The following is a 57,360-nucleotide window of genomic DNA, read 5'->3' on the forward strand; positions in this document are numbered from 1 at the left end:
TCGACTCTTCCGGAGCAATGGCCACCGGCTGGACCCTCGTCAACAACACCTGGTACCACTTCACCCAGAGCGGCGAAATGAAAACCGGCTGGGTCGACAACGGTGGCACGTGGTACTACCTCACCACCTCCGGAGCAATGGCAACCGGTTGGCGATCAGTGAACGGAACCTGGTATTACTTTGAAGCATCAGGCGCCATGAAAACCGGTTGGCTGGAAAACAACGGCACCTGGTACTACCTAGCCCCTTCAGGAGCAATGGTCACAGGCCAGCAGGACATTGATTCGGCCACCTACTACTTTGCCTCCGACGGAACGTGGTTTACTCCTACGCCGATCATGGGAGCCCCCCACACAAACCGTGCCACAACAATCCAAGCAATGCTGAACGCATACGCCCAATCGGGTCACTCCTATCCCTCGGGTGCACTCAGCATTGGGGGCGCTCCCACCGCTTTAGACTTCTTCTCGATCCTCTATGACGAGGCAATAGCCGAAGGCATCAACCCGGAAGTTGTCTTTGCCCAGTCCATGCTAGAAACCGCGTGGCTCTCATTCGGTGGCGACGTCAAGATCCAACAGTTCAACTTCGCAGGACTTGCCGCAACAGGTAACGGAGCACAAGGCAACGGCTTCCCCGACGTGCGCACCGGTCTGCGGGCACAAGTCCAGCACCTACGCGCATACGCTGACCCACATGCAACTGAATCTAGTCTTGCCTACCCCTTGGTAGATCAACGGTTCGCCTACGTTTTAAGGGGAAGCGCGCCCATCGTTGAATACCTCGGCATTCAAGAAAATCCCCAACACCGCGGGTGGGCGACCGCCAAAAACTACGGGTTCCACATCGTTGCCCTGATGAAGCGGTCTTTCAGCTAAAAAGTGAACAGAGTGTACCCCGCGTTGGGATTGAAGTTGTTTCGGCTCTCACATACGACTACTGTTCGACGGCTTTCTTATCCCTGTTCGCCACCAGTACGAGTCCGAAGATCATGGAGAGCACGGTCATCGCTATCCCATAGGCAATCGAAGCACCCATAATCTGATAACGCGGGATCAGAATGGGAACAAGAGCTGCAATCGTCAACGCTGACACGGCGTACCCTACAAAGACCAGCTTCTGCTGGCGCATCGTCGTAATCGCGTAATAGAGAATCACACTGGCAGAGTTCATGGCTCCACCAAAGACAAGAACGATCAGCTCCGTTCGATATGGAGCAATATCTTTACCGAAAACAAGATTGAGAATCGGAACACCAATAAAGTAGGTCACAATCGCAACCGCGACAAATGCGCCCGCTGTAGCGGTAAGCCCGCGACGCACGATCCCAACAAATCCTGACCAGTTGTGGCGAACCCAATGATGAGCCATCTGTGTCAGAAGTGGTCTAAAGACAACCAATGCCAGCAAATTGATTGCTACCGCAGGCATGTAAAGAATTGCGAAAATACCCTGTTCTGTCAGGCCCAAGTAACGGTCAATACCGAAACGTGGAGCATTCGCAAGATACATGGAAATAAACGATGCAAGAGCAAGCGGTAGACAATCAATGAGGAGAGCAGAAATCTCGCGTTTTGTCCATAGCGGTTTGAAAGCAAAAAGTCGCACGCTCTGAGGAACAAATAGAACGATCATCGCTACGAGCGACGCAACCAAAGTTGCAATTACTGTTATCCAAAGGTTCTGCGTAATGACAAGCCCGGCGCTAAATACAGCTGTAGTGACAAAAGTACGCCAGAACCCTGCTGCACCAGCAATATCCAGATGGCCACTACGTTGAAGCTCGCAGTAGTAAACATCTTCGAACGCATCAAAGACGCGGATCGAGGCAACCAGGATCATGAGCATCACAGCGGAGAGCCCATCGCCACTCACAACCGCGTATCCTGCAATGCCAATAATCATTGCACCGACGGTCAAGATTCTAGTTGCATGATAGGTGCCGAAAGTAAACTTCCCCGACGCATCTGTCACATGGTACGTGCGTACTTCAAACATTCCCAGCGTCTGGAATTGTTGACCGACCGCAATTGCTAACGAATATAAGCCGGCAATCTCAATACCGAGAACACGAGTGACAACGATCAACATGACTACCGTCGCAGCAGACTGCATCAGAGAATATGCAGTATTCCAAAAGTAGTCACGTTTGAGAGAACTACTGGCACTGGCGTCCGACATGGACTCGTCCTTCTCTCAGGCGAGGCTTTCGTAGGGACCGAAATCGATTTCTACCGGCTTATGGTTACGGCGCTTCTCTTCCGGTGGCATCTGCATGTAGTCGCCGTACGAACGTGTCAGAACCGCGTCGTACTCGCGCTGGAGTTTGACCGTAATGTCTTCAAACGGAACATCCAGAGCTGGGAAGAGCTCCTCGCGAGTCACTGTCCAGTTCCACGGATCACGCATCGAAAAGTCAGCGTAGATCCCTGTATCAACCGATTCGAAACGACGAGCAGCCTTATCCCACTTGTTCTGCAACATTTGTGGGGTTACACGGAATAAACGCATAGCCCAATGAGCAAGCGAGGTTGCACTGTGGATCGCAAAACGCTTGAAGCCGTGTGTGTCAATCAAGTAGGGAGTCGGGGTTCCCTGTACGTAGAGCAGACGACCCCACACCCATGTTCTGCGACTCATTGCTTTAACCGCTGCAGGATCATCGCCCGGAACATTATCGAGAGGGAGTAGATCGATTGCTAGGCGCATCCGGTACTTCGAGTCCTTGCCAAACTCAGGAATGAAGACAGTTCCATCCAGCCCAAGTTTGGTAAACATGAAGGGATATTCTGGCACCGTACGCGTATTGTCGAAACGATAGTCTTTCGACATAATCTTCGGCGCCTCGGCAAGGAAACGCTCGTAATCGGCACGAGTCATAAGCACGTCAACATCATCGTCCCACGGGATGAACCCCTGATGCCGCACAGCCCCAATAGATGTTCCACCGTAGACCGTGTACTCGACCCCAAGCTCGCGACAGGCTTGATCAAAATCCTTCAGAATCTTTAGGAGAACTGCCTGAATCTTCGCAAGTTGCTCCGGATCTGAAAATGCATCAGGCGTTGCCATACGTTGTCCTTAAACTCGAGCATCATTCCAACTTGATCGTTACCCGATTATCGCACAGGAGAGTATTTCAGCCGAGAAACACATCGTGCTTCAACAATGATCCCAGACTCGTTACGCCACAAGAATTCACATGCACATCCACGTTGTTCACCGCTGTCGTAGGTTGCACACGAGAAACAAGAGTCGATCAAGGGGAGCCAGATATGCGTCCATTACACTAAGTGACCATGCATCTGCCCCAACCATATACGCGAGATCTTGGCTCTCGCGATAACGCCCTCAACCTCCTGCGATTAGCCCTTGCGTTTCTGGTTGTGTTTTCTCACGCCCAGATTCTGGCAGGTGTTGGAGATGGTGTTGTCTGGCAGGGACAACACCTGGGTAGCTGGGCAGTCGTTGGTTTCTTTGGTATTTCCGGCTTTCTTATCACGGGCGCACGAACTCGAAGTAATGGCGCACACTATTTGATGAATCGCATTACTCGCATCTATCCCGGATTCTTGCTGTCCCTCGTTGCGGTTGCTTTCATCTTCGCACCGATTGCCTATTACGTTGAAAAGCACTCGTTCGACGGGTTCTTCGCAACTCCGACTACGCCACTCCACTACATTTACTCGAATATCTTCCTTTTAATTAATCACTACGATGTCTCGGGCACTCTTGCATCGGTGCCTTATCCGTCGGCTTGGAATGGTTCCCTCTGGAGTTTGTACTACGAGTTCTGGTGTTACATCATCATCGGTGTCTTCCTGTCATGGGCGTTCACAAAGAACCACGTGTGGCCAACAATCCTGCTATTCCTCGTGTCGGTAGCAATTCACGCGAGAATCGGTTGGTTCCTTCCCTACGTTGGAAATAGTGGCGATTTTCAGCTACTCATCTTTATGCTCCCGTACTTCCTTGGGGGCGCGATTATCTTCCAGCTAGGCGATAAGTTGCCAATGAGATGGGAGTACGCTTTTGTTTCCCTCATCCTTGCGCTTGCGTGTATCTACGGTTCGGACGGTTTCGGTAAGCAAGCAGCATCACCATTTATGGCCTACGTGATCCTCTGGCTGGGAGCTGTTCTCCCCTCTCCGAAACTCATTCAGGTTCATGACATCTCGTACGGCGTGTATATTTTCCACTTCCCCGTCCTTCAGCTTCTTATCCTGTTCGGCGTTCACACGATGGGGTTCTGGTTCCTTTTAATGGTTGCCACGTTCATCACTGTCATCTTGGCGACAGCGAGCTGGTTGGGTGTTGAACGTGCAACGATGCGTTGGGTTCGCGGAAAATCCCCCTGGGGAGAGCTCTCCTTAGCTGCTCGTTAGTAAGCCTCAGCAAACAAGGCTTTTCGCTACAGAGAACTCACTTCCCTCATTTCCGCCATTGCCTTCCAACGAAGTGATAGCCATTCACTGAAAGAGGTTGGTGGGCGCTTTTCAGAAGCACCCACCAACCTCTTTCAGTGTGCTCTGACACACTACGAAATCACATGCTTCAGAAGTTGCGAGACAGCCGCGTTATCCTTCTGCTTCAAGGCTTGGGGAAGCAAAGTCAGAGCATGTGCTCTCGACGTTGAATGAATACGCGCAGCACGTGCAGCGCGCCTCCAGCCATTCTTCAATACGAGCTTCTCGGCAATCGCAAAGTAATCGCGTTCTCCTTGGAAACGACGGCCATCAAAAAGTGCAGTCGACGATGCAGATTCAGCGTGACGACGGTATGCAAAACATACATAGGGATCGAAGAGCAGAGAGCCTCCAGCCACGATGACATCCATGACAAGCGCAAGATCCTGAATAATCGGGAAACCCGGACGGAACTGCGTTGTTTCAAAAACCTCACGCTTGAAGACGAGCGAAGGCCAGTACAACCAATCGGCTCGCAACAGCGATACGGCAAGATCCTCACCGGACAACAGACGAGGCCGCTGCGCATCAGGTCGCAGTAAGGACTTAACCCGGTCGACAACAGGAGTGACCGCAGAGCTGCTCTCATCAATGATTCGAACTCCCGGCTGGATAATGGATGCAGAGGGAAATTCAGAGTGAAGCTTCAAGATTCGTTCGACGAAGTCGCGTTCTGGAACATCATCGCATCCAAGCAACATAATGAGCTCCGCCGAGGCAAGTTCAACGCAGTGCTCATAGTTCTGAGTGATGCCCAGATTGTTTTCATTGCGAATATAAGTCACGCGCTCGTCATCAAGGTGCGAGAAGTACTCGCCCACCTGCGGATCTGGGTAGCAGTCATCAACAACCGTCAACTTCCATCCGCCCACGCTTTGGTTACGAACGGCCTCTACTGTTTCAAAGAGGTACGACGGTTCGCCCCAAAACGGCAACATAATGTCGAGGGTATGCATAGCTCAATCTCTCAGATTCTTCGGGGGAAGGTAGACAACGGGTCTGGCTTCTACCTTTCAGATAACTCCATCTTAGTTGCTCGATTATTATCTCGGCAGAACCTACAGGGAACGCCAAGATAGTGCGCGAACCCTCACCTATATTTTTCAGCTCACGGTGTCTGATTTAGCTCGTTTTATACGAGGTAATGGCAAAGCCAACTGATACCATCACACCTATGCGAAAGACTGTTCTCGTTACTGGTGCCGGTGGCTATATTGGTCGCCATGTCGTCGACGCTCTGCTGAAGCATGACGTCAATGTTTCTGTCGTGGATTTGAAGTTTGACGGAATCGATGAACGCGCTAAACGCCTGAACGTCAATATCTTTTCAGGCGACGCTGACATCTACGAGCAGCTAGGCAAGCCCGATGTTGTGCTTCACATGGCCTGGAGGGACGGTTTCAAGCACAATTCTCAGGCGCATGTGGACGATTTGGCTTCCCACTACCACTTCATCTCACATCTTCTTGAAGGTGGGTTGTCTCAGATTGCAGTGATGGGCTCAATGCATGAGGTCGGATATTGGGAAGGTGCTATTGATGCTGACACCCCCTGCCACCCCGCGTCCCTCTATGGAGTAGCAAAGAATGCTCTGCGTGATCTCACCGCTATTCGCGCTTCTCAAACTGGCTCATTGATGCAATGGATCCGTGGCTACTACATCGTCGGCGATGACAAATTCGGTAATTCCATTTTCAGCAAGCTTCTTCAGGCTGATGAAGAAGGCAAGACATCTTTCCCCTTCACCATGGGAAAGAATCTGTACGATTTCATTTCCGTTGATGGTCTAGCGCAACAGATCGCCGCGATCGTGACGCAGGATGAGTACACGGGCATCATTAACGCGTGCTCGGGTCAACCGATCTCATTGGCTGACCGCGTTGAGGCATACATCAAGGAAAACAATCTTTCTTTGACACTCGAGTACGGCGCCTTCCCCGATCGTCCTTATGACTCCCCCGGCGTTTGGGGCGATCCAACGATCATCAACCAGATCATGGCAAAGAACTGACTTCGCGTTCATATAGGTGTGGCCTCCCTACAGACAGGGAGGCCACACCTTTTTTGACCAGGATCCTATGTGAACTGCGAACGCAGTTCCTTCCAGTTCGGCGTAGCAGCCAGAACCGTACCCACCAAGATAACCACACAGCACACGATCTGTAGGACGCTGGGAACGGTCCCTTGCAAAAGGAATGCGAAGATCACCGCCCATGCAGAGTAAGAGATGTTCAGTGCCATCCCTCGCGAGGCGCCGACTGTGTCGATGGCCTTGTAGTAGAAGAGATACGAAGCCGTTCCGGCGATTGCGGCAATCGCGATCACACCAGTTCCCACCGTCGGGATTGCACGGAGGGTAAACCCGACGACCCCAGCGATCGGAGCAACAACAATGACATACACGAGCGCCGATGTTGTTTCACGAATATGGAGGGCAGTCTCGTTGTCAACGGCATCGTCACGCATTCCCCACGCGAGAATGACAGCTTCGGAGCCCCAACCAAAAACACAGGCAAGAGCGGCAATGACGCCAAGGACAGGGTTGCCCTCGGTAACCGTCTGCGTTGACGAATAGCCGATCATCACAATGGCTCCAAGAGCTACGAGCAAAGCAATAATCTGCTTGGGGCTCATACGTTCTTTCAGGAATACGAACGCCAGAACGGTACCCACGGCCGGGTAGAAGGTGGAAATGATGGCCGTAAAGCCCGGCCCGATGTGATTGATCGCAATCAGGTACCCGGTCATACCGAACGGACCACCCAGCAATGCGCCGAGCATGACGGCTCGACCCGATCGAGTCTTCACCGCAGCTAAAGAGTCACGTAGACGACCTCTCAGGCCCATATAAACAAGCAGGACCAGGGCGGCCGTCACATCGTGCAGTAGCGCTGATGAAAGCGATGATTCTGACGCATCGAGGAACGGGACAAAGACTAGTGCGAGAGCCAGGATCGATGTGTCCAAGCCCCAGAGAGCACCCGAAAAAATACCCCACTTCATTGCGTGTCTCCTCTTCAGTTATCCAGCTCGGCGTTCTCGTACGCAGCAAGTAATTCGTTGAGCTTTCCGGTTGCGTGCGAGTAGTAGATGTACAGCCATTCACCGACGTTGTCGCCCTCTGCTTCCTTTACGAGGGACCAGATGTACCAACACCACCCGGCAAAGACAACGTATGACCAGAAGTGACGCTGTTCGGTTGGGGTGGGTGTTCGGCCAAAATAGTATTCGAGGGCTTGGGTAGCAAGCTCATCGGTGAGATCGGTCGCGCAGACGACCATTGTCCCGAAGTCAGCAGCGATATCGGACATCCCCGCGTATTCCCAGTCGATCAGGTCAAGATGCCCGTTCTGAGAAACAAGGAAGTTCAGGTTGAAGAAATCGTTGTGGCTGGGACCCAGCGGGAAGTTGTCCGCATCGGCGTGTGTCTTCAGCCGAAGGACCTTGGTGCGAAGCTCCTCATATCCAGGTACGTCGATGGGACCAAACTGTTTCAGAATCTCTTCGTATCGCAGACCTTCAGTGACGAAGTCAAAGTTGCGCGTGAGAGTCTTCCCGCTGTCATGTAGGCGTCGGGACATCTGCATCGCGCGACGAAGCTCGTCGGGATTCGTCACGTCAAGGTTGCGACAATCGGGGATAAAGCGAGAGATCTTCCATCCTTGAATCGGGTTGGAAGCAAGGAATGTCGAGTCTAGTTCCAGTTCACTCGCCAGATTCAGTGCTTCGCTTTCGGCTTGTCGGTCCACGATCTTGTCAGTTCCCAGGCCCGGATGGCGATAGACATACTCTTTGTCTCCCACAGCAAAGTGGCATGACAGATTAGTAATTCCCTGCTTGAGGGGGTAGACATCCTGGATATCATTCACATCGCAGTTCAATGTTGCCGTGATGTTGTCAAAAATCTCGGAGTCAACGTTCTCCATGAAGAACGGGTCAAAAGAGCGAAGTTCATCAAGAGAATCAAATTCGTTAATCAGGCCAGCAGGGTATGTGCGCATGACCATCGAGAACTGCTTGATATTGTCGACATAGATCTGTTCCCAGAGCTTCGGGGCGGTTTCTGGAAGGTGATAAACGCGCTCGAGGATCTCCACAAACGTGGCTGAGAATTCACGATCGAAGTAGACGTGGCCAAGCATGATCCACGCGTCATGTCCGCCAACTTCAACGCCGGTAATGCGACCGCCAGCGCCGGTTGTCAGACACCACTCATCGGTCTCACCTTCAACATACTGGGCAGAGTAGTAGGCGCGGTAAACGTGGGATTCGAAAGGATTCTCGGTGAAGTAATCGTCGGACGAACAGACGTAGGTATTGGCCAGTTTGTCGCGTACCAGCCACAGCGAACCATTGTTGTTTCGCGTGGCGTATTCGGAGTTCACAACGATTTTCACGCCGTATTTTTCGACGAGGTAGAAGAAGTATTCCTTCTTGTAACCGACAACGACGGTGATGTCTGTAATTCCGGCTTCGTGGAGCTGCTCGATCTGGCGTTCGATCAGAACCTCTCCGTGAACACGCAGGGTCCCCTTCGGTCGTTCATAGGAGATGGGGGCGAAACGTGATGAGAGACCTGCTGCCATAATGACTGCGTTATCGACAGCATATGGCGCGAGAGCTTCCAGGCCAGCGTCAGTGATCTGACGGGCCGCAAGATACCCGCTCGCTTCAAGCTCACGAACAGCCGAGTTCACACGTCCTAGTGACATACCCGTTATTGCTTGGATCTCACGCTGAGTAAGCGTTCCTTCGTTACAGTTCACTGCGTAAAGAACATCGAACTGCGCGTGTGACAGTGGTGCAGACATCAGCCATCCGTTCAAGAATTGTTTTCCGAGACTCACGTTCAAACATAAGCCTTGTGTAAATAATTATGAACATACAGCGTGGTGATGTCACGCATTTTTGCGTATTTCACATATTTTCAATCGACTTCAACGAAGCAAATACGTGCACTTCATCGACTTTCTGGCACGTTATTCACCAATAACGACGCGTGGCACCCCCGCCCACAACTCGGGTGAGGTCACGCGACGCCCATCGAGTAGCAGACGAATTCCTGGGCAATCCGCTGGGGTGAGCGTGCGGTACAGTGCATGATCGGCCTGAACAATGGCGCAGTCGCACGCATCAGCCCCCAGATGATACGGCTCCCACCCGAAGCCTCGTAACTCATCGTCTGAGTACATCGGATCATGAACGGCGACGTTTGCCCCGCGAGTGCGCAGAGACTCAACCGTGGCGAACACGCCGGAGAACGCCGTCTCTTTCACTCCCCCCCGGTACGAGGCGCCTAGAACCGCAACTCGTAGCCCCGCTAGCGAACCCAGCACGGACTCCGCGCGAGACACAACGTATTCCGGCATCGTCGCGTTGTAGGAACGTGCAGTGCGCACGATCGATGCATCCGGGTCGGTCGACAGGTAGAGACGCGGGTAGACGGGAATACAGTGTCCTCCCACTGCGATCCCCGGACGGTGGATATGCGAGTAGGGCTGGGAATTGCACGCGTCGATCACTCGCTCAACATCAATCCCCACCTTGTCCGCATAGACTGCAAACTGGTTGGCCAAGCCAATGTTGACATCGCGGTAGGTAGTTTCAGCGAGTTTCGCCATCTCTGCAGCCTCGGCGCTTCCCATATCCCAGACTCCGTTGGGGGAAGGCAGGTCAGCGCGCTCATCGAAGTCGAGAACCGCTTCATAGAAAGCGATACCCGCTGCTGTTCCCGCATCGTTCAGCCCACCAACCAGCTTCGGGTATTTACGCAGGTCAGCAAAGACTCGTCCGGTCAGCACGCGTTCGGGCGAGAAGACGAGATGGAAGTCTTGCTCTTCCTTCAATCCCGAAATCGACTCGATCATTGGCTTCCACCGGTTGCGGGTGGTACCCACGGGCAGCGTGGTCTCGTAGGAGATAAGAGTATTCGGAGTGAGATGCGTGGCCAGCGAGCGCGTCGCATCATCCATCCACCCGAAATCCGGCTCCCACGTCGTGTCATTAACGAAAAGCGGAACGACAAGGACAACAGCGTCAGCGCCGGGAATCGCTTCTTCATACGACGTTGTCGCGCGCAAACCCCCTGAAGCAACAACGTCGCGCACGTATTCATCAAGGTGCGCTTCACCTGGGAAAGGTTCGACACCCTTATTCACCAGGTCAACGGTCGTTTCATTCACGTCGACGCCGATGACGTCATGCCCTTTCATCGCATACTGCACGGCCAGTGGCAGTCCAATTTTTCCGAGGGCAACAACAGCGATACGCACGGGTACTCCTTCAGGGCTCTGTTCGCCATCAAGTATGCGCTGAAGAAGCCGTGACTCTCTTGATTCACGCGCGGAGCGCCGGTATCCGTGGGCGCACACAACAGGTAGATAGAATGAATTCCATGTCGCGTCCCCAGATTCTGGTCCTCTCATTTTCTCCGCTTATGCGCGATGCCCGCGTACTGCGTCAGCTCAGCGTCGTTGCTGAGTTTGGTGACGTCACGACCTGCGGATACGGTCCTGCGACGCCCTATTCCACGCATCATGTTGAAATCCCAGCAGGCGCGGCCTCGTTGCCCCAGACTCCCCTGGGAGTTGTGCGCTTGGCACTTCATTGCCACCGCGCATCGGACTTGGCAGCCCCCGGCACGCGCGCAGTCATTGACGACTTACGGGCACGTCACTTCGACGCGGTGATCGCCAACGATGCGCGCGCACTTCCGCTTGCGTACGAGGCCGCCCAGTCTGCACCGATCTGGGCTGACCTGCACGAGTGGGCACCTGAAGAGCGCACCCACGTTGCAGCGTGGAGGATCCTTATTGCGCCGTGGATCGATTCGGTCTGTGAGCGTTATCTTCCCAGGGTCGCGAATGCGACGACGGTTGGCACAGAAATTATGAAGCTCTACGAGCGCCGTTATGGTGTTCGCCCGCAGCTCATGCGTAATGCCGCTCCTTTCGCGGACCTCACGCCATCAACTACTCCTACACACAGGCCACTACGCATCGTCCATTCGGGTGCGGCAGTGCCCGGGCGTAGCCTCGAAACAACGATCGACGCAACCCTGGCTACGGACGGCGATTTCAGCCTTGACCTGTACGTGGTGCCCGGTGGGGATAAGGGCGCTTATCTCAAAGAATTGAAGGCGCGAGCATCCGGTTCGGACCTCGTTCGTTTCCACGATCCTGTCGCTCCCGCTGACCTGCCGGCCACCCTGAACGCCTACGACATTGGTGCATTCTGGATGCCACCGGTGACAACAAACGCACGCCTCACGCTACCCAATAAGTTCTTCGACTTTGTGCAGGCACGTCTTGCCCTGGCAATTGGGCCGAGCATTGAAATGACCGCTTTACTCGAAGAACACGAACTGGGCGTCATCTCCGCCGGGTACGAGGTTCCTCAAATCGTTGATTCCCTGCGCCAGCTGACACCAGAAGTGGTTGACCAATTCAAACAGGCTTCGCACACCGCCGCACCCGAGCTCTGCTTTGAGAAGGAAGCTGAAGTCGCACGCGGAATCATGCGCGACATGTTGGGATGTTCTTAACGAATAGTTCGCTCCCACATCAGCACATTGAGTCGCAGGTTCCCCGAAGTGCTCCCCTGTTGAAACTCAGCGTGAAGATTGAGCCACTTCCAGCACGATTGCGGTAGCTCGCGCAGATGAGACTGCAACCGATCGGTGTTCTACAACCCAGCGATGAAGGCGCGCACGATCACAGCGCGGATCATTGTCATCAAGAGTTGACAGCTCAACCATCGCATCACACACCGCATCGACATCTACATCAACTGCGCACCCCAGGTTTGCTTCCGCCACGTCGAGTGCAGCCTGCCCGGGACCAGCAAAAATAACAGGAGTTCCCGCTGAAAGGGACGATAAAATCTTCGTCGGATACGCGTAGTCGTAGGCGCCGGGCTTCATTGAGGCAAGCGACGCAGTGGCGAGCGCGTACCAGCGTTGGGCTTCCTCGGCGCTGACAGTTGGGTGGAATTCAATTCCAGCAATCCCGCGAGCGCGATCGCGCAACTGCGCCCACGCATTCCCCTGCCCTAAATAAATGAGGCGCGCCTCTGGAAGCTTCTCCTTCACCTTTTCGAACGCATCGATAAAGATCTCCGGAGCGAGCCACTGGGCGACTGTGCCCGCGTAAAGGAAGACGGGGCCTGAAGTTTGGGGGAATCCTTCGGGGACGAGGCCACGATCCCCGCTCAATTTGCCGTCGCTTGTTTCATCGCGGGTCGTATCAATGCCATTGGGGACGACGACCGCTTCCCGACCTGAAATGGCCTGGACTCGATCTGCGACCCCCTGGGATACGGCGATGACTGCCGTTGCTCGCTTCATTGCGGTTCGTTCCATCCACGTCACCGCGTCAACGACAAGTCCAGTGGTTCCTTGGGCGCGCGCCGCGTCCGACACGATATCCGCCGCATAGTAAATGTGAGGAATACGCCGTATACCGCATGCGATAGCGGTAACAAGACCGGTGGTCGGTGGCGGTTCGTTGACCACTGCATCTGGGCGTTTCGCCGTGAGCAGGCGGAAAAAGAGCGGAAGGTCGAAAGACATATAGGGAACGTATCCGCGTACTGCTCCCGTTGCGTCACGAAGAACCGGCCAGCGCCTGACGTCGATATCGTTCATCCACGATGGGAGTGGGAGGCTCCGCAGTGATTTTTCGGGCTTTGAGGTGAAAACACGAACCTTAGCCCCACGTGCATGCAGGGCACGAGCGAGAGCACTCAAGCGAAGTGCCGCGGCAGCTGGATCAGGCGTAAAAGTACGAGTCGCAATAACGACACGAGCCTGTGATCGCGATGGTGAGCGTCGTCGTTTCACTCTTTAAGTGTGCAGTACTCTCCCCTGATACTCCAAGCAGGCACCGTAATGGCACAATTGCACGTATGGGTTCGTCTATCCTGCGTCGAATGCGAGCTGAGCATCCTCAGCTGGCACATATTTCGACGCTTCTGACGGGAACCGTCATTGCACAGCTGATTGTCCTTGTGACAACCCCCATCATCGGGCGTCTCTATACTCCCGAAGATATTGGATCGTTTGCCGCGTTCCTTGCTGTTCCGCAGATTGTCGCAGGCGTGAGTGCTGGCAGATACGACATGGCAATCGTGCTTCCCGCCCGTGACAACGAGGCGCGACGCCTTGTCCGCGTTTCGCTCACGCTGACATCCATCGTTGCAGCACTGACATCCGTATTCTGTTGGATCTTTGCCCGCCCCATTTCCCGCGCTTTAAACCACGAGGAATTGGCGGGGATTCTTGGCTGGTCAGGCATTGTTGTCATGTGCCTTTCCGTCACGTCAGTGATGAATTACTGGCTCACTCGGCTCGAACGATTCTCAGCCATTTCATCAAATAGGGTGCTCAATTCTGCCGGTATTGAGTTGAGCCGCATCGGAGCCCCGTTTGCTGGCTTAGCTCCCCTAACGGGTCAGATTTTCAGCCAGTTCTTCGGGCAGATCCTCTCTACTTCTGCTCTGCTGTATCGTGGCCGATCGAGCCTCGTTGCCCCCGAGACTGGCGGACGCACCACGAAGCAACTCCTGCGCCGCTACCGGCGAATGCCGTTACTGAACGCTCCCAATGTGTTGGTTGATGCTGTGCGAGTCAACGGAATCGTCCTGCTGATTGGCGTGTGGTATTCAGCTGATCCGCAGGGGCAGTTTGCCAAGGCGTGGCTCCTCATGCAGGCGCCCGTAGCTCTGATTACCAGCGCAGTTTCTCAAGTGACCTATCGTTCCCTCGCGGTTGCACCCCGCGGAACAATGCTGGCCACAGTCCTCAGGTCGATCCGTTTATCCTTCTTTGCCTCCATCGGCCCCTTCGTTCTGCTTGCCTTGATCGCTCCTTCGTTGTTCCCCTGGTATTTGGGGTTCGGTTGGGAACAGTCTGGGCTGATTGCTCAAGCCCTCCTCCCCTGGCTTCTGCTCAATGTCGTGACATCGCCGATTTCAACGGTTTTCGTTGTCACAGACAGGCAAGGTCTGATGCTCGCTTTCGCGTGCATGTATGCGGCAACTCCCCTTGGAATCATCCATATCATGGGTGGCGCAGGCTTTCCGATCGTCACCACGCTCTGGGTTGTCTCCATCGTCCAGGCACTGTTACTTGCCGGCCTCACCGCGCTCACGGTTCGCGTTGCTAGAGTCTGGGATAAGTCTGACAATACGGAGTCTTACCCCGTTACGCCACGCACTAGTGGCGTGGCGCCCATGACCGTTGAACAGGCAGATACCGAATGAAAGTCACACTTGCCAAAGGTACCCTGTCGATTCCTCCCACGTATTTCGCCACCGCCCATGCGCTCGCAATGCCGGATATCGACTGGACCATCGTGACTCGTACGGCGTTCATCGATGATCCATCAATGAGCATTCCTGTTCTCCAGGTGGTTCCCGATCGTCTTGCCCCTACAGTTCAACGCGCTGCGAAATGGGCGTATGGGCACGCCATGACACGCATGATTGTTGCCAGCCACCCCGACATCATTCATCAACAGCAGGCAACGTGGTCTCTTCCAGCGGCTCGAGCATCACGCAAGCTCGGTGTTCCACTGGTGACAACCGTGCACGGTGGGGATGCCTATCATCATTCCAACCTTGGAATCCATCTTCCCTCTATACCGAGAAGAGCCGGCGCATATTGGAATGACCTCAATATTGAGGCTGCGTTCCATCAATCTACACAGGTGCTCGCCGTGTCGAGGTTCCTTGCTGACAAAGCTGTTCAATCTGGAGTAGATGCCCGCAAACTGACTGTTCATTACCAAGGCGTCGACACCAGCTGGTGGACTCCCGCCACTTCTTCCATCACCGGCGAACAATCTCCGCTTGCCACCGATGATCCAATCCTGCTTTTCGTCGGAGCGCTGAGCGAGCTCAAAGGGATCCCCGACCTGCTTTCTGCTCACGATTCCCTCTTAAGTTCGTACCCCCATCGCCTTGTCCTGATCGGAGATGGGCCGCTACGTTCTCAAGTCGACAAGGCCGCTTCCGCCGACCCATCAATTCACGTGCTCGGACGCGCAACAAAGGAAGAGGTCCGCAAGTGGATGCGTTGCGCGACCGGCCTCGTACTCCCCACCCAAACAACGAACGGTAGAGCCGAAGCCGCCGGACTTGTCCTTCTTGAAGCGCAAGCGTGCGGGACCCCCGTTATCGCGAATCGGGTCGGTGGAACTCCTGAAATGGTCGCACCATCGTGGAGTGAACATCTCGTAACGGAGCGCGATGTGCAATCCCTTGCATCCCAGATGACAGCCCTGTTGAGCATGAACGAGTCTGAGCGCGAAGAACGCGCTCAGCGTGCGTCACGCTGGGTCAAAGAGAATCGCAGTATCACACGCGCAACCAAGCAACTACGGGATATCTACAGTCAACTCACACACTCGTGAGCCTTGTGAGCGAGCGACTTACCGAAAAAACACCGTGGGCGTGTGAGGAGTATTCCTCACACGCCCACTTTGCTGTTTCTGGTCATCTAGCTGCGCACATCCGGGCTTTCATGAGAACTTCGTCTGAAACGGCACCGGTTCCACCGAGAGCGACAACCTTCTTGGGTTTAACGTCCTTCAAGTAGTCGCAGACACTGGAGGGCAATGAAGCGGTTTCGGTCAACAGACGAGGACCATCGGTGAGGGTGCCTGATGCAACACCATCCATGAAAACATCGCCACGGACAAGATAGACAATTGAAGGCTTTGTCGGATACGAGTGACGCGCTGAAGCAACCGACGTGGAGTAGCGATCTGTCCCTCCGAGCGAGGTGGCGCCAGCAGCTAGGGACACCGAGCCCAGCTGATACTTCTTTCCACCCAGCTTTGATGCCAAAGAAGCAGACGCACTATCCAAGCCAACTCCCGGCTTCGCCAAGAGAATCGGCCCGTCTTCGGCGTTCGCAGCAACCAGAGCGTCAGCTGAACCAACCCCGTTCACACCCAAGCCATCTGCAACGTAAACCGCTGCGGATGTCGTGGGAAACACGTATGAAGCAACACGACGAGCAGTATCAAAACGATCAGTTCCGCCCAAGCGCACTCGAGAAACACCCGGGAGCGAGTTCCAGAGCGAATCTGGCAAGACTCCGGTTCCACCAACCATGACGACCTTTGAAACACCAAGGCGTCTCATTTCGTTGACTGTTTCAGGCTTCACTCCCCCGCGTGAAGCGAAGAGAATTGGCCCGTCTTTAACGACGCCGGCAGCCAAAGCATCAACCGGCGACAGGCGGTTCACCAGATAGGCTGTCGTCGCTCCCGAGGGGAAACGTGCTTGCGAAATGGCAATTGCGGTGGAATCGCGGTCTGCGCCCGAAAGACGTCCGCCTTCAGCGGGAACAGCTCTGGGAGTCTCCTGAACATTGCCTGCTCCGTCAATCCAAGCGTTGTTGCCTTTAACGAGGCTGGCAACAACCTTACGCAGACGCGGAAGCTTGTCATAGAACGCTTGACCGGGGCACTCTGTTCCCCCGACGTCACGGTGGCCCGACAATGCTGGAATCCAACGACCGCCGGCTGGCTTACCCTGAACCCAGATACCCTTGTAGGGATCCGCGATACCGATTCGTTTAAAGAGCCACGCAGCGAGCTTTGCCACGGAGTTCTGAGCTACATATGGCGGTTCTTCGTAGACGAAGTTTCCGACAACAGAAATGCCCAGCGTGTTCGTGTTCGCACCGTAGGCATGACCGCCTTCGTAGAAGCCAGTCAAAGATCCTTCGCGACCTTCATATACGGTGCCATAGCGATCAACGAGGAAGTGGTAGCCCACATCGCCCCAACCACTCCCGTTGGCGTGAAAATTCCAAATACCCTTCACCACCGTCGCGGCGCTTGCCTTAGAATAGCTGTTGTCCGAGGCAGTGTGGTGGATAACAACACCCTGAGGATTAATCGCTTCAGGAGTCCAACCTGACGACCATGGCAGACCGTATTCGCCACGGGACAAAATATTCAGTCCCTGCATTCCAGTGTTGTACGAGGCGCCTCGTACACCAGTATTCACTGCACGCGCGTCTGGTTGCTCCTTGAAGTCAACCTTCTTCAACGAAGAACCAGAGCCAAGTTCATTTTCCTGGGTTTCGGTGTACACCACGCTCATATGAACGTTCCCCAGGGCCTGGACATCAGTATCAGTGCCCGGCGCCGCTTTCACGACAGCTTCGATTTTCGAGGCATTCTCAAGATAAATGGGATCCGTGCTCTGCGTCATTGTCTCAGCAACAGCATCCTCAAGTTCGACGTCTGTCCAGTCAGACCACATACCATCGGCTTCGCTTCGGTATGCGATCGTGACTGCGCCTTCTTTAATACCGTCTTCGAACACAACACCGGCAATAACAACACCTGAAGGAAGATCAGACGCGACGTGCAGAACAGATTCTTCGTTCTCTTCGGGAACTACTTCGGAAGCATTGTGAAGAGAGCGCTGTTCGACCTCAACAAGGAACGGATCTTCACTTTCGCCAGTTCCGTATTCACTTGGAGCGACTTTTTCTTCCATGGGAGCTTCAGCGATGTCTTCCATGCCATGAATATCAGCAATGGAAACCGTGGCAGGAGCAACATCCATGTCAGAGGGAAGAACTGAGTCAGTAGCAGTCGAAGGCGTCGATGGTTGAAGGGCAAGAGCGGCAGTTAACGCGCCCACACTCAGAAGCGACACAATAGACAATCGGCGCACAATTACTCCAAAACGCGGTGACAGATGTTGCTAGTGTGACACATGTTGTTAATGGAAACAATGTGAATTCATCGGTGTCACACCATTGAGCCCCTATGTGTTACAGGGTCACCGCGTACCCTTCGCGCGCAGACTCCAGTATCGCTTCCGTGACTCGTAGGGTCTCTAAAGCTTCACGCATCGAAACATGATTCGCCCCTATACCGTTGATCGCATCGCGGAAGTTCTCCTGTTCAACAACAAGAGGTTCACGCTTATCAATCGCATAGCGAGTCACTGTTCCCTCACTGACACCCCTAAAAGCTGCCACTTGATCCCACTGAACAGGCGTCGAGCCGTTTTCGTAGAACGTCAGATCCGCCATCGCAGTATCGGCGACCAGGGCCCCCTTCTCTCCAACGACAATCGTCGTGCGATCTTTATAGGGAGAAAGCCAGTTGATCTGGTGGTTGACCAAGATGCCATTATCCAAACAGCCCGAAGCAACCAGCATGTCTTCATCTTCGCGCCCCGAACGATACGCCGTTTGGGCAAAGATTGTCCGATAGCTACTCCCCGTCACCCACTGCGCAAGATCAATGTCGTGCGTTGCCAGATCCTTCACTACACCGACGTCGGAGATGCGCGCCGGAAAAGGTGATTGCCTCCTGGTTGAAATCTGAAAAATTCTTCCAAGCTGACCGCCAGCGATGCGCTGACGCATTTGCATGAGCGCAGGGTTACAGCGCTCAACGTAGCCAACAGCACCGATAACACCAGCATTATCGAATGCTTCAACGATCTTCTTGCCCGCTTCGTATGACGTGGCAAGTGGCTTTTCAACTAATGTGTGAACACCTGCGTCAGCAAGGCTCAGTGCCACTTGCTCATGGAACACCGTCGGTACAGCAACGATCGCCGCATCAATACCTTGGGAAATCATGTCATCAACGCCCGGCAGAACTTTCATGCCATTGCCGACGCCAAAGCGATCTCCTGCTGGATCAACAAGGGCAACCAGCTCAACTCCATCGGTTTGTCGAGCAATACGAACGTGATGGCGCCCCATTGAGCCAACGCCAACGATGCCCAAACGAATAGTCATCGAAACCTCACGCCCCAGCGCGAGCAAGCGTGTTCACGGCTTCAACGATGCGTTCACGTTGCTGGTCGATCAAGGATGGATATACGGGCAACGACAATACCTCGCGCGCAGCGCGAAGCGTATTGTCGAGTTCGGTCGATGGCGCATAGGGTTTCAATGACTCAAGCCTATGATTCGGAATCGGGTAATACACTCCACTTCCCACTCCCCATTCCTCAGCCAATGCTTTCATGAAACGGTCTCGATCAGTATCAATCAGACGAATCGTGTACTGGTGATATACGTGAGTCGCTCCCTCAGCGACACGAGGAACAATTACTCCTTCTAAATGAGTGTCAAAGAATGCGGCATGAGCTTGACGTTGCTTGGTCCACTGTCCGACTTTCGTCAATTGCACCCGCCCGATTGCCGCATGGATGTCGGTCATGCGGTTGTTCAAGCCAACCAGCTCATTCGCATACCGTTGTTCCATACCTTGGTTACGCAAAAGACGAACGTTTCGTGCAATCGTCTGATCCGTTGTCGTCACCATGCCACCCTCACCGGATGTCATGTTCTTCGTCGGATAGAAACTGAAAGCTCCAAATGCTCCAAATGTTCCAACGAATTGACCATAAAGCTGAGCCCCGTGTGCTTGGGCCGCGTCTTCAAAGAGCATAAGCGAGTATTTGTCCGCAAGCGCTTTCAGCTCATTCATCGGCGCCGGATGACCATAGAGGTGAACCGGCATAATGGCTTTCGTTCGCTCAGTGATTGCATTTTCAACCGAAGCGGGACTCAGACAGAACGTGTCAAGATCAATGTCAGCAAAAACAGGCGTTGCTCCGGCGAGTACAACTGCATTGCCCGTTGCCGCGAAAGTAAACGACGGAACAATAACCTCGTCGCCGACGCCGACCCCCGATGCAAGAAGACCCAAATGAAGCGCAGAAGTTCCTGAATTAACGGCAACGGCGTTGGCTCCACCGGCAAGCTGAGTTGAAAACTCGTTTTCAAATGCGGCGACTTCTTTACCCTGGGCAAGCATTCGAGAACGTAAAACTCGGCAGACAGCGTCTACTTCCTCTTCGCCGATAAGGGGTTGGGCGGCAGGAATCATTGCAGGCATCAGTCATCGTCTTTCGTCAGGACAGTATCGCCAACGACAGTGTAGGTTTCACCCGTCTTGGGGCAACGCAAACGCGACGGTTGCCCCTCAATCTCTTTCAGTGGAACGCCAGCCGTTCCTACCCAGCCAACCTGTCGGGCAGGAACACCAGCGACAAGGGCATAGTCTGGAACATCTCGTGTAACAACAGCGCCTGCTGCAACCATCGCCCAACGACCAATTGAGACGGGAGCAACCACAACAGCTCGCGCGCCCACCGAAGCTCCATCCCCAATTGTGACGCCGACAGGTTGCCAATCATCAGCAGATTTGATGGAGCCATCTACGTTCACTGCTCGTGGAAAATGATCGTTTGTCAGGACGACTGCTGGCCCAATAAAAACTCCGTCACCCAATAGGGCAGGTTCGTACACCAAGGCATAGTTCTGAACTTTGCAGTTAGCTCCCAGCCTGACGCCTTCGCCGATATACACGCCGCGACCGATGATGCAGTTCTCGCCCAGAATCGCGGCCTCGCGAATCTGAGCGCAATGCCAAACCGCGCACGAAGGCGGAACTGAGGCGTTCTCGCTCACATCCGCGCTTGCTTGAATACTCACCGGTCATCCTTTCATAGGCAACACTCCTACTGTACCGGCGACGTTTCTTTCCTCTCAATGCTCTTCACCCCCATACACTCACGTCGCCACGCTGCATATAAGAGTGCGAGAATAGCGGTCATGAGGATTGATGACGATACGTGGATCATCATCCCTACGTACAACGAGGGACAGATGATCGGCACCGTTATCGATGCTTTGATGCCTTATTTTTCTCGGATTCTCTGTGTAGACGACGGGTCAAACGATGATTCTGCCAAGGTCGCCCGCTCACATGGAGCCACTGTCATTACCCACCCGATTAATCTTGGTCAGGGCGCAGCTCTCCAAACAGGAATCGAATGGGTGAAGACTCACACATCGGCGCGCTGGATTGTCACTTTTGATGCTGACGGTCAACACGATCCGAAAGATGCTCGTTCAATGGTGGAATACGGGAAAGAGAATCAGCTGGGTTTCGTGCTTGGATCTCGTTTCTTAGGAAGAAACGGCAAGTCCGTCCCGCTACTACGTCGCATTGCTCTAAGAACAGTGGCATTCATTTCCGGTCTACTCGGGGGGCTTCGCCTGTCGGATGCACACAACGGGCTTCGAGCTCTGAACCGTGATGCTTTTAGCCACGTGCACCTGCATCACAACCGCATGGCACACGCCTCGGAGATTAATTCTCAGTTGGCACGCACTCACTTGCCTTATGCTGAGTACCCGGTCCACATCACGTATTCGGACTATTCACAAGCTAAGGGACAATCCCTTTTAAACGGCGTCAACATTCTTGTTGATCTTATGTGGGAGCGATGATGACAGAGTATTTTCTTATCCGCGCTCTACTGATCATCGGTCTTGTCCTTGTCACGTGGCTACTGGTTCGCCCAGTTCAAAGCCAATCGCATCTTGCCGTACAACGGCTACTGATCCTCGTCATCGTTATCTTTGCCATCATCACAATTGTGTATCCGCCACTTCTGAACCAGATTGCGCGGGCTGTCGGTGTAGAACGGGGTATTAACCTTTTGGTCTACGCCCTCATTATCTGTGTACTCGCCCAGATGAGCGCGTCGTATCGCAATTCCATGGCGCTGGAAAAACGAATCACTCTTCTTGCCCGTGAAGTCGCGCTTCGCAACGACCCACCTTCACGCGAATCCTCTCTGAGGACGCATACTCACACCAACGACGAGCCTGGGAATCCCTCAAGTGAGCCAAGTACCACTCTGAACAACACGGGCGATTAAAAACGCCACTTTTGGGTGCCCAACCGCCGAAAACGCTTCTATTCACGCTACGATCGACACCGATGAGTAAAAAAACGTTGAAGAATCGGGCAAACCTGGTTCAGCATGCCGCACGGAACCCCTTCCGTTTTGGTGTTCTGCGAACCGTGCTCGCATCTCTTTTGACCGTGACGCTATTCGTTGGCTCCACTGCGGCTTTCGTCTATCGAAGCCTTGCCAATCAGGTGAAGAACGCGTCGCTGGATATTTCCGCGCTTGAGACACCTCAATCCACCAAACCAGAACCAATGAAGCTCATCGATGCTTATGTGGGACAACCGATCAATATTCTTGTCTCCGGTGTCGACTCACGCTATAACCAAAGCTCTGACTACGGTGACGCCGAAGAACTGACGACGATTCAGTCCGACACGACGATGATCGCCCATATTTCCGCCGATCGTTCGGAAGTCACATTTGTCTCCATTCCTCGCGATCTTCTGACCGATATCCCTTCGTGTATGCGTTCAGATGGTTCGATTACGTCGTCGTACTACGGAATGTTTAACTCAGCATTTGCAATGGGTGCCGGTACAAACGATCTGGCAGGTGGCGTTGCCTGTACCAAAGCAACGGTCGAAAAACTGACCGGTTTAACGATTGACGGATTCATTGTTGTTGACTTCACCGGCTTTAAAGGGTTGATCAATGCTGTCGGTGGCGTGTGGCTAGATATTCCTGAAGAAATGTACGATCCCGCGTCCGGTCTCGATCTTGAGGCAGGGTGCCAGTACCTCGACGCGAATAGCGCACTAGCGTACGCGCGCGCTCGTAAAAATGTCGGCGATGGTTCAGATATTTCTCGTATTGGACGCCAGCAACAGCTGGTCGCGGCAGCGCTTCGTGAACTTTTGTCCCGAAACTTTATTACTGATTTCCCCGCCCTGATTTCTTTCGTTCAGGCAGCAATTGCTTCTCTTACAGTGTCACCGAACTTCGGCGACATTAACGCTGATGCCGGTCTGTTTGCCTCCATGCTGAAGTTGCAGGCATCGAACATTCGCTTCACAACGATGCCGTGGGCTGAAGCCCCCGAGGATCCCAACCGAGTGATTGAGATTGAATACCTTTCGCGACCATTGTGGCAGGCATTAGCAACTGACACTCAGCTACCGGGAGGTACAGAGTACACAGACGGGACCGGGGCTCAAATGACGATCCCTTATGAAGACGCAACTGCTGATTCCACTCAATCAGTTGCTCAGGCTTCTTCCTCCTCTTCCGGCGGAGTCATTGAAGAACAAGATGAATCCGACACGACTGCCGTGTCAGATACTGCATCATCTGCTTCCACCGACACCGCTCAATCTGTCCCTGCAACCTGTCCTCCGAACCGATGAGCACCGAACCTCCCTCTTTCGTCCCTTCATCTGGTCGTCAGCGTCCTACACGCGCGGATGTAAAGAAGGTGAATGGCGAGACACGCCACCCTGATTCTCCGGGCATTCCTCGCCTCTCTGTCGAACAGCGAGCTATTTCGTCCTCAGCATCGGGATCAGATTCGAAGGATCAGGTTCTTCAGCGCCCCGTTATTCGGCTCCCTGAACGCCCTCGTGTCAGCGGTATTGCGGCAGACGATGCCGAACCGCATGCGTGGCGAATCGGATCAGAATCAGCAGATGAACAGATGCCGAAGCGTTCTTTGCTCCCAACAACCGCTGACCAACCTGCTGAAAACCTTCCTCCATCTTTTGCTCCCGGACGCAAACATCGCGTGGGGCGAAACTCAGATTCAAGCGAGCATCGGCAAACAGCAAATCCCCCTGCTTATACTCCGGGTCGCACGATGTCGAAGCCTAGCGGGATCACTCATACTCCACGTACTCAGGAATCTCGCCAACGTGGAATGTCAACAACCACGTCTTCTGTTCAACGCTTTCAACCACGGGGTCAATCAACGAATGCCGTCTCTTCGAAAGCGTCGCTTCGTCACCCTGTAGCACCAAAGAAACGTTCTGCTCATTGGGGACGCAAACTCGTCTCCCTTGTGGTCGCCCTTTTTGTTCTGATCGTTGCGTGGGGAGCTTTTTTGGTGTGGGATGCTAATTCTCACCTTGGCCGAACGAACGCTTTGACAAGCGAAACGAATACGCCCGGTACAACCTATCTTTTAGCGGGATCTGATTCCCGCGCAGACGGCGCAGTTCAGGATGATTTTGACGGGAATGATCGCTCGGACACCATTATGTTGATTCACGTCGCGCAGAATGGTCAAGCAACAGCCCTCTCCATCCCGCGCGACAGCTACGTGGAGATCCCCGGCTATGGCTGGGACAAGATCAATGCTTCTTTCGCATATGGTGGAGCAAATCTGCTGACACAGACAGTTGAAAATCTGACCGGATTGCACGTTGATCACTATGTTCAGATCGGCATGGGTGGCGTTGCGAATATTGTCGACGCCGTTGGCGGAATCAATGTATGTTTCGACGGTGATGTCAGCGATGATCCTTCTGGGCTTGTCTGGCAAGCTGGATGTAGCGACGTTGATGGGATGACAGCCCTAGCCTTCTCACGTATGCGCTACTCGGATCCGAAGGGCGATATTGGTCGTGCTGAGCGGCAGCGCCAGGTGATTTCAAAAGTTATTGACAAGTCCGCAAGCATCGGAACATTTGTTAACCCTGCACGTACTTTGCGCCTTGAGCGAGCTGGCTCTGAGTCCTTCACTGTTGATGAGGATTCGTCCGTTGTCGATGTTGCGAAGCTTGTTTTGGCCTTCCGCTCTGCATCGAATAACGGATTGATCGGTGCGCCCCCAATCGACGAGATTAGCTATCAGACTGATATGGGTACCTCTGCTGTCCTTCTTGAAGGAACAACAGCTCCTGATTTCTTTGAGAAGCTGCGTTCAGGCGCACTCTCCATCGAAGATTTCAATATCATCAATGGTTAATTCTCAGTTTCAAGCTGAAGATAATGCAACGGTGTGCGGGGGATGGTCGTAACGACCATCCCCCGCACCGCAAGTAATCGAAGACTTACTTCATGTACTTTGTCGCGTCGATACGGCGAGGTCCGGCCTGCCAGCCGGAAAAACTTGACTCCAAAATATCGTGAAGCGTATGGCGTGCTACCCAACCGAGTTCTTCACTGATCCGTGTTGTGTCCCCAACAAGGACGGGGGGATCACCCGCACGCCGCGATTCCTCAACGACTTCGAAATCCCAACCGGCAACGCGTCGCAGTCCGTCAATGATTTCGCGGACAGAAGTGCCCCTCCCGGTTCCAACGTTGAAGACGTTATGTTGAAGTGGACGAGAATCAGCAAGAGCATCGAGGGCAACAATATGAGCTTCTGCAAGATCTTGGACGTGGACATAGTCGCGAACGCATGTACCGTCCGGAGTGTCATAATCCGATCCGAAAATTGTGGCGGGTTCATCGCGTTCAACACGATCGAGAACCATCGGAACCACGTTCAAGATTGCCAGATCTGCTAGATCATCCCAGCCAGCACCGGCAACATTGAAGTAGCGCAGGCCGACCCATTTGAGGCCCCAAGCCTCTTCGCAGTCACGCATCATCCACTCGCCTATAAGCTTCGTTTCACCATAGGGATTAATCGGATGACATTCGGTATCTTCGCTGATGATATGAACGTCCGGCATTCCGTAAACAGAGGCTGATGATGAGAAGATGATCTGATCAATAGCGGCGTCGTTCATGGCACGAAGGAGATTCGCGAGGCCACCAATGTTCTGCTGGTAGTACCACATGGGGCGTCGAACCGACTCCCCTACCTGCTTTCGTGCTGCACAATGAACAACGGCAGTGACGTCTTCATCCAGCATGACGTTCGCAAGATCTGTACTTGCGTTATCGGTAGCGATATCAAGAGTGATGAGTTTTGCGCCTTCTACCCTTGATGCTGTGCCCGTTGAAAGATCATCGACAACGATGACCTTTTCTCCTCGTTCCAATAGCAGTCGGACTACGTGGGATCCGATATATCCAGCGCCACCAGTGACAAGAATGCTCATGCTCTCATCCTAGTCGCCGTATAGCCGCCTCAAAGGACTTCGTCGGTTTCTTCCGCCTTTGTCCACCTATTGGCGAGGCCCAGCTAGGTCGTACTTCCGTCACACACAGTGCGAGCCACGATGCCCGCGGGAATCTTGCGGAGCCACGTTTGTCTTGGCGTTAATGCTTAGCTCAACGAAGCTTTCACTGCGTCAGCTAGGGCGCTCCCCTTTGCCGTTGCAACGTCACGCAGAGCAACTTGGAATTGACGCATTTGGGCGCGCAGTTTCTCGGCCTGGGCTCCTTCACCTGCTCCAAGGATTCGTGCTGCCAGAAGGCCAGCATTGCGCGCACCAGCAATCGAAACCGTAGCAACGGGAACGCCTGCCGGCATCTGGACGATCGAGTGCAGGGAATCGACACCATCAAGGTGTTTGAGAGGAACGGGAACACCGATGACTGGAAGTTCCGTAAGGGCTGCGAGCATACCCGGCAGGTGCGCCGCACCGCCTGCGCCAGCGATGATGACGCGCAAACCTCGAGCAGAAGCGCTTCGACCGTACGCAACCATGTCTTCGGGCATACGGTGTGCAGAGACCACACCGACCTCGCAGGCGATACCGAATTCTGCGAGCGCAGCAACAGCAGGTTCCATGGTGGGCCAGTCGGAATCGGATCCCATGACGATACCGACTGCAGGGTTGTCTCCGGTCTTTGTCAGAGTGATATCGAGCTGGTGTGTTTCGGTGGTCATCGATGGCTCCTTCACTAAAACGGTCAATGGGTCATGTATGCGGGCATGATTACGGATCAGGGGTGCGATTGCCACCCGGCCTCGTCGGTGACGAAGAACGAGAGGCGAAACGTGAGCGTTAGCCACGCAGAGTGGCGACAACGGCTTCAGCTTCGGCGCGCGCAACGGCTGGGTCCTTGTCGACGACGGTGACGTGGCCGAGTTTGCGCCCGGGGCGAACCTCTTTGCCGTAGAGATGTACTTTGGCGCGCGGGTGGTCTGCGAGTGCGGAGGCAAGGTGGCGTGCTGGGTCGGCGAATTCGGAGCCAAGCAGGTTCACCATGACCGCGTGTGTTCCAGGATTGACGAGGTTTGTTGAACCGAGGGGCAGGTCAAGGACAGCGCGAAGATGCTGTTCGAATTGGCTGGTGAACGCCCCATCGATCGTCCAATGGCCGGTGTTGTGTGGGCGCATCGCAAGCTCGTTCACAAGGACGTGCTGCTCGCTTCCTTGTCCGACGACGAACATTTCGACGGCCAGGACACCCGTGACGCCAAGTTCACGCGCGACCGTTTCACCAATCGATGTGGCCTGGGCACGTGTCTCCTCAGTCAGGCCTTGAGCAGGCGCGGTAACCACGGAGCAGACTCCATCCACCTGTTCGGTGGATGCGACCGGCCAGGATGCGATCTGACCGGAGGGAGTACGTGCGCTCAGGGAAGCGACTTCTGAGGTGAAGGGGACGCAGTCTTCGGCAAGAAGAGTTCCTTTGGCAAGCCAATCGACGGCGTCTTCAGCTTGGTGAATCACTCGTACACCGTGGCCGTCATATCCGCCGACCGGAGTCTTCACGACGATCGGCCACGTGCCAGCATCACCGAAAGAGGCGAGTTCTTCAAGCGTGGACACTTTCGCCCAACGAGGACATGGAATGCCCAGCTCGGTTAACTTTTCGCGCATTGCAAGTTTGTCTTGGGCATACAGCAACGCGGCTCGCGGGGGCTCTGCTGGAAGGTGGCCCTTGGCGACATCAAAGACCGAAGCCGGAATATGTTCGTGTTCGAACGTGACCACATCCGCACCGTCAATCAGCTGTGCAACGGCGTCGGTATCGCCTGGCATTCCGACGATCGACGTGGCAAGTGCCTGTCCTGTTGACCCATCCGAGGATTCAACAAGCGCACGAAGTTCAAAGCCGAGGGCGATCGAACTTTCCGCCATCATTCGGGCAAGCTGCCCACCGCCAATTACTGCAACAACCGGACGAGTATCCTTGGCCTGATCCATGGCTCTTAATCTAGTCGCAAGGGGCTTATGGGCGCACCTACGTTCACGGCGACGTCAGAGCCTCATTGTTCTTCCATTGGGATGCGCGCGAAAGCAACGCCAATTTCAGAAGCGACGAGAACGACGCCCCACCGAGACAACCGATCCCTGTGGCATGACGTGATCCGGGTCCATCGAAGCAGGAATCGCAGAAAGCGAAACGGTGAAAACCGGAGGATGGTTCTGTGTCAGTTCCAGACGCCCACCCATCGCTTGAGTCAGGTCTTTCGCCAGCGCTAAGCCGATCCCCGTCGAACCGTGGCCGGAAACTCCCTTGGCAAAAATATCGGGAGCAAGATCATCGGCGACACCCGATCCTTCGTCTGAGACTTCGATAATGACTCCGCGCTTGTTCGCCGACTTCCGTGCGACGACCAGGGTTGTGCCTTCACCGTAGTTCAGCGAATTTTCAATCAATGTGGCAAGGACCTGGGAAAGCTTGCTGGCGTCGGCAAGCAACGGCAGTTCAGCTTCGTCGGTGAATACGAGGCTGCGCCCGGCTTTTTCGAACGCGGATTCCCATTCTTCGCGCTGTGTGTTGAACGCTTCAAGAATGTGGATTGCTTCAGTTTGCGCAGATGCTCGAGCGTTCGCATCAAGGAGTTCAGCCACAACGCCCGTGAGGCGTTCGACCTGTTCGAGACAGTTGCGAGCTTCTTCTTGTACCTCGGGTTCAGTGGAGATCATTTCAATCTCTTCGAGGCGCATGGAAAGTGCAGTCAGTGGAGTGCGAAGCTGGTGTGACGCATCGGCTGCGAACTGACGTTCGGCAGCTAGCCTGCCCGCCATGCGTTCACTGGTACGCGACAGTTCTTCTTGGACCAAGTCGATTTCTTCGATGCCCGAAGGTTTGACCTGAGCACGAACCTGGCCCGCACCGACCTGCTCAGCGTGGGCTGCCAGGTAGATGAGGGGCGCGGATAGCTGGCGTGAAAAGCGGAGGGCAAGGGCTAAACCAACCAGCAGGCACACTGCGATTCCAGCAATAAAGATTCCGAACACGAATGCGATACGTTTCAGCGTTTGTTCTGCGGATACTTCCATGCGGATCGACGTTCCCGCCGTGGATGACGCATGCACGACGAACGACATTCCCCGGGGTTTTTCCCCGGCAAGCATCAGTCCGTGTTGGCGCGTGTTCACACTGATATAGGCATTCCCCTGCATGTCGGTCACTGGTTTCGCCAAAGAAGTGACCGTGTCTTGATCGACATCTGCACCAGTCGCTATACGACGATCGATTGTGTTCACAATCGTCTGTGCCCGGGATTGGACGCGATCCCAATCAGAGTTCCACACAATGGTGGACGTTGCGACCGCACCGGGAATACCCATCAGGAAACACACCACTGCAACAGCAGTGACAATCATGCGAACGGCTTTTTTACGCATGGTTCCCTTTCATTCCCTACGATTCCCGGCGAAGCGATGCTGCCAGATCGTTCCCCTGAAATAGGTTACCCGCGGCGAAGGATTCGCCGCGGGCCCCATAAGGTTTTCAGTGTGTCAGCGAACTTCGAAGCGGAAGCCCATACCCCTGACGGTGGTGATGTAGTGCGGTTTGGTCGCATCATCGCCAAGCTTTCGACGAAGCCATGAGACATGCATGTCCAGAGTCTTCGTGGATCCTGTCGGGTCCGATCCCCAGACCTCACGCATCAGCGTGTCACGTTCGACAACGCTTCCCGCGTCGCGAAGCAGTACGCGCAACAGGTCGAATTCCTTCGCCGTCAGCTGTAATTCTGTTGAACCAACGAAAGCACGGTGAGCGTTCACATCAACGCGAACATCCTGAGCGCCCAGGTCACCTTCGACGCTTTCGGTTCCTGTGCGACGCAGAAGAGCACGGACGCGCGCAAGAAGTTCTGCAAGGCGGAAAGGCTTGGTCACGTAATCATCGGCGCCGGTATCCAGGCCAACAACCATATCGACTTCATCAGTGCGCGCCGTCAGGATCAGAATCGGAACGCTCTTTCCCGACGCACGAATTTCACGCGCGACATCCAGACCATCCATGTCTGGAAGGCCAAGGTCAAGCAGAACGAGGTCAGCGCCATCCACTTCAGCGAGTGCGCCACGACCGGTGCCGTGCGCACGCACTTCGTAGTTCTCGCGGCCAAGGGCGCGAGCGAGAGGTTCGCTGATCGCGGGATCATCTTCAACGAGCAGAACAGTAGTCACGTACCCCATCATATACTTTCAAGATAATTTCTTTCAGATTTCTTGACCTTTTGGACACGGACTTGATGAGAAGCTCATGCACGTCAAAGTGCCCGGCCTCGTACCTAAAAGCGGGCACCCCCTAGTCTTGGAGCGTCAGCAAGTAGGGGGAAACCGGACCAAATCCGTGGAGGTCCGCGGAGGGGAATTCCTCCAAGCGATACCCATCCCCCGCCTTCGAAGCAACGGCAGTAGCGGTCGCTGGGTCCGTCAAAATCTGACCGACCGGCGCAATATCAACCAAACGAGAAGCCAAGTTCACCGTCGGGCCGAACACGTCGCCCGAACGTGAGAAGACATCGCCACGGACGAAAGATGCACGAACGGGAAGAATCGTATCATCCGCATTCAAGCGCTCAATCAGCGAAAAAATCACGTTCAAACCGGTCTCAAGATCATCGGCAATGTACAAAACAGCATCGCCCAGCGTCTTCACCACGCGACCGCCAGCCTGCGTGATCGCCTGACGCGATTCGGATTCAAAGTGCTCGATCAGTTCGACGACCTCCCCACCCAGGATTGTCGACGACGACGTGTAGGACACCATGTCAACAAAGCCCAACGAACGATTGAGTGGAAACCGAGCCTTGGAGTTCTCGTGACCGCGCTGGGACACTTCCTTATCCAAGCGCGACAGCAATGCCTCCATCTGGCGCTGCCACGAGTGAATGAACATCCTCTCGAATGCCTCGACACGGTCCTTCATATGGTCGAGAACGTAGAGGCGAGCCGTCGTGTCATCCAAGCCTAGGCGTCGCACCGCGTCTTCAACAAGCGCTTCACACTGCCACAGCGCTAGACGATCGGCCAAGTGAGAATTCGCCCTCAGAAGCGAATGGCTGGTTGCCGTGTCAATCGCCTGTGAATCAATCATGTCGTTCCACGAGACGAACACGTCCAGATCACGTTCGGTGAACGTCTTTTCGTCAGGCTCAGGGGGGCGAAATCCCAGTGAATTCCAAAAGTCATTGATTTGTTCAACGGTAGTACCAGCGTGCTGGGCGAGCTCGTCGGCACTCATCGTCAGAGGACCGCCCAAAAGGCGGGGAACGTAGCGTTTAACGGTCTGGTGATCATCCGAAGTCGGGGGCTGAGACTGGTGAGCTTGAGATTCACCATTGGGCACAGCGCTGTCCATCTCTCCCCTTCACATACAGATCTACACAGATACTTTAGTAGCGTACATCACGTTTGACAGATTCGTGCAGTTACTGCACACAATCATCAAGATGTATCAATTGCCGATTGAAAAGGCAAAATAGACCTATGCGTTTTCTTCTTGCCTCAAAGTCACCGGCTCGCCGAGCAACTCTGATTTCCGCTGGCATCACACCTATTGTTCGTATATCCGACGTTGATGAAGACCTCGTGCTCGCCGACTTCTGCGCGCGTAGCGCCGGCGTTCCTTCGCCCGGCGATCAGGTGACAACCCTGGCAGACGCGAAGTGCGGTGCGGTCATTTCCGGCTTAGTCGATGGCACGATTGTGATCGACGAGGCCCACTGCGAACGCCTCCTCGTCGTTGCGTGCGATTCGATGCTGTTGCAGGACGGGCAGATGCTGGGCAAGCCCCACACTGCAGAAATTGCACGCGAGCGCATCCGAGCTTTCAGAGGCTCCGAAGCAATCCTGTGGACCGGCCATAGCGCAGCGCTCGTCGAGCGAGACCCCTCTACCCCGCTAGATTCCTACGCTCTGATTGCGCGCACCCACGCCTCGACTTCAACCATCGTCCGATTCGGCTCAATGAGCGACGCCGAGATTGATGCCTACGTAGACTCCGGCGAACCGCTCCACGTTGCGGGGTCTTTCACGATCGACGGCCTTGGCGGCCCCTTCATTGCTGGGGTCGACGGCGATCACCACAACGTTGTCGGGATTTCACTCCCACTGGTTCACACGATGGCTGAAGAAGTTGGTGTTTTCTGGCCGGACCTCTGGGATCATCGCCAGCCTCGCTGAGCTTTCCCAGCATTTGGGAACACTCATCACACCGTGCAAACATGCCGAAAGGCGGAATGGGCACCCCACAGCGGGCACTCTCGCTTTACAGTAAGCCCATGGATACAAATCAGGCATGGGGCATTGGCCTCGCAACAGTGACGAAGAACGGCGAGACTCTCGATGTCTGGTACCCGCGCCCACACCTGGGTCAGATGGAACCCGGCGATGACGCAGATCTGCTCGACACCCTGACTCACATGCAGCGCCAAGATGATGCGCGCGGTGTTCGCACCACGGTTGTCACCTGCACGTCAGATCTGGACGATCAACCGCAGTCCACTGCGGATTCCTACCTGCGCCTCCACCTGCTTTCCCACCGAATGAAAAAGCCGAACACCATCAATCTTGACGGTATTTTTGCTCGCCTCCCCAACGTCATATGGACCTCCGAGGGCCCGTGCGCAGTCGCAGACTTCGAAGAAACACGTCTGCGTATGCGCGCTCACCTTGGCCACCCGATCACCGTGATCGGCGTCGACAAGTTCCCCCCGATGGTGAACTACGTCGTACCGAAGGGCGTGCGTATTGCAAACGGTGCAACCGTACGCCTGGGCGCCTACTTGTCTGAAGGAACAACCGTCATGCACGCCGGTTTCGTGAACTTCAACGCCGGCACCCTCGGTCGATCCATGGTTGAAGGCCGTATCTCTCAGGGCGTTGTCATCGACGACGGTTCCGACGTGGGCGGCGGCGCATCCACAATGGGCACCCTGTCCGGCGGTGGTCGCCAGCGCGTGAAGCTTGGTAAGCGGTGCTTGCTCGGCGCAAACTCCGGTCTCGGAATTCCTCTTGGCGACGACTGCGTCGTCGAAGCTGGTCTGTACTTGACCGCAGGAGCAAAGGTTGCCGTCATGGAATCCGGTGGCGTCGTCCCCGGTTCGAACGGCCTCTTCGCAGAACCTCGGACGGTTGCAGCGCGCGAGCTTGCAGGCGCATCAAATGTCCTGTTCCGACGCAATTCTCAGTCGGGTCGAATCGAAGCACTGGCCCGCGGTGGCAAGGGCATCGAATTGAACGATGAGCTACATGCAACCAACTGATGAAGGCTCGATCCTTTTCATGCTCACGGGGGTGGCAGACCACGGTCTACCACCCCCGTTGACGTTCAGTTGATCGGCCTCGCCCACGCGCGGCAAGGACTTTGGCTATGCGCCGAGCGCAAACCCGACAGCGCGTTAGTCAATCACGCGAGCCGAGCGCTGGCGAAGAAGCACATAGTCGCGTTCAGTCGAGCCAACGTACACCTGACGCGGGCGACCAATCTTCGTCGACGGATCCTCGGTCATTTCAACGTACTGCGCAATCCAACCGGGCAGGCGACCAAGTGCGAACAGTGGCGTGAACATCTTGGTCGGGAATCCCATCGCCGAGTAGATCAGACCCGTGTAGAAGTCGACGTTCGGGTAGAGCTTGCGCTCCTTGAAGTAATCGTCATTCAAAGCGATATCTTCAAGCTCCATCGCAATATCCAGGAGCTCGTCGCGCTTGCCGAGGCGAGACAGAACATCGTGTGCGGTTTCCTTCACCAGAGCCGCGCGCGGATCGTAATTCTTGTACACGCGGTGCCCGAAGCCCATCAGACGTACACCTTCCACCTTCGACTTCACCTTGTCCACATAGCTCTGGACCGGCTCACCAGTGTCGCGAATCTGATTGAGCATGCGCAGAACCGCTTCATTCGCGCCACCGTGCAACGGGCCAGCAAGCGCGCCCACGCCGGCCGCAACAGACGCATACAGGTTCGCTTGCGAGGACCCGACCAAACGAACGGTCGAGGTCGAACAGTTTTGTTCGTGATCAGCGTGAAGAATCAGCAACATATCGAGTGCTCGAACAATCGCAGGATCAATGTCGTACGCCTGATAGGGCATGCCGAAGGTCATGCGGATGAAGTCTTCGGTGTAGCTACGTTGCGAGTCTGGGTACAGCAGTGGCAAGCCCGCGGCACGCTTCGCGATGTAGCTGATCATGGTCGGCACCTTCGCCAGCAGAAGAACCAGCGCGGTATCCAGCTGAGTGCGGTCGCGCGGATCAAGCGTGTCTTCGTAGTAGGTTGCCAGGCCTGCGACACCCGCTTGGAGAATCGCCATGGGGTGGCCCCTGTGCGGGAACGCCGTGAAGAAAGCCTTGAAGTCTTCGTGAAGCAAGCGGTGGCGATGGACGGCGCGAATGAAGCTTTCCAGTGTGGAGGCATCAGGGAGTTCGCCGTAGATCAGCAGGTAAGCAACCTCTAGGAACGACGAGCGCTTTGCCAATTGTTCGATCGGGTAACCGCGGTAGCGCAGAATTCCCGCACCACCATCGATGTAGGTAATCGCAGACTGGCATGACGCTGTGTTCGTAAAACCGGGGTCGAGGCTGACTACGTCGCCGTCGGCGAGCAAGCGGGAGACGCTCAAGCCATCATTACCGACGGAGGCGCTGGTGCGCGGGAGAACGATCTTCTTTTCCCCGACGGTAAGCACACCGTCGGGAGTAGTGTCGACCGATTCCACTTTTACCTTGGCCATGAGGACTCCTTAACACGTTGGGCAATGCGGAGCCATGCAAGCACACAGGTTGGAAGAATGCGCGAAAGCGCTTTCGTTCTCAACGAGTCGCTTCACTGCGACCACAATCGCCACTTAGGACGAAAGTCCGTTATTTCTGTCACTCTATACGCCGCTGTTCGGCCTGTAAAGCACTAGAACGTCAAACTTTCTCCAAAGTTATTATAAAGGACTAGTCAATAACATGCTAAGTGTGGGGCATTATTCGAAGACAGGAAGACGCCACACCCGGGAGAGTTTCCCCTTACGCAAGGAAATTGACGCACGTTTCAAGGCGCTGTGAGGCAGCCTCGATTCGCTCATCACTTGCCGTCAGAGCCACTCGCACACGCCCCTTCGCAGCCTCCCCATAGAAATCGCCGGGGGCAACCAGAATTCCCAGTTTCGCGAACGCGTCAACCAACGTCCACGAATCCTGCGTGCGCGAATGTGCGAGCCAGAGATAGAGTCCGGCAACAGAATTTTCATCATTCACGAGGCCAGCTTTACCGCACGCTTCGACCAGCCTGTTACGTCGCCGTTCGTACACAGCACGCTGAGCCTCGGCATGCACCTCGTCGCGAAGAGCGATTGCCATCGCATGCTGAACAGGAGCAGGAACTATCAGTCCAGAGTGCTTGCGGACCTCGACGATCGGGGCGACGAGCTCAGGATCCCCGTAGACGAGTGCGGCGCGATACCCCGCGAGGTTCGACTGCTTGGAGAGCGAGTAGAGGACGAGGAGGCCGCTCGGGTCGCCCTCGCACACGGCCTCGTCGAGGAGGGAAGGGACGCCCTCCGAGATCCAGGGCTCGGCCCAGGGCAGGGCCGCGTAGCACTCGTCGGACACGACAACGGCATCGTGCTCACATGCCCACTGACGAACGGCACGAAGTTCGTCAGCTGACAGGACATGACCATCCGGGTTTCCAGGAGAATTGAGGAAAACAAGAACGGCATCCGGCCACGTATCCGGCTTCCTAGGATCAACTGGAACGGGGGTTGCTCCACCAAGACGCGCACCAATGTCATAGGTCGGATAAGCAACCTCTGGGACAAGCACCGTATCCCCCGGGCCAACTCCCAGCAGACGCGGAATCCAGGCAACCGCTTCCTTCGAACCGATGGTGGGAATAACGCCGGACAAGCCAACGTCCACCATATTGCGACGTTGCCCCCATGCAAGGATCGCTTCGCGCACTTCCCGAGTGCCAATAACCGTCGGATAACCGTGAGCATCCGACGCTACCGAAAGTGCCTCGCGGATAAAACCCGGAGTCGAATCGACGGGGGTTCCCACCGAAAGATCGCAGATCCCATCGGGATGCGACGAAGCAAGCGCCTTCGCGGGAGCAAGCTGATCCCACGGAAATGCAGGAAGATATAAAGAACGAGGCAACGTGGTCATATAGACACGTTAGCGACTCAGTCCTGATTCTGCGGAGGAAGTCCAGCAATCATCGAATCGTCAAAGTCCTGGACACCGGTCTTCTGCGCACCACCGGGGGAACCAAGATCCTTGAAGAAGTCAGCGTTTGCTCGGTAGTAATCCGACCATTCCTCGGGCAGATCATCCTCGTAGAAAATTGCCTCGGTCGGACACACCGGCTCGCACGCACCACAATCCACGCATTCTTCGGGGTGAATGTAGAGAGTACGCGCACCTTCGTAGATGCAATCAACCGGGCACTCATCAACGCAAGCGCGGTCCTTCACGTCAACACAAGGCTGTGCGATGACGTAGGTCATGGCAACTCCTCATTGGAATCGATAGGGAAGCTTCTGCCCTCTATTATCTCCTTTATGAGTCAAAGTGCCCCACTTGAAAGCGCCAATGCGCATAATCGCGCCGAAGACAAGGCCTCGTCCCCCACGAGCGAGACCAACGCGAAGGCGCGATTTTCCAAAGACCCACGGGGCGCAATTCCTGCCGACATAACCGAAGGCGCGAATCTACCACCACTCCCATGGCTCGCATGGATACCCGGCGAACGCGTTGTTGTCCGCTACCGTTTAGCCGACGGACTCCATGACGCTCTTGGCACCCTCAAAACAACGTCCCGCGACTACGTCGAGATTGAAACCCGACGTGGACTGGTCCGAATCGATGCCACAACCATGGTCACGGGTAAAAAAGTTCCGCCCCCACCAGCCTTCGGATCGTTTCAGAAGGAAAACTGACGGGGACGGAATCTATAGCTGAGCTAGTAAAGCGTGGCCGCGCCCCTCACTTCGCTGCGCGACGCTCGCGTGCTGCGATCTTGAAACGTTCCTGCGCATCCAAGACGACCTTGCGGACGCGAACCGCTTCAGGCGTGACCTCGACACATTCGTCGTTAGCCGCAAATTCAAGCGACTCTTCAAGAGTCAGCTTGCGCGACGGAGTCAGCGATTCGTACACATCAGCGGTAGCTGAACGCGTGTTCGTCTGCTTCTTCTCACGGCAGATGTTGACGTCCATATCTTCGCCACGCGGATTTTCGCCAACAACCTGGCCTTCGTAAACCTCGGAAGAAGGCTCAACGATGAAGGAACCGCGTTCCTGCAGGTTCGTCATCGCATACGGAGTTGCCTGGCCTGCACGGTCAGCAACCAGCGAGCCGGTCAGACGCTGCTCGATGACACCCTGCCACGGGGCGTAGCCGTCAGCGATCGACGATGCGATACCGGTACCGCGCGTTTCGGTGAGGAAGCGGGTACGGAAGCCGATCAGACCGCGCGCCGGAACGACAAACTCCAGGCGGATCCAGCCCGAACCGTGGTTCGACATGGTTTCCATGCGACCCTTACGGGCTGCCATCAGCTGCGTAACGGAGCCGAGGTACTCTTCGGGAATGTCGATAGTCATACGTTCCATCGGCTCACTGCGAACACCTTCAATGTCCTTCGTGACAACCTGAGGCTTACCGACGGTCAGTTCGAAGCCTTCGCGACGCATCTGCTCGACCAGGATGGCAAGAGCCAGCTCCCCGCGCCCCTGGACCTCCCAGGCATCGGGACGCTCGGTCGGCAGAACCTTCAGAGACACGTTGCCCACCAGCTCGCGGTCAAGACGATCCTTGACCTGACGTGCGGTGACCTTCGCACCCTTGACACGACCAGCCATCGGCGAAGTGTTGATACCGATCGTCATCGAGATCGCCGGATCATCAACGGTGATCAACGGCAGAGGACGAGGATCTTCAAGGTCGACCAGCGATTCACCGATCATGATGTCTTCAATACCGGCAACAGCGACGATATCGCCGGGGCCAGCAGTCTCAGCAGAAACGCGCTCCAGGCCTTCAGTGCGTAGCAGTTCGGTGATACGCACGGAACGAATGGTGCCGTCATGGCGGGCAAGACCCACATTCGCACCCTTGGTCAGTGTGCCATTGTGGATACGAAGCAGAGCAAGACGACCTAGGAACGGCGATGCGTCAAGGTTCGTAACGTGTGCCTGAAGCGGAACGTCCTCTTCGTATTCTGGGCCGGGGATACGGTTCAGAATCGTTTCAAACAGGGGCTCGAGATCCTCGGTCGGAAGCTGGCCGTCACCGGGGTTTTCCAGCGAGCACACGCCAGCCTTGGCGGACGCGTAAATAACGGGCACATCGAGCAGAGAATCAACATCGGTTTCAATACCGTCATTCAGCAGATCTTCACCCAGCGACAGCAGAAGGTCGGTCGTTTCAGAAACGACCTCTTCAATACGCGAGTCCGGACGGTCAACCTTATTCACAACGACGACAACCGGGAGCTGTGCCTGCAGAGCCTTACGTAGAACGAAGCGAGTCTGAGGAAGCGGCCCCTCGGAAGCATCGACCATCAGGACAACACCGTCAACCATGGACAGACCACGTTCAACCTCGCCACCGAAGTCAGCGTGACCGGGGGTGTCAATAACGTTAATGGTGACGCCGTCTTCAAGACCGAGCTTCTGAGCGGCTGGACCACGGTAGTGGACAGCTGTGTTCTTCGCGAGGATCGTAATGCCCTTTTCGCGTTCAAGATCGCCCGAGTCCATGACACGCTCGCCCGTCTTCTCGACGGTGTCACGGTCAGAAAAAGCGCCGGACTGCCAGAGCATCGCGTCGACCAGGGTTGTCTTACCGTGGTCAACGTGCGCCACGATTGCGACATTACGCAGGTCAGAGCGGGTTGGCATAGATGAACTCCTCAATAACACGATGGCCAGCAACACCTGAATCAGTCAGTGCGAGCATGGCCGGTGGGTACACATTCGACCCACAAAATAGCTGAAACCAGAATATCGGCTTAACGCCGGCATTCTCCTACCCATACCTGCGACGTTCGCCACGTCATGTGGGACGCTCATGCACGCTCGCGAGCGGTCGTACTACCGTTAGAGAGGAAGTGAGACCGCATGATGCGCCTCGTCGCCCATCATTGTCGAACACCACACAACCACCCCGAAGCACCCACCACCGAGAGGGACACTGTGCGAATACGCCCGCTGATCGCCCGCACGTACATGAAGTTCTCGCGTTGGACTCTGTCCGCCGAACCCCTGCCTGAAAAAGTCATGGTCATCGGTGCACCTCACACGTCCAACTGGGATGGCGTTTTCATGGCGCTCGCATTCTGGTCGATTAACCGCGAGTTCACGTTCCTCGTCAAAGACTCCGTGGTGAAGGTCCCCGTCTTCGGCAGGTTCGTCAAGTGGATCGGCGGACGTGCGATCGATCGCAGTGGCGCACACGGAGTCGTTGGACAGATTGTGGAGCAGTCGAACGCCGTAGATGAGTTCACCATCGTGCTCACCCCGAAGGGTACGAGGTCCCCGCGCGACTACTGGAAGTCCGGTTTCTACCGCATTGCGACGGACGCTCACCTGCCTGTTCAGCTCGGGTTTGTCGATAAGAAGACAATGACTTTCGGATGGGGTCATAACATCACCCTGACCGGCGACGTGCGCGCTGACATGGAGGTCATCCGCGAGTTCTACGCTGACAAGGTGGGCGTAAACCCCGAAATGGCGTCGGTTCCACGCCTGCGCGCTGAGGACGAAGAGGCCTAACCCCCTGGTTTTTTACGGGCAGAACGCCGAATTTTACGGGCAGAACGTCGGATTGTGTGGCCTCGTCCCTTATTTTGCGTTGAGAGAAGTCGCTCCCTTGGGGCGCGCGAGGCACCGTCGCAGGCCTCGAGTCCGGTGGTGGCGGAACGGTCGCAGTGACCATCATTTCGATCCTTCTGATTGCGTTCTTCTGGCTGCCGCAGGCAAACGCATGGTTCATCAGGACCACTGAAGAAGCTGACCGGGCATCGGGCATGACCCCTAACCACACAGCTGATTTCAGAAACAGCCGAAGAGCGTTCCCTAGTCGATGACGAGGGAACGCTCTTCGCTTACAACGAGCACCTCGGCCCCCCTGAGGGCCTCACCGAGAACGTCGTTGACCGCCCACTCAAGAGAGTCAAGGGCGTCTTCTCCCCCGCTGATGGCTTCAGCCTCGCAGTCGTTGACCCGGATGAGCGCAGCCCCGCCGATTGGCACAACACCCTCGGCATCAGAACCGTGCTCTTCAACAATGCGCGCCCACGCGGAGTCCAGCGCTTTCGGCGTTATGACACGCACCCGGACTCGGTATGCCAGGTCTTGGGTTGTGTGTCGATCAAACCAGTCATCAGACACTTTCCACATCGTCATGCTTCAAGTATCAGACCGAGCAGCAGAAAACTGCAATGGGTAGGGCATTCCGCTCAACGTTGAAGCGGAGCTCAACCACGTTTCGCACGAGACGAACGTCACAGCCTCTATTCTACTTCTTTGATGTAAGCCCCGTTCGGAACTTGGTCAGAGGTTCAGACGTTGAACCTGAACTCGACCACGTCGCCGTCAGCCATCACGTAATCCTTGCCTTCCATGCGGACCTTGCCGGCCGCGCGGGCTTCCTGCATGCCACCGTATTTGATCAGGTCGTCATAGGACACGATCTCAGCTTTAATGAAGCCCTTCTGGAAGTCCGTGTGAATAACCCCGGCAGCCTGCGGAGCAGTATCACCGCGATGGATCGTCCACGCGCGTGATTCCTTCGGACCAGCCGTCAGATAGGTCTGCAAGCCAAGAGTTTCAAAACCAACGCGCGCGAGTTTATCCAAGCCGGCTTCACTCTGTCCGGATTCTTCCAGCATCTCGCGCGCATCGTCTTCATCAAGCTCAACCAGTTCGGCTTCGAACTGAGCGTCAAGGAAGATGGCATCAGCCGGAGCGACCAGCTCGCGCAACGATGCTTGCAGGGCCTCGTCTTCCATCCCCTTCGCGTCCATGTTGAACACGAAAATGAACGGCTTGGTCGTCATGAGCTGGAACGATTTCAGCGCATCGGGATCCAAGTCAGCGCCCGCGGGGCCCGACAGGAGCTCGCCACGTTCGAGGATTTCAAGAGCTGCCTTGGCAGTTTCAAGGACGACTGCTTCGGTCTTCTTACCTCGCACCTCTTTTTCGAGGCGCGGGATCTGCTTTTCCAGCGTCTGGATATCGGCAAGAATCAGCTCGGTCTGGATCGTCTCAATGTCGGAAGCAGGATCAACCTTGCCGTCAACGTGCACGACATCCGGGTCTAAGAATGCGCGAGTCACCTGGCAGATTGCGTCGGCCTCACGAATATTTGCGAGGAACTGGTTGCCCAGACCTTCACCCTCAGACGCACCTCGGACGATACCTGCAATATCAACGAAGGAAACCGTCGCGGGAATGATCTTCTCTGAATGGAAGATATCCGCCAGCACCTTCAGGCGAGGATCCGGCAAAGGTACAACGCCAACGTTCGGTTCAATGGTTGCGAACGGGTAGTTCGCCGCCAGAACGGTGGCGCGAGTCAGAGCATTGAACAGGGTCGACTTGCCGACGTTGGGCAGTCCTGCGATTCCGATAGTAAGAGACACGCTGACCATTCTAGGTCAGCGTGCCATCCTATGGAGTATCAGCTGGTGTGATCAGGGCCAGCCTTGCGCGGTGCGTGCGGGCGTGCGTCAACTAAGCCGTTCGCTTCCAGTTCCGTTCGCAAATTACGAGGCAACGCGAAGGTGATCGTTTCCGTTTCAGTTCGAACAACGTCAACCGTGGGGAACCCACGAGGTTGCAACCACTCAATAACATCGCGAACCAGGATCTCAGGCACGGAAGCACCCGAGGTCAGTCCGACCGTCTTGGCGCCTTCAAACCAGGCTTCCTGCAATTCTTCAGCCTTATCCACGCGATACGCTGCACCGGCACCAGCTTCAAGAGCGACTTCGACAAGGCGCACCGAGTTCGAGGAGTTCGCCGAACCGACAACCACCATGACGTCAACCTTCGGGGCAATCGTCTTAACGGCAACCTGACGGTTTTGGGTCGCGTAGCAAATGTCGTCCGACGGCGGGTCAATCAGATTGGGGAAACGCTGGCGCAGACGGTCAACCGTTTCGCGCGTCTCGTCAACGGACAGCGTGGTCTGTGAAATCCACACGACACGGTCAGGATCACGAACCTCAACGTTTGCGACCTCGTCGGGTGTTCCCACGACCTGAATATGCGAAGGGGCTTCACCGAAAGTACCTTCGACCTCTTCGTGCCCCTGATGCCCGACCAGAATGATGTCGTAGTCTTCCTTCGCGAAACGCACGGCCTCGCGGTGAACCTTGGTCACCAACGGGCACGTCGCATCAATCGTGGCAAGCCGACGACCTTCAGCCCCATCACGTACTTGTGGCGAAACGCCGTGTGCGCTGAAGACGACGCGTGCCCCTTCGGGGACCTCATCAGTCTCTTGGACGAAAACCGCACCACGCTTCGTCAGTGACTCAACGACGTATTTGTTGTGCACGATCTCTTTACGCACGTAAACCGGCGCACCGTAAAGGTCCAAGGCCTTTTCAACGACATCAACAGCCCTGTCCACTCCGGCGCAGTACCCACGTGGGGCGGCCAAGTAGATGTGGCCGGTCTCGTTCCCCGATTCCTTCGAAGAAGCGGAGTAGGTCGAATCGATGGCGGGAAAAGCATCCGTCAGGTCACTCATGCTCTCAATTTACCGACATCTGTGTCGTGAGTGCGCGCTGAACGAGGCTTTGAGCACAGCTCCACATTTCTGCAATTCGATTCACCCATGGCCTGTGGCATTCTTGGATGCGTGACGAATCAACCTCTGGCACTTCGGGCCGCGGACACAACCGCAGATAACCCTTGGCCTCTCCGCAAGCTAACGGAGAACATCAAAATCTACGTCGAACGCATGTCTACGCTCTGGGTCGAAGGCCAGATCGTTGAATATAAGCCACGCGCTACCTCGAAAATCGCATTCTTCGTCCTCCGTGATGTTGAGACCGACACTTCGATGACCGTCACCGCATGGCCGGGGATGGTGAAGGAACTTGGTGGCGCTTTCACAGAGGGCGCACGGATCGTCACGCGTGTTACCCCTCAGTTTTGGACGTCTAAGGGTTCCCTGAATCTGCGCGCGCAAGAAATCCGTATCGCGGGCTCGGGCAATCTTCTGCTTCAGATCGAGCAATTGCGCGCTCAGCTTCAAAAAGAAGGACTCTTTGCGCGTGAGCGAAAGAAGCCCATCCCCTTCCTGCCCGGTCGAATCGGCCTGATCTGCGGGTCGAACGCGAAGGCGAAAGACGATGTCCTCGTCAACGCCACAGACCGCTGGCCCGTCGCTGACTTCGAGATCAGGGAAGTCGCCGTTCAGGGCGAGCGCTGCGTACCCGAAGTCATGAGTGCTCTCAGTGAATTGGACGCACGGCCCGATATTGATGTCATCGTCATTGCACGCGGTGGCGGCTCCGTTGAAGACCTTCTGCCGTTCTCTAACGAACGACTACTGCGCGCCGTCGCATCAACTTCCACTCCGGTCGTGTCGGCGATTGGGCACGAGGCCGACGCTCCCCTGCTGGACTTTGTCGCCGATTTCAGGGCGTCGACTCCGACGGATGCCGCGAAGCGAATCGTCCCGGACTATGCAACTGAGCAAGCGCACATTCAAACAGCAATCGACACAATGCGCGGAGCCCTCATGCTTCGATTGGGCCGCGAGCGCCAGCTCATCGATTCATACGCTTCTCGCCCGGTTCTGCTCAGCCCGGGGGCGGTCGTCGATACGCATCGCGCGGGGCTTGCTCAAACGCTCACCGGTTTGCGACATGCAGTTGAGCGACGCCTTTCAGCTGAAACAACCGCACTGGGACGGATGCAGGCAACACTCACTGCTCTTTCCCCGCAGGGAACACTCGATCGCGGTTATTCGATTCTGAAGCTTCCCAGTGGAGCAATCATCAAGGATGTTGCCGACGCACCAAAAGGTAGTTTGATCGAAGGCGTCCTTGCATCGGGCCGGATGGTCGCTCAGGTTGTGGGAACTACGCCCGCGTCCTCAGCAGACCAAGCGAACGGATAAATGGACGCGACCTCGTCCCCCTTTCTTTGCACATCAGCCATTCACTCTCACATCGACTGTCATACCCCGGAGGTACATATGGATAACGAACTGGCTCCCGTCGAGTCATTGTCCTACGAGCAAGCACGCGACGAACTCGTGCAGATCGTCAAGCAACTCGAATCGGGTCAAGCACCGCTTGAAACGACTCTGTCTCAGTGGGAGCGCGGGGAAGCGTTGGCCGGCCACTGCAAGCAGATTCTTGATGTTGCCGCGTCTCGTCTGGATAAGGCTGAGGCTCGCGCACAGTAGCTGGCAGGTGCGAATGATGGTTCGCGTAGAGCTTGTATCAGGTTCATTTGGGAGTCTTTGAGGATGTGCTTGAGATCCAGTTGATATCCGCTTTGGAGACGAACATGGTGTTCATGGCGAGCAACAGACCAACACCCTGCGCACAGATGGCACACGCGAGCATCGATTGGGCATGTTGATGCTCTGATCAGACTAAAATCGGTACAGATCGCGCAGCCTGTCTGCGCACCCGACAAAGGATGTGCCATGGATCTTGCTCACGAGCCTCATATTCTCGCCATCGGCGAAGCGCTCATTGACATCGTTACGCCTATTTCTCACCCTGAAGATGCACGCGAAATCCCCGGTGGTTCGCCAGCGAACGTCGCTATGACCCTTGGGCGTCTGGGACGCCCATCGGTGCTCTCCACGTGGTTTGCAAACGATCCACGTGGCAAGGTCATCGAGGAACACTTCACCGCTTCCCACGTGGTCATCACCCCCGAATCGCGCGGGGCTCACCACACGACCACTGCTCTTGCATCCATTGATGACAAGGGCGCGGCCACCTACACCTTCGACTTCGACTGGAACCCCACCAACCCGATCCCCGTTTCTGACCAGGCGCTGGTCGTGCACGCAGGCTCGATTTCCGCGGCCGTCCAGCCTGGTGCCGACACCGTGTACGAGGCCCTGAAAACCGCACGTCCTCACGCACTAATCACCTTCGACCCGAACGCTCGTCCTGCCATTATGGGCTCGCCAGAAAAAGCCATGCCCCTGGTCGAAAAATTCGTCGCAGTATCGGACGTCATCAAGGTGTCCGACGAGGATCTTGAGTGGCTTACCAATGGTGAAGACCTCGATCATGTGATTGCCCGTTGGCTTGGCCTTGGGCCTTCGTTGATTATCGTCACTCGTGGCAAGAAGGGCGGTCTAGCCGTTTCGAAGTCAGGTGTCCGCGTCGAAGCTACCCCCGGCGATGTCAAGGTCGTCGACACCGTTGGTGCCGGTGATTCGTTCATGGGTGGCATTTTGGATGCAATGTGGGGTCTTCAGCTGTGCGGTGCTGAAGGACGCGCCACTCTTGAGACAATTGATGCTGACCAGGTCCAAACAATTCTTGACCGCGCTTCCCGCATCTCTGACGTGACCGTGTCGCGCGCGGGCGCTAACCCACCGTGGTCGTACGAAATCGACTGACGCACTACGTGAAATACGGGCGATACCTCATGAAGTATCGCCCGTGTTTTTTATCCAACAGGTGGCTTCACTCCACCGGTGTCACACTCCGACGGATCTATTTTCCCAGCCTGCGTTCACGTTGAGCATAGGAGCGCAGAGCACGCAGGAAGTCCACGCGCCTAAAGTCCGGCCAATAGGCCTCGCAGAAGTAGTACTCCGAATGGACTGACTGCCAAATCATGAACCCGGACAGTCGTTGCTCGCCGGACGTGCGGATCACCAAATCGGGGTCCGGTTGGTCTTTCGTGTACAGGTGAGCAGTGATATCCGCATCGGATAGACAGTCCGCGACTTCGTCAAGGTTCTTCCCCTGGGCCGACGCCTCACGCATGATCGCGCGAACAGCTTCGGTGATTTCGTGGCGTCCTCCGTAGCCGACGGCAACGTTGACTTTCATACCCCGAACGGTCGCGGTCGATGCAACCGATGCGCGGATTCGCGCTGCTACGTCTTCGGGGAGTAGGCCCAAGTCTCCAACGACGTTGAGATGCCATTTTCCTTGCATAGCCAAGTGGTCAACGGCGTCGGCGATGATACCAAGGAGTTCGGTCAGTTCCTCTGATGTGCGAGAAAGATTGTCGGTCGACAGCATCCACAAGGTGATGACTTCGACGCCGAGTTCTTCTGCCCAGACGAGGAATTCGGAGATCTTGTCGGCGCCGGCACGATGACCTTGCGACGCTTGTTTGCCGGTGGATTTGGCCCAACGACGATTTCCGTCAAGAATGACGCCAATGTGTCTGGGGATCGCCGACTGGGGAAGCTGCTTGCGCAGACGTTCCTCGTACAGGTCATAGGCCAGAGCGAGTCGCGCCATGGTCCCTCCCACTTCAGGCTACCGGTAGCAGTTGACAGTGTTGTAACCGTTAGCGACACCGTATTGGGCAACCGCTAGCGATCGTTGATCTGCGTTAAGGGTAATCGTTTTTCATAGTGAAAGTGACCTCACCTGCACGCATATGCACATTGGAGGTGCGCGATGACCCCGATTGTTGGAACCGAACACCTTGGAGGCCTTGGAAGATGTTCATCTGCCGGATCACACCTCGCACCTAATCACTAACTTACGGTAACGTAGGTTATGTGGATATCAGCGTGAGACTGACAGCCACGGTTTGAATTAATGCGCGTTTGAATTCGTTTTTGGGAGGCATCATGAAGGTCGCATCGCTTCGTCCGAAGTCGTGGGTTCCAAACCAGCTGATCGCTATTAAGCCTCACCTGCGAGGATGGTTGCATCTTGTGACAGCCCCACTCTCGCTAGCGGCATCAATTGTGCTGATCTGTCTTGCCCCAACGACTCCGACGAAGTGGGCATCCGCGGTTTACCTTGCCTCGTCTCTTCTTCTTTTTGGCATCTCGGCTCTCTATCATCGCTTCTACTGGAAGCCAAACTGGGAGCTCGTGTGGAAACGGCTTGATCACTCGAATATTTTCCTTCTCATCGCTGGCACATACACTCCCTTGTCGGTTGCCTTGCTCACCAGGCACGATGCAATGGTTCTGCTGTCGATTGTCTGGATTGGGGCCATCATCGGGATCCTCATCAACCTTTTCTGGCCGACCGCCCCGCGGCGGCTCTCAACGTTAATCTACGTGGTTTTGGGATGGACTGCTGTCGCATACCTCCCTCAGCTCTGGAGCGCTGGTGGCCCGGCTGTGGTCTGGCTGATCGTCGCGGGGGGCATTCTTTACACACTGGGCGCAATAGTCTACGCAACAAAGCGTCCGGATCCTTCCCCGACGTGGTTCGGGTTCCACGAAATCTTCCACGCTTTCACCGTTGCCGCCTGGGCATGCCACTGCGTGGGCGTGTACTTGGCCGTTCTTCTCTGATTTTCTCTGCCCTTGTTGACGAGGCCGGACGGCTCATCTGCACGTTGCGTTTGCGCCCGGAATTCACCTGACTACTTCGCATTCGGGCAGGAATGTTTTGACATTGCTAGACTGACTGAGTCTTAGCGCCGGTACCATCGTTCCGGCTATCGTTTTTGGAGGACCCTTATGGCCGACACTCAGTGGCTGACTCAGGCTCAGTACGACCTTCTACAGAAGGAGCTCACCGAGCGCATTGAAATCAAGCGCCCGGGAATTGCGAAGCTGATCGATGCAGCTCGCCAGGAGGGCGACCTGCGTGAGAACGGTGGCTACCACGCTGCACGCAACGAACAGTCGATGAACGAAACACGCATCCAGACTCTCCAGGAGATGCTCGCTTCAGCAGAGGTTGGCGAAACGCCCGCTGATGACGGCATCGTTGAACCCGGCATGGTTGTGACTGCTCTGGTTGGCGGACGCGAGATGACGTTCCTTCTCGGTTCACGTGACGCTGGTGGAGACTTGGGCGTGCAGGTCTTCTCTGCGAAGGCTCCTCTGGGTGCCGCGGTCACCGGACACAAGACGGGCGACAAGGTGTCATACGAGGCTCCAAATGGCAAGGAGATCGAGGTCGAGATCCTCACAGCAAAGCCTTTCGTGGGCTGATCCGCTCTAGAGCGCCCCTTCATTCTGCTCTTTCAAGGTCAGCGTTTCAAAGAGGATGCGCGCCTTGTTCTTCCATAGAACACCCGGAGGGAAATAGCGCCGAAGCATGTGTGGCGGGGTCAGTAGTCAAAGACTACTGACCCCGCCACACGTGTTGAACAATCTTAAACGCTACCTAGCCTCCCCTGGGCTTTCCATGCTCTGGGCACTTTCGGTGTCGTCCATATCCGGATTTTCCGCTGAACCGGGGGCCTCACGCCTAGAAGTGGACGCAACCGATCCGTCAGCCACGATCTGAGACGCCGCGTCTTGGGATGAAGATTGCGCGGGGGCCTCGTTGACGTGCGTCTTCGACGCGTACGATGCTGCGACCATTTCATCGAGCATTCCAGGAGGACCGCCGGGACGATCCTGCTTTGTTGCCAGCTCTGGCATGGAGTCATATCCGTGCAGGTAGAGGAACGTGGCATTCAAGAACGCCGCAATCGGAACACCGAAAACAGCGCCAGGAATACCGCCCAGTGAACCAGCGCCTGCCACGACAAGCAACACGGCTATCGGGTGAAGAGAAACAGCGTGAGACATCAACAGAGGCTGAAGAAGATTCGATTCGATCTGCTGAACAACCAAGATAACAACCAGCATGATAACGCCAGCCGTAATCCCCTGATCAACCAAAGCAACCAAAACAGCGATGGCACCGGACACCATTGCGCCAGCAATCGGAACGAAGGACGCAAAGAATACGACCACGATGATCGGAAGAACCATGGGGAGCCCCAAGAAGAAGGCTCCTAAACCGATACCCACCGCGTCGATAGCGGCAACTTGAATCTGGGTTCGAACGTACGAACCGAGCGTCACCCAGCCACGAATCGCAGATTCGTGCAGAGGAGTACGTGCCGGAGCTGGGAACAGTCGCACAATCCACAGCCAGATTGTGCGTCCCTCTTTAAGGAAGAAGAACAGGCAGAACAGCATGATCAGGAAGCCGGAAACTAACGATACCACCGAGGACGTGACCGAGTAGGCCTGGCTGAAAATCTGCTGCACGTTCTGCTGCACATAGTTGGTAATCTGAGTCATCGCGCTGGTGACAACATTGTCGAAGACCGTCATGTCGATCTTCCATGGCAGCTGAGCCAACCAGTCACGGAACGTATCAAGACCACCGCTAGCCTTCCTCATCAGATCAGGCAACTGCATGGCAATTTCTGTTCCCGCCTGCGACAGAGCACCGGCGACAAGCGCAACCAGAAATAGCAGACCCAGAGCTGCCGCCAACGTGCGCGGAAGCTTTGCCTTTACGGTCAGCCAACGCACAAGCGGTTCAAGCAAGACAGCTAAAAGCAAAGCAATCGCGACTGAAATAATCAGCGTCCAGATCTTGGAGGCAGCCCACGCGATACCCGCAGTTGCGATCGCAACGACAATCAGACGCCATGACAGTGCGGCAGATAAGCGAAGGGGCCAGGGAACGGACCTTGTTGCATCACGTTCACTTTCAAGCGTGTCCCCGCGGTGGAACTCCATCGTGGGCTCTTCTGCGCCGACGGCATTCTTGTGCTCCGCTTCTGACGCGAGCCGAGCAACAAACGCGCCAAGACGCGCTTTGTTTCGTCCCTTACGATCAAACATCGCGGCCCCTTTCACTGTTGAACTGTTTCAAGACTACCTGAGACCATGCACCAATCCCCTTGCAGACTATTACCTTTAGTCGCGCCTTGGCGTATTCAGTGTTTGGATGAAGCCATGACAAACCTGACTGACCTTTTCAGCGGTGGCAGTTTCATTGCCCCTGTAGCTCTCAACGCCCCCATTCGCACCGAGCCCGGCGAAAACGAAGAAATCATTTATTTTGCAGCGGGGTGTTTCTGGGGAGTCGACAAAGCCTTCTGGAATACTCCGGGGGTCGTTGCAACCGCAACGGGCTACATGGGTGGCACGCTGGAAAACCCCTCCTACGAAGACGTCTGTAGCGGGCTGACCGGTCATGCTGAAACCGTGCGTGTTGTCTATTCAACCGAAAAGACCAGTGTGGCTCAGCTCATTTCCCTCTTCTTTGAGATTCACGATCCAACCCAAGTAAACCGCCAGGGTAACGACCGCGGGCCCCAGTATCGCGGTGCAATCTGGACTTCGACGGATGAACAGTTGGCAGTGGCTCTCGCTGCCCGTGATGCGTATCAAGAAAAGATCAGCGTAGCTGGCTTCGGCCAAATCGCAACTGAGATCGCCCCCGCATCCGAAGCCGGTCAATTCTGGTACGCAGAGGACTATCACCAAAAGTACCTGTTTAAGAATCCCAACGGATACGAATGCCACGCACGAACAGGGATCCCCTGCCCGATCGTCTAGTCACCTCGCACTTCAACACCCAACGTTTTCCATTCGGCTTGTGCGCATATATACGAGGCCGCGCCCGCAACAACGCATTGTGCTTGCTACGGGCGCGGTTCGTTGTCTCTGAACTCAGGCAACGCCCATGATGTCGGTGACGAACACCAGCGTGTCACCGCCACCGATACCTGCCTGCGGAACACCACGTGCGCCATAGCCATATTCCGGCGGAATGGAGAGCAGAACGCGCGAACCAACGCGGTGGCCCAGCAGGCCCTCGTCCCATCCGCGGATGACCATGCCAACGCCGATCTGGAAACTCAGGGCCGCCCCACGATCGTAGGAGTTGTCGAAGATATCGCCACCGAACACCTGGCCAAGGTAGTGGCAGTGGATGGTGTCTCCGGCTTCAACGACATCGCCGTCGCCTTCTGTCAGGACCTCGACAAGAAGTTCGTCGGAGGGAGCATTTTCGAAGGCGAGCTGGGGCTTACGGGCAAAGTCGCCGATAACAGTGATGTTTTCCATGAGGATTCCTTCAAGATTCGTGATGCACGGTAATGATTCGATTCCTTGCGTTGGAATCGGAGAGGAAGAGTCAGTTGTCCCTGAATGCTGCGATGAGTCGCAGAATCTCTAGGTACATCCACACGACGGTGACCAGAATACCGAAAGCACACATCCACGCATACTTTGCAGGAACGCCCTGCTCTACACCGATTCGCGCTTGGTCAAAATCGCCGATCAGACAGGCTGCTCCAACGAAGACAGCCAGCAGACCAACGACAATGCCCAGCGGAATACCCATCACAGTAATCGAGTCGAAGCCACCGGAGGAAAGGACACCCGTCAGGGTCAAAACCCATGACAAGAGTCGGTAAACGAGGATGCCGATCAGTGCAATCAGCGTGAACTTCATCAGCTTCGACGAATTACGGACCTTACCGGAAGCAAAGAGCGCAAGGGTCACACCGAAGACGCCGGCCGTCGCAACGAGTGCTTGAACGACGATTCCGGGGTACATCAATTCGAAGACGGCAGAAACTGCGCCAAGAGCCAAACCCTCGAAGGCTGCATAAGCGAGGATCAGAGCGGGACGAATCGTCCGAGAGAACGAATTCACCATCGCCAGAATGAAGCCAACAAGCACGCCAACACCGGACAGCACGATCGCCATCGACGGGTTCACGGCAGACAGCATCCACGTTGCCGTAGCGGCAACCAACAGGACACCCAGGGAAATTCCGGTCTTCATAATGACGTCGTCGTAGGTCATCACTCCACGGTCAACAGCATCCGCGGCCGGCGCTTGGTACATCGACTCCATCTGAGACTGCGTGTACTGCCCGTAGTCCATCGACGAGGCCGACCCAGCTTGGGTGGAATACGAGTTCGCCGTCGAATATGGGTAACGCTGATCCGCAGCGTTACCGGCGCTCGGCTGCGATGATGGAGTGTATCCGGGCATTGTGGGGTATCCCGCCGGCGTGTACTGCGATTCCTTCGCCCACTGAGTTTCAAGCTTGTCAAAAACTGGGTTAGACAACTTCTGGCCTCCTAGGTCTTACGTGTCTATCTCTATTGTCCCATGACTATCACGGACTTTCCCTAGAAGAAACCGCACAAAACCGCCACAAAACCTGTGTCTTTCCTGAAAACACTCGTCCCTCGCCAGACGGAGAAGGCCTAAGAAAGCGGTGAACAAGCGCGCATAGCCGGCAGATCCTTATGCTCAGGCAGTGCGTTCTTTAGGTTAGAATGAGGCGCGCACATGCGCGGCCCCCATGGCCCAATTGGCAGAGGCAACCGACTTAAAATCGGTGTGTTGTCGGTTCGAGTCCGACTGGGGGTACTTTTCACTCCCCACCTATCTCAGGCAATTCCTCTGGGCCTAGGCAAGCGATATGGCAATGCCATCAAGAATGTCATGCTCGGATGTCACAACATGGTCAATGACACTCCCCTGCTCAGTTGCACGAGCAACAACACGCTTGACGATACGGCTCCAAATCAGCGCACCCGCCGCAATCACATCTTCACGTCCCTCAGGCATAAACCCGAGAGCGGCCTTCACCTTCGTCGGTTGATCCACCATGAAACGCACCGCTTGATCAATCTGATCAAGACTCAACGACGCACCGTGAATGAGTTCCGGCTGGTATGTCGCAAGCCCCAAAGCCTGAGCGGTCAACGTCGTGACAGTGCCAGCAACACCCACCAATGTCTTCACACGCTCAAGGTCAACAACCTTTTGCGCCCCATCGAGCTGTTCATCAATCCACTCGATTGCACGCTCTTGATGAGCAAGGGGAATTCCCGCTTCCGGATCACAGTCAGCAAAGAATTTTTCTGTCACGCGCACTGCACCCATATCGACAGAAATTGCCTGACGAACCTCAGTATCGCCCAAGACCAGTTCGGTCGAGCCACCACCAATATCGACGACAAGCATCGGGCTTTCGGCGCCTGCCCCTAGGTCAGAGACTGCGCCCGAGAAAGACAGGGCGGCCTCGAGCGTTCCTTCAACAACCTCCGGCTCGATGCCGAGAATCGAACGAACAGCATCGATAAATTCATCACGATTGGACGCATCCCGCGACGCAGACGTCGCCACAAACCGCACCTTCGAAGCACCCAGGCGGGAAATCATGCGCTCATACTCAACAACGGCATCAATTGTGCGATCAATCGCAGCCGGATCGAAACGACCCGTCTTATCTACTCCCTGCCCCAAGCGAACAATACGCATCTGACGAGTCAAATCAGTCAGGCGCACACCGTTTTCATCACGCTCCACATCGGCAACAAGCAGCCTGATGGAGTTCGTTCCACAATCAATACCAGCGACACGATTCATTAAATACACATTCCTTTTCGGGGCACACTCCCGAGCTACGCCGTCACCTAATCAACGACACCATCATTGCCACACAACAACCGCCGGTCGGAAACCACCAATTAGCAGGAGCAGCGATGAGCGCTCCACATCCCTCGCTCTTCCATCATCGCTAACGCGCGATCACCAATCGGATTCACACCGGGGCCCGCTGCCAGGGCATGACCAACCAGAGCATGAAGGCACTTGACACGCGTCGGCATGCCGCCAGCGGAAACACCCGAGATTTCAGGAACATCCCCCAATTCGAGACGACGTTCAATATAGTCATGATGAGCTGCCTGATACTGAACGGCAACCTCTTCATCATTGGCCAGCAGGTCATTGAAATCTTCCATGACATGCTCGGCCTCGAGCGTTGAACACGCCTTCACGATCGGAGGGCTGGTCAGATAGAACGTCGTCGGGAACGGACTACCGTCTTCAAGACGCGGAGCCGTCTTCACGACAGTCGGACGGCCACACACGCAACGTGCACCAATACCGACAACACCACGAGGCACACGATCCAACTGCTCACGCAAAACATCCAGATCTGCTTCGGTAGCGATCGACGGGTCTTTCCCCACTTCGGTCACGATAACGTGCTCCTTACGATTTGGCCACGACACGCGGCTATTGAGATTGAGCGCTTTGCTCGCCACTGGGCGCTGGCTGATCGCCAGACTGCGATGGTACAGCCTTCGACTGACCCACTTCAGCTTCGTCAGCTTCTTGAATCAGTTTACCGACAACTTGAATCCACGGCCTTGCTGGACCTTCAGGCGACGCAGCGTTGATCTGCGCTTTGTCCACATACTCCTCGCCAGGATCAACCACCGAATACTGCACCTCACCCGGCTTCACGTACCCGAGTCGTTCACGAGCCTGCGAGGTAATGAACTCCGGGTCGCTCCACAAGTCGAGCTGCTCACGCATCTGAGCATTCTGTTGCTTCGTCTGTTCTACCTTCGCGGTGATGTCGCGAAGCTCCTGCTCCTGTTTCCACCACGCATACAAATTGGGGACGAGCAATGCCCCAAGCACACCAACAAGAACAACAACGGAGAGCAAACGCGTCGAAAGCTCCAGACCGCCAACAAGGAACGTCTTTCCTTCAGCAAGACGGCGTTCTTGGCGAGCTTTCTTCTCTTGACGACGCTCGCGAACTTTAGCTCGACGGCGTTCTTCACGACTCTGCGGAACACGTGCAGGACGGAACTGATGAGCTGAAGCAGCGACATTCGCCTTATGAGCGCTACGAATCTCCCGTGCTCGCTCTAGGCGTTCTGCGGGAGAGCGTGGCGCCTGCACATCTGCCTGCACTTTTGCGCTATCAGACTTCTTGGAGCGCTTGAACAAGGATGATTTTTCTGAAACCTTCTGATCCTTTTTGGGCGCGGTTCCACGCGATAGACCAGGATTGCGGTCTGGTCGTCGGGGCGCTTGAGGGCGCTCACTGCGTGGATTACGAGGCATGCTTCTAATGGTGCCCCACTTCGGGCTTCGGCGCGCGTCACCCTAACGGCGAGCCGAAGCGTGCACCTGTGATGTGCTCCAACTTTTAAGCTTCATTGACGTGATACAGCAGTGGGCCCCGAACCGTCGGTTCGGGGCCCACACGTCGCCTCAGTGCGTGGAGCACATCGTCAACGAAGCGTTTTTCCTAGCTACGCTCAGTTCAGCGAGCGAGGCGCGGGAAGGAGGACCGGCCAGCGTAAACAGCTGCATCGCCGAGTTCTTCTTCGATGCGCAGGAGCTGGTTGTACTTGGCAACGCGCTCGGAACGAGCCGGTGCGCCAGTCTTGATCTGACCGGAGTTGGTGGCAACTGCGAGGTCAGCAATGGTGACGTCTTCGGTCTCGCCGGAACGGTGCGAGGTCATCGAACGGTAGCCGTTACGGTGTGCTTCCTCAACTGCATCGAGGGTTTCGGTGAGCGAACCGATCTGGTTGACCTTGACCAGCAGAGCGTTGGCGGCACCGAGCTCGATGCCCTTGCGCAGACGCTCCGGGTTGGTAACGAAGAAGTCATCGCCAACGAGCTGGACGCGATCGCCGATCTTGTCGGTGAGGGACTTCCATGCATCCCATTCGTCTTCCGACAGCGGGTCTTCGATGGAAACCAGCGGATACTTCGAGATGAGGTTCTCGTAGTACTCAACCATGTACTCGGTCGTGCGGCCTTCGCCTTCGAACTGGTACAGGCCGTCTTTGAAGAACTCAGAGGAAGCAACGTCGAGGGCGAGAGCAACGTCTTCGCCTGGCTTGAAGCCGGCCTTTTCGATTGCTTCGATAATCAGGTCGAGTGCTGCAGCGTTGGACTCGAGGTTCGGTGCGAAACCGCCTTCGTCGCCGAGGCCAGTGGACAGACCGCGTTCCTTGATGACGCCCTTGAGGGTGTGGTAGACCTCTGCGCCCCAACGGAGGGCTTCGCGGAAGGTCGGTGCACCGATCGGAGCGATCATGAATTCCTGGATGTCAACGTTGGTGTCGGCGTGCGAACCACCGTTGAGGATGTTCATCATCGGGACGGGCAGAACGTGAGCGTTCGGGCCACCGAGGTACTGGTAGAGCGACAGACCAGCGGATTCAGCTGCTGCGTGCGCAACAGCGAGGGAAACACCGAGGATGGCGTTTGCACCAAGCTTGCCCTTGTTCGGGGTGCCGTCGAGATCCAGCATGATCTGGTCGATGGCGCGCTGATCTGCAGCGTCCTCGTCGATCAGTTCGGGGGCGATGATGTCGTTCACTGCGTCAACGGCGTCCTGAACACCCTTGCCCAGGTAACGGCCCTTGTCGCCGTCGCGACGCTCAACTGCTTCAAATGCGCCGGTGGAAGCGCCTGAAGGCACGGATGCACGTGCAAGCGTTCCGTCTTCGAGCAGGACCTCAACCTCAACGGTCGGGTTACCGCGCGAGTCCAGAATCTCGCGAGCTCCAATAGCCTCAATCCTTGCCACGTCATTCTCCAATCGATCAATTTCGTGGACTGTTGTCAGTCATAACGGTAGTACGTTTGCGGCCATTCAGCCTAGTTGCAGACGCAAATCTGAACAAGCATTCACGCCGTGTGGGGTGCGATGATCCGTTCAGCCGCCTTTGGTCCCGATCTTTGACGGAACCAAGGAGGAATGGATCACACGATCACTCGCCAGACTCAGCTCCGCCACTGGTCTGGTCAGCCGTGAAAACGGAGGCATCCACAACGTCACCGAAGATCGGTGCCTTGAGGCTGCCATCTTCTGTAATCGTGCCGTAGCGGGGGTTGATGTCAACCTGCTGCGTAGCAGCGATTTCCTGGTAGTCCTCAGCGAGGGTGGCAAGCGCATCCTGGCCCATCTGATCCAGCTGAGCTTTGATCACCGAGTAGCGAAGAATCTCGGTCAGAACGGGGCTGAGGTCACCGGATGGAGCATGAATACGTCCCTGGTCGACGAGCGACGCAACGAACTCATTCACCTGCTCATCGGTTGCAGAAATCTGGTTCTCATTAGCCAGCTGCGTGAACTTCAAAGCATCGGGAAGCATGGCCACAAGGGTTGCGCGATCCATCGGCTGGCCGGTCAACTCAGCGTACTGGGAAAGGGCGTCTGAGACATCAGCTTCAGAGTAGTTGACGCCGTTCACTGAAACTGCGGTGCCCGGGTGTGCCGAGCATGCTCCGAGTCCCAGGATGGAAATGCTTGCTACAGCAACCATTGCTGCTTTCTTTACGCTGAACACGTAGGTCCTCCCTGCCGTATAGCCCATGTTG

Annotated in this window: 53 protein-coding genes and 1 tRNA gene (1 of these 54 cut by a window edge); 21 read left to right on the top strand and 33 right to left on the bottom strand. The window is 55.6% G+C overall.

Annotation, left to right across the window (positions count from 1 at the left end; genetic code table 11):
• The coding region (locus HMPREF9241_RS09415) for a glucosaminidase domain-containing protein (protein ID WP_006681354.1) at nucleotides 1-878 on the top strand (878 nt) is incomplete at its 5' end.
• A 58-nt stretch (nucleotides 879-936) separates the two neighbouring features.
• On the opposite strand, the gene HMPREF9241_RS05810 is transcribed toward HMPREF9241_RS09415, so the two are convergent.
• Complete coding sequence (locus tag HMPREF9241_RS05810; RefSeq protein WP_006681355.1) at nucleotides 937-2,181, bottom strand: lipopolysaccharide biosynthesis protein; 1,245 nt, start codon at nucleotides 2,179-2,181, stop codon at nucleotides 937-939.
• A 15-nt stretch (nucleotides 2,182-2,196) separates the two neighbouring features.
• Entirely contained in the window at nucleotides 2,197-3,072 is an 876-nt protein-coding gene (locus HMPREF9241_RS05815; RefSeq protein WP_006681356.1) for a LicD family protein, read from the bottom strand.
• Nucleotides 3,073-3,299: 227 nt separating this feature from the next.
• Between HMPREF9241_RS05815 and HMPREF9241_RS05820 the strand changes: the two genes are divergently transcribed.
• A complete protein-coding gene (locus HMPREF9241_RS05820; protein WP_006681357.1) occupies nucleotides 3,300-4,385 on the top strand; it encodes an acyltransferase family protein in 1,086 nt (361 codons plus the stop codon).
• A 152-nt stretch (nucleotides 4,386-4,537) separates the two neighbouring features.
• Here HMPREF9241_RS05820 and HMPREF9241_RS05825 read toward each other — a convergent pair whose 3' ends face one another.
• Nucleotides 4,538-5,422, bottom strand: a complete 885-nt coding sequence (locus tag HMPREF9241_RS05825; protein ID WP_006681358.1) for a glycosyltransferase family 2 protein — start codon at nucleotides 5,420-5,422, stop codon at nucleotides 4,538-4,540.
• Between the two features lie 218 nt (nucleotides 5,423-5,640).
• On the opposite strand from HMPREF9241_RS05825, the gene HMPREF9241_RS05830 reads away from it, so the two are divergent.
• Nucleotides 5,641-6,477, top strand: coding sequence for an NAD-dependent epimerase/dehydratase family protein (locus HMPREF9241_RS05830; protein WP_040318641.1), 837 nt, complete (start codon nucleotides 5,641-5,643; stop codon nucleotides 6,475-6,477).
• A gap of 65 nt (nucleotides 6,478-6,542) precedes the next feature.
• Here the strand turns inward: HMPREF9241_RS05830 and HMPREF9241_RS05835 are convergent, their stop codons facing one another.
• The 3 genes from HMPREF9241_RS05835 to HMPREF9241_RS05845 all read right to left on the bottom strand — a co-directional run bounded on the left by HMPREF9241_RS05835 (nucleotide 6,543) and on the right by HMPREF9241_RS05845 (nucleotide 10,738).
• Entirely contained in the window at nucleotides 6,543-7,469 is a 927-nt protein-coding gene (locus HMPREF9241_RS05835; RefSeq protein WP_006681360.1) for a DMT family transporter, read from the bottom strand.
• A gap of 14 nt (nucleotides 7,470-7,483) precedes the next feature.
• Nucleotides 7,484-9,277, bottom strand: coding sequence for an NTP transferase domain-containing protein (locus HMPREF9241_RS05840; protein ID WP_006681361.1), 1,794 nt, complete (start codon nucleotides 9,275-9,277; stop codon nucleotides 7,484-7,486).
• 168 nt (nucleotides 9,278-9,445) lie between these two features.
• Entirely contained in the window at nucleotides 9,446-10,738 is a 1,293-nt protein-coding gene (locus HMPREF9241_RS05845; protein ID WP_006681362.1) for a nucleotide sugar dehydrogenase, read from the bottom strand.
• Nucleotides 10,739-10,860: 122 nt separating this feature from the next.
• Between HMPREF9241_RS05845 and HMPREF9241_RS05850 the strand changes: the two genes are divergently transcribed.
• Nucleotides 10,861-12,009 carry a glycosyltransferase family protein gene (locus HMPREF9241_RS05850; RefSeq protein ID WP_040318570.1) on the top strand — a complete coding sequence of 383 codons (1,149 nt, stop codon included), beginning with the start codon at nucleotides 10,861-10,863 and terminating at the stop codon, nucleotides 12,007-12,009.
• Nucleotides 12,010-12,075: 66 nt separating this feature from the next.
• On the opposite strand, the gene HMPREF9241_RS05855 is transcribed toward HMPREF9241_RS05850, so the two are convergent.
• Nucleotides 12,076-13,305: a glycosyltransferase gene (locus HMPREF9241_RS05855; RefSeq protein ID WP_050998797.1), complete on the bottom strand. Its 1,230-nt coding sequence runs from the start codon at nucleotides 13,303-13,305 to the stop codon at nucleotides 12,076-12,078.
• Between the two features lie 65 nt (nucleotides 13,306-13,370).
• Between HMPREF9241_RS05855 and HMPREF9241_RS05860 the strand changes: the two genes are divergently transcribed.
• Entirely contained in the window at nucleotides 13,371-14,726 is a 1,356-nt protein-coding gene (locus tag HMPREF9241_RS05860) for a lipopolysaccharide biosynthesis protein (RefSeq protein ID WP_040318571.1), read from the top strand.
• Nucleotides 14,723-15,877, top strand: coding sequence for a glycosyltransferase (locus HMPREF9241_RS05865; RefSeq protein ID WP_006681366.1), 1,155 nt, complete (start codon nucleotides 14,723-14,725; stop codon nucleotides 15,875-15,877). Before HMPREF9241_RS05860 ends, HMPREF9241_RS05865 begins: the two co-directional genes overlap by 4 nt.
• 82 nt (nucleotides 15,878-15,959) lie before the next feature.
• Here HMPREF9241_RS05865 and HMPREF9241_RS05870 read toward each other — a convergent pair whose 3' ends face one another.
• The 4 genes from HMPREF9241_RS05870 to HMPREF9241_RS05885 all read right to left on the bottom strand — a co-directional run bounded on the left by HMPREF9241_RS05870 (nucleotide 15,960) and on the right by HMPREF9241_RS05885 (nucleotide 20,955).
• Nucleotides 15,960-18,164: a cell wall-binding repeat-containing protein gene (locus HMPREF9241_RS05870; RefSeq protein ID WP_006681367.1), complete on the bottom strand. Its 2,205-nt coding sequence runs from the start codon at nucleotides 18,162-18,164 to the stop codon at nucleotides 15,960-15,962.
• 100 nt (nucleotides 18,165-18,264) lie between these two features.
• The gene (locus tag HMPREF9241_RS05875; RefSeq protein ID WP_006681368.1) at nucleotides 18,265-19,248 is read right to left on the bottom strand and encodes a Gfo/Idh/MocA family protein; all 984 of its coding nucleotides are present in this window, start codon (nucleotides 19,246-19,248) and stop codon (nucleotides 18,265-18,267) included.
• 7 nt (nucleotides 19,249-19,255) lie between these two features.
• Nucleotides 19,256-20,356 carry a DegT/DnrJ/EryC1/StrS family aminotransferase gene (locus HMPREF9241_RS05880; RefSeq protein ID WP_006681369.1) on the bottom strand — a complete coding sequence of 367 codons (1,101 nt, stop codon included), beginning with the start codon at nucleotides 20,354-20,356 and terminating at the stop codon, nucleotides 19,256-19,258.
• A complete protein-coding gene (locus HMPREF9241_RS05885; RefSeq protein WP_006681370.1) occupies nucleotides 20,356-20,955 on the bottom strand; it encodes an acyltransferase in 600 nt (199 codons plus the stop codon). The genes HMPREF9241_RS05880 and HMPREF9241_RS05885 overlap by 1 nt, the downstream gene beginning before the upstream one ends.
• Before the next feature lie 120 nt (nucleotides 20,956-21,075).
• Here HMPREF9241_RS05885 and HMPREF9241_RS05890 point away from each other — a divergent pair, with 120 nt between their 5' ends.
• From HMPREF9241_RS05890 to HMPREF9241_RS09095, 4 genes are all read left to right on the top strand, one after another.
• Entirely contained in the window at nucleotides 21,076-21,756 is a 681-nt protein-coding gene (locus tag HMPREF9241_RS05890) for a glycosyltransferase family 2 protein (protein ID WP_006681371.1), read from the top strand.
• Nucleotides 21,756-22,190, top strand: coding sequence for a DUF2304 domain-containing protein (locus HMPREF9241_RS05895; RefSeq protein ID WP_006681372.1), 435 nt, complete (start codon nucleotides 21,756-21,758; stop codon nucleotides 22,188-22,190). The genes HMPREF9241_RS05890 and HMPREF9241_RS05895 overlap by 1 nt, the downstream gene beginning before the upstream one ends.
• A 62-nt stretch (nucleotides 22,191-22,252) precedes the next feature.
• The gene (locus tag HMPREF9241_RS05900) at nucleotides 22,253-23,569 is read left to right on the top strand and encodes an LCP family protein (protein ID WP_006681373.1); all 1,317 of its coding nucleotides are present in this window, start codon (nucleotides 22,253-22,255) and stop codon (nucleotides 23,567-23,569) included.
• Nucleotides 23,566-25,125, top strand: a complete 1,560-nt coding sequence (locus tag HMPREF9241_RS09095; protein WP_083856953.1) for an LCP family protein — start codon at nucleotides 23,566-23,568, stop codon at nucleotides 25,123-25,125. Before HMPREF9241_RS05900 ends, HMPREF9241_RS09095 begins: the two co-directional genes overlap by 4 nt.
• A gap of 85 nt (nucleotides 25,126-25,210) precedes the next feature.
• Here the strand turns inward: HMPREF9241_RS09095 and galE are convergent, their stop codons facing one another.
• The 6 genes from galE to HMPREF9241_RS05935 all read right to left on the bottom strand — a co-directional run bounded on the left by galE (nucleotide 25,211) and on the right by HMPREF9241_RS05935 (nucleotide 31,610).
• Nucleotides 25,211-26,212 carry a UDP-glucose 4-epimerase GalE gene (gene galE, locus HMPREF9241_RS05910; RefSeq protein ID WP_006681376.1) on the bottom strand — a complete coding sequence of 334 codons (1,002 nt, stop codon included), beginning with the start codon at nucleotides 26,210-26,212 and terminating at the stop codon, nucleotides 25,211-25,213.
• Between the two features lie 167 nt (nucleotides 26,213-26,379).
• A complete protein-coding gene (gene purE / locus HMPREF9241_RS05915; protein ID WP_006681377.1) occupies nucleotides 26,380-26,946 on the bottom strand; it encodes a 5-(carboxyamino)imidazole ribonucleotide mutase in 567 nt (188 codons plus the stop codon).
• 118 nt (nucleotides 26,947-27,064) lie between these two features.
• Entirely contained in the window at nucleotides 27,065-28,213 is a 1,149-nt protein-coding gene (locus HMPREF9241_RS05920; RefSeq protein ID WP_006681378.1) for a 5-(carboxyamino)imidazole ribonucleotide synthase, read from the bottom strand.
• Between the two features lie 105 nt (nucleotides 28,214-28,318).
• Entirely contained in the window at nucleotides 28,319-29,644 is a 1,326-nt protein-coding gene (locus tag HMPREF9241_RS05925) for an ATP-binding protein (RefSeq protein WP_006681379.1), read from the bottom strand.
• A gap of 114 nt (nucleotides 29,645-29,758) precedes the next feature.
• Complete coding sequence (locus tag HMPREF9241_RS05930; RefSeq protein ID WP_040318643.1) at nucleotides 29,759-30,433, bottom strand: response regulator transcription factor; 675 nt, start codon at nucleotides 30,431-30,433, stop codon at nucleotides 29,759-29,761.
• A gap of 121 nt (nucleotides 30,434-30,554) precedes the next feature.
• On the bottom strand, nucleotides 30,555-31,610 hold the full coding sequence (locus HMPREF9241_RS05935; RefSeq protein WP_006681381.1) for an adenylate/guanylate cyclase domain-containing protein: 1,056 nt from the start codon (nucleotides 31,608-31,610) through the stop codon (nucleotides 30,555-30,557).
• A 128-nt stretch (nucleotides 31,611-31,738) separates the two neighbouring features.
• Between HMPREF9241_RS05935 and HMPREF9241_RS05940 the strand changes: the two genes are divergently transcribed.
• Entirely contained in the window at nucleotides 31,739-32,434 is a 696-nt protein-coding gene (locus HMPREF9241_RS05940; protein ID WP_006681382.1) for a Maf family protein, read from the top strand.
• 98 nt (nucleotides 32,435-32,532) lie between these two features.
• Complete coding sequence (gene dapD, locus HMPREF9241_RS05945) at nucleotides 32,533-33,516, top strand: 2,3,4,5-tetrahydropyridine-2,6-dicarboxylate N-succinyltransferase (protein ID WP_040318645.1); 984 nt, start codon at nucleotides 32,533-32,535, stop codon at nucleotides 33,514-33,516.
• A gap of 135 nt (nucleotides 33,517-33,651) precedes the next feature.
• On the opposite strand, the gene HMPREF9241_RS05950 is transcribed toward dapD, so the two are convergent.
• The 3 genes from HMPREF9241_RS05950 to fdxA form a co-directional block, all read right to left on the bottom strand.
• Nucleotides 33,652-34,986, bottom strand: coding sequence for a citrate synthase (locus HMPREF9241_RS05950; RefSeq protein ID WP_006681384.1), 1,335 nt, complete (start codon nucleotides 34,984-34,986; stop codon nucleotides 33,652-33,654).
• A gap of 283 nt (nucleotides 34,987-35,269) precedes the next feature.
• A complete protein-coding gene (gene dapC / locus HMPREF9241_RS05955) occupies nucleotides 35,270-36,412 on the bottom strand; it encodes a succinyldiaminopimelate transaminase (RefSeq protein WP_006681385.1) in 1,143 nt (380 codons plus the stop codon).
• Between the two features lie 17 nt (nucleotides 36,413-36,429).
• Nucleotides 36,430-36,753, bottom strand: coding sequence for a ferredoxin (gene fdxA, locus HMPREF9241_RS05960; protein WP_006681386.1), 324 nt, complete (start codon nucleotides 36,751-36,753; stop codon nucleotides 36,430-36,432).
• A 54-nt stretch (nucleotides 36,754-36,807) separates the two neighbouring features.
• On the opposite strand from fdxA, the gene HMPREF9241_RS05965 reads away from it, so the two are divergent.
• Nucleotides 36,808-37,185, top strand: coding sequence for a 2-hydroxymuconic semialdehyde dehydrogenase (locus tag HMPREF9241_RS05965; RefSeq protein ID WP_243440781.1), 378 nt, complete (start codon nucleotides 36,808-36,810; stop codon nucleotides 37,183-37,185).
• A gap of 46 nt (nucleotides 37,186-37,231) precedes the next feature.
• On the opposite strand, the gene typA is transcribed toward HMPREF9241_RS05965, so the two are convergent.
• The gene (typA, locus tag HMPREF9241_RS05970) at nucleotides 37,232-39,151 is read right to left on the bottom strand and encodes a translational GTPase TypA (RefSeq protein WP_006681387.1); all 1,920 of its coding nucleotides are present in this window, start codon (nucleotides 39,149-39,151) and stop codon (nucleotides 37,232-37,234) included.
• Nucleotides 39,152-39,445: 294 nt separating this feature from the next.
• Between typA and HMPREF9241_RS05975 the strand changes: the two genes are divergently transcribed.
• Nucleotides 39,446-40,024 carry a 1-acyl-sn-glycerol-3-phosphate acyltransferase gene (locus HMPREF9241_RS05975; protein ID WP_006681388.1) on the top strand — a complete coding sequence of 193 codons (579 nt, stop codon included), beginning with the start codon at nucleotides 39,446-39,448 and terminating at the stop codon, nucleotides 40,022-40,024.
• A 303-nt stretch (nucleotides 40,025-40,327) separates the two neighbouring features.
• On the opposite strand, the gene HMPREF9241_RS05980 is transcribed toward HMPREF9241_RS05975, so the two are convergent.
• The 3 genes from HMPREF9241_RS05980 to HMPREF9241_RS05990 form a co-directional block, all read right to left on the bottom strand.
• A complete protein-coding gene (locus HMPREF9241_RS05980; protein ID WP_006681389.1) occupies nucleotides 40,328-40,657 on the bottom strand; it encodes a hypothetical protein in 330 nt (109 codons plus the stop codon).
• Between the two features lie 155 nt (nucleotides 40,658-40,812).
• Entirely contained in the window at nucleotides 40,813-41,895 is a 1,083-nt protein-coding gene (ychF, locus tag HMPREF9241_RS05985; protein WP_040318649.1) for a redox-regulated ATPase YchF, read from the bottom strand.
• 38 nt (nucleotides 41,896-41,933) lie between these two features.
• Nucleotides 41,934-43,010 (bottom strand): 4-hydroxy-3-methylbut-2-enyl diphosphate reductase, encoded by a 1,077-nt coding sequence (locus HMPREF9241_RS05990; protein WP_006681391.1) that lies wholly within the window; start codon nucleotides 43,008-43,010, stop codon nucleotides 41,934-41,936.
• Between the two features lie 87 nt (nucleotides 43,011-43,097).
• On the opposite strand from HMPREF9241_RS05990, the gene xseA reads away from it, so the two are divergent.
• The 3 genes from xseA (at nucleotide 43,098) to HMPREF9241_RS06005 (ending at nucleotide 45,863) form a co-directional block, all read left to right on the top strand.
• Nucleotides 43,098-44,390, top strand: coding sequence for an exodeoxyribonuclease VII large subunit (gene xseA, locus HMPREF9241_RS05995; protein WP_006681392.1), 1,293 nt, complete (start codon nucleotides 43,098-43,100; stop codon nucleotides 44,388-44,390).
• A 78-nt stretch (nucleotides 44,391-44,468) separates the two neighbouring features.
• On the top strand, nucleotides 44,469-44,681 hold the full coding sequence (locus tag HMPREF9241_RS06000) for an exodeoxyribonuclease VII small subunit (RefSeq protein WP_006681393.1): 213 nt from the start codon (nucleotides 44,469-44,471) through the stop codon (nucleotides 44,679-44,681).
• 246 nt (nucleotides 44,682-44,927) lie between these two features.
• Nucleotides 44,928-45,863 carry a carbohydrate kinase family protein gene (locus HMPREF9241_RS06005; protein WP_006681394.1) on the top strand — a complete coding sequence of 312 codons (936 nt, stop codon included), beginning with the start codon at nucleotides 44,928-44,930 and terminating at the stop codon, nucleotides 45,861-45,863.
• 97 nt (nucleotides 45,864-45,960) lie between these two features.
• Here the strand turns inward: HMPREF9241_RS06005 and HMPREF9241_RS06010 are convergent, their stop codons facing one another.
• Nucleotides 45,961-46,722, bottom strand: a complete 762-nt coding sequence (locus HMPREF9241_RS06010) for an isoprenyl transferase (RefSeq protein ID WP_006681395.1) — start codon at nucleotides 46,720-46,722, stop codon at nucleotides 45,961-45,963.
• Between the two features lie 338 nt (nucleotides 46,723-47,060).
• Between HMPREF9241_RS06010 and trhA the strand changes: the two genes are divergently transcribed.
• Together trhA and greA are read left to right on the top strand one after the other, a co-directional pair.
• Nucleotides 47,061-47,741 (top strand): PAQR family membrane homeostasis protein TrhA, encoded by a 681-nt coding sequence (gene trhA, locus HMPREF9241_RS06015; RefSeq protein WP_006681396.1) that lies wholly within the window; start codon nucleotides 47,061-47,063, stop codon nucleotides 47,739-47,741.
• A 168-nt stretch (nucleotides 47,742-47,909) separates the two neighbouring features.
• Nucleotides 47,910-48,389 (top strand): transcription elongation factor GreA, encoded by a 480-nt coding sequence (greA, locus tag HMPREF9241_RS06020; protein WP_006681397.1) that lies wholly within the window; start codon nucleotides 47,910-47,912, stop codon nucleotides 48,387-48,389.
• Nucleotides 48,390-48,560: 171 nt separating this feature from the next.
• Here greA and HMPREF9241_RS06025 read toward each other — a convergent pair whose 3' ends face one another.
• Nucleotides 48,561-50,027, bottom strand: coding sequence for an AI-2E family transporter (locus HMPREF9241_RS06025; protein WP_006681398.1), 1,467 nt, complete (start codon nucleotides 50,025-50,027; stop codon nucleotides 48,561-48,563).
• 114 nt (nucleotides 50,028-50,141) lie between these two features.
• Here HMPREF9241_RS06025 and msrA point away from each other — a divergent pair, with 114 nt between their 5' ends.
• Nucleotides 50,142-50,747 carry a peptide-methionine (S)-S-oxide reductase MsrA gene (msrA, locus tag HMPREF9241_RS06030; RefSeq protein WP_006681399.1) on the top strand — a complete coding sequence of 202 codons (606 nt, stop codon included), beginning with the start codon at nucleotides 50,142-50,144 and terminating at the stop codon, nucleotides 50,745-50,747.
• Nucleotides 50,748-50,861: 114 nt separating this feature from the next.
• Here the strand turns inward: msrA and HMPREF9241_RS06035 are convergent, their stop codons facing one another.
• Both HMPREF9241_RS06035 and HMPREF9241_RS06040 read right to left on the bottom strand, forming a co-directional pair.
• Entirely contained in the window at nucleotides 50,862-51,257 is a 396-nt protein-coding gene (locus tag HMPREF9241_RS06035; RefSeq protein WP_006681400.1) for an FKBP-type peptidyl-prolyl cis-trans isomerase, read from the bottom strand.
• 70 nt (nucleotides 51,258-51,327) lie between these two features.
• Complete coding sequence (locus HMPREF9241_RS06040; RefSeq protein WP_006681401.1) at nucleotides 51,328-52,275, bottom strand: Bax inhibitor-1/YccA family protein; 948 nt, start codon at nucleotides 52,273-52,275, stop codon at nucleotides 51,328-51,330.
• A 232-nt stretch (nucleotides 52,276-52,507) separates the two neighbouring features.
• Here HMPREF9241_RS06040 and HMPREF9241_RS06045 point away from each other — a divergent pair.
• A tRNA-Leu gene (locus HMPREF9241_RS06045) sits at nucleotides 52,508-52,581 on the top strand.
• Nucleotides 52,582-52,620: 39 nt separating this feature from the next.
• Here HMPREF9241_RS06045 and HMPREF9241_RS06050 read toward each other — a convergent pair.
• From HMPREF9241_RS06050 to HMPREF9241_RS06070, 5 genes are all read right to left on the bottom strand, one after another.
• Nucleotides 52,621-53,586, bottom strand: a complete 966-nt coding sequence (locus HMPREF9241_RS06050; RefSeq protein ID WP_006681402.1) for a Ppx/GppA phosphatase family protein — start codon at nucleotides 53,584-53,586, stop codon at nucleotides 52,621-52,623.
• A gap of 101 nt (nucleotides 53,587-53,687) precedes the next feature.
• Nucleotides 53,688-54,203 carry a DUF501 domain-containing protein gene (locus tag HMPREF9241_RS06055; protein ID WP_006681403.1) on the bottom strand — a complete coding sequence of 172 codons (516 nt, stop codon included), beginning with the start codon at nucleotides 54,201-54,203 and terminating at the stop codon, nucleotides 53,688-53,690.
• A 37-nt stretch (nucleotides 54,204-54,240) separates the two neighbouring features.
• Nucleotides 54,241-54,966: an FtsB family cell division protein gene (locus tag HMPREF9241_RS06060; RefSeq protein ID WP_040318573.1), complete on the bottom strand. Its 726-nt coding sequence runs from the start codon at nucleotides 54,964-54,966 to the stop codon at nucleotides 54,241-54,243.
• Between the two features lie 319 nt (nucleotides 54,967-55,285).
• Nucleotides 55,286-56,566 carry a phosphopyruvate hydratase gene (gene eno / locus HMPREF9241_RS06065; RefSeq protein WP_006681405.1) on the bottom strand — a complete coding sequence of 427 codons (1,281 nt, stop codon included), beginning with the start codon at nucleotides 56,564-56,566 and terminating at the stop codon, nucleotides 55,286-55,288.
• Between the two features lie 184 nt (nucleotides 56,567-56,750).
• On the bottom strand, nucleotides 56,751-57,360 hold the 3' portion of the coding sequence (locus HMPREF9241_RS06070) for a hypothetical protein (protein WP_006681406.1). Its footprint extends 11 nt past the window's final position; only the last 610 of its 621 coding nucleotides appear in the window; the start codon falls outside the window, past its right edge — the gene reads right to left on this strand; it ends in the stop codon at nucleotides 56,751-56,753.

This window comes from Schaalia turicensis ACS-279-V-Col4 (genome assembly GCF_000296505.1).
Lineage (GTDB): Bacteria > Actinomycetota > Actinomycetes > Actinomycetales > Actinomycetaceae > Pauljensenia > Pauljensenia turicensis_A.

Coding starts and splice junctions, on each gene's coding strand:
- HMPREF9241_RS05810 (WP_006681355.1), bottom strand. CDS start 2,181: ATGTCGGACGCCAGTGCCAGTAGTTCTCTCAAACGTGACTACTTTTGG.
- HMPREF9241_RS05815 (WP_006681356.1), bottom strand. CDS start 3,072: ATGGCAACGCCTGATGCATTTTCAGATCCGGAGCAACTTGCGAAGATT.
- HMPREF9241_RS05820 (WP_006681357.1), top strand. CDS start 3,300: ATGCATCTGCCCCAACCATATACGCGAGATCTTGGCTCTCGCGATAAC.
- HMPREF9241_RS05825 (WP_006681358.1), bottom strand. CDS start 5,422: ATGCATACCCTCGACATTATGTTGCCGTTTTGGGGCGAACCGTCGTAC.
- HMPREF9241_RS05830 (WP_040318641.1), top strand. CDS start 5,641: ATGCGAAAGACTGTTCTCGTTACTGGTGCCGGTGGCTATATTGGTCGC.
- HMPREF9241_RS05835 (WP_006681360.1), bottom strand. CDS start 7,469: ATGAAGTGGGGTATTTTTTCGGGTGCTCTCTGGGGCTTGGACACATCG.
- HMPREF9241_RS05840 (WP_006681361.1), bottom strand. CDS start 9,277: ATGTCTGCACCACTGTCACACGCGCAGTTCGATGTTCTTTACGCAGTG.
- HMPREF9241_RS05850 (WP_040318570.1), top strand. CDS start 10,861: ATGTCGCGTCCCCAGATTCTGGTCCTCTCATTTTCTCCGCTTATGCGC.
- HMPREF9241_RS05860 (WP_040318571.1), top strand. CDS start 13,371: ATGGGTTCGTCTATCCTGCGTCGAATGCGAGCTGAGCATCCTCAGCTG.
- HMPREF9241_RS05865 (WP_006681366.1), top strand. CDS start 14,723: ATGAAAGTCACACTTGCCAAAGGTACCCTGTCGATTCCTCCCACGTAT.
- HMPREF9241_RS05875 (WP_006681368.1), bottom strand. CDS start 19,248: ATGACTATTCGTTTGGGCATCGTTGGCGTTGGCTCAATGGGGCGCCAT.
- HMPREF9241_RS05880 (WP_006681369.1), bottom strand. CDS start 20,356: ATGCCTGCAATGATTCCTGCCGCCCAACCCCTTATCGGCGAAGAGGAA.
- HMPREF9241_RS05890 (WP_006681371.1), top strand. CDS start 21,076: ATGAGGATTGATGACGATACGTGGATCATCATCCCTACGTACAACGAG.
- HMPREF9241_RS05895 (WP_006681372.1), top strand. CDS start 21,756: ATGACAGAGTATTTTCTTATCCGCGCTCTACTGATCATCGGTCTTGTC.
- HMPREF9241_RS05900 (WP_006681373.1), top strand. CDS start 22,253: ATGAGTAAAAAAACGTTGAAGAATCGGGCAAACCTGGTTCAGCATGCC.
- HMPREF9241_RS09095 (WP_083856953.1), top strand. CDS start 23,566: ATGAGCACCGAACCTCCCTCTTTCGTCCCTTCATCTGGTCGTCAGCGT.
- galE (WP_006681376.1), bottom strand. CDS start 26,212: ATGAGCATTCTTGTCACTGGTGGCGCTGGATATATCGGATCCCACGTA.
- purE (WP_006681377.1), bottom strand. CDS start 26,946: ATGACCACCGAAACACACCAGCTCGATATCACTCTGACAAAGACCGGA.
- HMPREF9241_RS05920 (WP_006681378.1), bottom strand. CDS start 28,213: ATGGATCAGGCCAAGGATACTCGTCCGGTTGTTGCAGTAATTGGCGGT.
- HMPREF9241_RS05925 (WP_006681379.1), bottom strand. CDS start 29,644: ATGCGTAAAAAAGCCGTTCGCATGATTGTCACTGCTGTTGCAGTGGTG.
- HMPREF9241_RS05935 (WP_006681381.1), bottom strand. CDS start 31,610: ATGGACAGCGCTGTGCCCAATGGTGAATCTCAAGCTCACCAGTCTCAG.
- HMPREF9241_RS05940 (WP_006681382.1), top strand. CDS start 31,739: ATGCGTTTTCTTCTTGCCTCAAAGTCACCGGCTCGCCGAGCAACTCTG.
- dapD (WP_040318645.1), top strand. CDS start 32,533: ATGGATACAAATCAGGCATGGGGCATTGGCCTCGCAACAGTGACGAAG.
- HMPREF9241_RS05950 (WP_006681384.1), bottom strand. CDS start 34,986: ATGGCCAAGGTAAAAGTGGAATCGGTCGACACTACTCCCGACGGTGTG.
- dapC (WP_006681385.1), bottom strand. CDS start 36,412: ATGACCACGTTGCCTCGTTCTTTATATCTTCCTGCATTTCCGTGGGAT.
- fdxA (WP_006681386.1), bottom strand. CDS start 36,753: ATGACCTACGTCATCGCACAGCCTTGTGTTGACGTGAAGGACCGCGCT.
- HMPREF9241_RS05965 (WP_243440781.1), top strand. CDS start 36,808: ATGAGTCAAAGTGCCCCACTTGAAAGCGCCAATGCGCATAATCGCGCC.
- typA (WP_006681387.1), bottom strand. CDS start 39,151: ATGCCAACCCGCTCTGACCTGCGTAATGTCGCAATCGTGGCGCACGTT.
- HMPREF9241_RS05980 (WP_006681389.1), bottom strand. CDS start 40,657: ATGACGATGTGGAAAGTGTCTGATGACTGGTTTGATCGACACACAACC.
- HMPREF9241_RS05990 (WP_006681391.1), bottom strand. CDS start 43,010: ATGAGTGACCTGACGGATGCTTTTCCCGCCATCGATTCGACCTACTCC.
- xseA (WP_006681392.1), top strand. CDS start 43,098: ATGGCCTGTGGCATTCTTGGATGCGTGACGAATCAACCTCTGGCACTT.
- HMPREF9241_RS06000 (WP_006681393.1), top strand. CDS start 44,469: ATGGATAACGAACTGGCTCCCGTCGAGTCATTGTCCTACGAGCAAGCA.
- HMPREF9241_RS06005 (WP_006681394.1), top strand. CDS start 44,928: ATGGATCTTGCTCACGAGCCTCATATTCTCGCCATCGGCGAAGCGCTC.
- HMPREF9241_RS06010 (WP_006681395.1), bottom strand. CDS start 46,722: ATGGCGCGACTCGCTCTGGCCTATGACCTGTACGAGGAACGTCTGCGC.
- trhA (WP_006681396.1), top strand. CDS start 47,061: ATGAAGGTCGCATCGCTTCGTCCGAAGTCGTGGGTTCCAAACCAGCTG.
- greA (WP_006681397.1), top strand. CDS start 47,910: ATGGCCGACACTCAGTGGCTGACTCAGGCTCAGTACGACCTTCTACAG.
- HMPREF9241_RS06025 (WP_006681398.1), bottom strand. CDS start 50,027: ATGTTTGATCGTAAGGGACGAAACAAAGCGCGTCTTGGCGCGTTTGTT.
- msrA (WP_006681399.1), top strand. CDS start 50,142: ATGACAAACCTGACTGACCTTTTCAGCGGTGGCAGTTTCATTGCCCCT.
- HMPREF9241_RS06035 (WP_006681400.1), bottom strand. CDS start 51,257: ATGGAAAACATCACTGTTATCGGCGACTTTGCCCGTAAGCCCCAGCTC.
- HMPREF9241_RS06050 (WP_006681402.1), bottom strand. CDS start 53,586: ATGAATCGTGTCGCTGGTATTGATTGTGGAACGAACTCCATCAGGCTG.